The following is a 55,793-nucleotide window of genomic DNA, read 5'->3' on the forward strand; positions in this document are numbered from 1 at the left end:
TTACTTTTGCAATGTTGTTTACACAACGCTTGCTAAGAAATGGTGCCGACTACCGGAGTCGAACTGGTGACCTACTGATTACAAGTCAGTTGCTCTACCTACTGAGCTAAGTCGGCACACTAAATCTTTTTTAGTTCTAAGCCATTGGCTCAAAACTGAATTTGGCTCCCCCTGCAAGACTTGAACTTGCGACATACGGATTAACAGTCCGCCGTTCTACCAACTGAACTAAGGGGGAATTGCTTATCGTTGCTTGCACCATGTTCATCAAAAGAAGAAATGGTGCCTCGAGGCGGAATCGAACCACCGACACGAGGATTTTCAATCCTCTGCTCTACCGACTGAGCTATCGAGGCAACGGAGCGCTATTAAACGGTTTTTCCGGCTTTTCGTCAACTACTTTTTTAAGAAAAATGTCTAGAAAGGGTGCGCTTGATGGGTTTTTGGTCATAAACCGCATTTGTGGCTATTTCCTTGTCATAGCATCAAATTTTTCCTTGGTTGAACTCTTTTTGAAAAGCCGTCACTTTTTCTAAATAACGCCGAGCTTCAGCATTACGGTGCTTTTGGGTTAATGCCCAGTACACCTGATTCGGCTGTAGGCTATTAAGATCATTCATTGCCCGTTTGCGATCGCTATGGAACGTATTGAGGACACCACCTGTGCCACCGTTATATGCTGAAATCATGCTGTAATGTAGCGATAAGGGATCCCGTACATCTTTCAAATACCGAGTACGCAGTATGTAGAAGTATGCCGTGCCTGTATCGATATTTCTCGCAGGGTCAAACAGGTACTCAGGGCTGGGTATGCCCGGCTTATTTTTGACGAGATTAAACACATCCGCCCCGGCAGTTTTGGGTACCACTTGCATTAAACCGTAAGCATTGGCATGGCTAACGGCATAAGGGTTAAAACTGCTCTCGGTTTTTATTATGGCGTAAATAAGATCTTCGGCGATACCATAGCGGCGCGATGCATCGCGAACAATATCGGCATATTTGTAACTACGTTGATTCGCATGATCCTCGACCATTGGGATTTCGACGTAGTAAACCTGATGAAAGCGCTCTTTACGCTTTTTTAGCTTGGTGCGAACAAGGTAATCAGAAAACTGGTTGGCGCGCCAAGACCATTCAATCGGCTTACCCTCTTGATCTAACACTTGACCATACAAAAAAGGTTTACCTTTAAGGTCAATGGCTGAGTCAGAATATAAATCAACACCACCGGGATTATCTGGGGTCAGTAAGGTGTTATTAATGGCTTCTCTGAGGTGATTCTCTGGCTCGGTTTTCGCGACGGTTTCAACGATCACAACGCCACGTTCAAAGTCGACGTGGGCACGGCTTTGGTAGCCATCGGTGTATTTAACGTATTGGCGTTTACTGGCAACTAGCGAGTCGTTGTCTCCCCAGTGACGCCTTACTTGGCCACTGAAGTTGTTCATCAATCGATCGAGAGCGGCGGCATCCCGAGTAAACTGACCGGGGAGTGGAGCGAGGTTATTCGCGAAGCGATTGGTCGTGGTGTAGTTAACATCATAGAGACCTTCGATGAACTCTCGGCTGCATCCACTGAGCAAAAGCAAAGACAATAATAGCGCGCGTGTTTTCATAATTATAAAAAAGACATCACTTGTGGTGTCACAAATGATGTCATTATCAATGCGTTGGTGTAAGGGCTGATGATGAAAATATTAGGTCTTCAATCAAAAGCGTGATGAGGCTTACTTACTTGGTGGGGTGTAACCGTCGATAACGACATCCTGGCCTTCAAATAAGAAGTTAACCATTTCAGTTTCTAATAGTTTACGGTGCTCAGGATCCATCATGTTGAGCTTCTTTTCGTTGATCAGCATGGTTTGCTTACCTTGCCACTCTGCCCATGCTTCTTTCGAGATATTATCGAAAATGCGCTTACCTAGATCACCAGGGTAAAGTTGGAAATCTAGGCCTTCCGCGTCTTTTTTTAGGCGGGCACAAAAAACTGTACGGCTCATCGAGTGGCTCCTTAAATTGTTAACCTTCATGGGTACGGCTCTATTTATACCAGAGAGCAGGGATGGCATCTAGCAAACCCCGTCCCCATCGGCTTATTTCTTGTTGAGTTCGTAGCGTAGACTTTCAAGGATTTGCTTTACCGGGGTCGCGAGACCAACCTCTGCTGGTTGGTTTAAGTTATACCATTGCCCTTGATTCGCTTCGCTGACGATATTCGGTTGCTGTGACAAGCTAAGCCTCATCGGCACAATATCGAGGTGGTAGTGGCTGAAGGTATGGCGGAAAGCGTTAAGTTGTTCCGTGTCGGTGATGAGATCACTCTGTTGGCCTAACCGATGCTCCATCAGGCTTGTTAAATCAGCACTATCGTGTTGCGGGAAACACCATAGGCCACCCCAAATACCGGCAGGTGGACGCTTTTCCAACCACACTTCGTCGTGGCACTGTAAAATGGCAAACCAAGTTTGTTTTTCTGGCATGGTTTTCTTGGGTTTTTTACCAGGGAAGTCGGTTTGGCGCGCCATGGCTTTGGCCTGACAGAGGCTGGATACTGGGCATAGCTCGCATTTCGGTTTGCTACGAGTACAAATCATTGCCCCCATATCCATCATTGCTTGGTTGTAGCGCTCAACCCCTTGGTCTGGCGTATTGGCCTCTGCGATATCCCATAGCTTATTTTCAACTGGCTTTTTGCCGGGCCAACCTTCGACGGCGTAGCAGCGGGCAAGCGTGCGCTTGACGTTACCATCCAAAATCGCGTGATGTTGCCTTAATGAGAGCGATAGTACCGCACCAGCGGTTGAGCGGCCGATCCCAGGTAAGGCGATGACCTGCTCAATATCTGTTGGGAATATACCGTTATAGTCACTAACAATGAGTTTGGCAGCTTTGTGTAGATTACGAGCACGGGCATAGTAACCAAGGCCTGTCCACAGGTGGAGTACTTCATCTTGTTCGGCTGCGGCGAGATCAGCAACGCTAGGGAAGCGCGCCATGAAACGTTCGAAATAGGGGATCACCGTGGCAACTTGAGTTTGTTGCAGCATGATTTCCGATAGCCAGACTTTATAAGGTGTTTTTTCCAGTTGCCATGGCAGAGTTTTTCGGCCGAATTTGTCATACCACGCTAAAATGGCATCAGAGAAGGTATTAGTCACAGATTTAAGCTCACTTTACTGACAGCAACAGGTGTGTGTCATTATTATTGGAATGATAATTTTCCGCTGATTGCACCACAAAGTCGGGGTTGTCGCAAACGATAGACTTGAACTTAGCCTGTAACTTTGGATAATGCCGTTCCGTTTCTTTTTTGTTTGGATATTAAGCATGAGCGAAGTTTCAAAGAAGTCAGGTGATGTTACCCTGACTGAATTTACCGAAGACGGCAAACTGGTACGAAAAATTCGTAGCTTTGTTCGTCGTGAAGGCCGTTTAACCAAAGGCCAAGAAACGGCCATGGATAACAACTGGCCAACGATGGGTATCGACTTCGCTCAGCAGATGCTGGATTGGAAAGAAGTGTATAACCGTGAAGCGCCAGTGGTATTAGAAATTGGCTTTGGTATGGGCGCATCATTAGTTGAAATGGCGAAAAATGCGCCAGAGAAAAATTATATCGGTATCGAAGTGCATAGCCCTGGTGTAGGTGCTTGCTTGATGGCGGCTGAAGAAGCGGAAATTACTAATCTACGTGTAATGTGTCACGATGGTGTTGAAGTGTTTGAACACATGATCCCTGACGGTAGCTTAGATTGTGTTCAGTTATTCTTCCCTGACCCATGGCATAAAGCGCGTCACCACAAGCGCCGTATTGTACAGCCTGAATTCGCACAAATGCTGCGTAAGAAGCTGAAAATCGGTGGTATTTTCCATATGGCAACAGACTGGGAAAACTACGCAGAGCATATGGTTGAAGTGATGGATGCTGCACCTGGTTACCGTAATACCGCGACTGATGGTGACTACATTGCTCGTCCTGAGGATCGTCCGCTAACTAAATTCGAAGCGCGTGGCCACCGTTTAGGCCATGGTGTTTGGGACATGAAGTTCGAGCGCACTGAATAAGCACGATCAGTACCTAGGCTCTGCCTAATGCCGAAAAGCGAAGATTGAGAAAGAAAACCAACCTTGTGTTGGTTTTTTTATCCTTGGAGAAAATGAAATGAAGCCAACAGAGCAACTGCTAAACGAGATTTTAGATGAAGTCCGGCCATTAATTGGTCATGGAGAAGTGGCTGACTATATCCCGGCATTGGCTGAGGTTCCCGCAAATAAGTTGGGAATTGCCGTGTGTTATAACGATGGTGAAATTATACAGGCTGGTGATTGTGAAGAGGACTTCTCTATTCAGTCGATCTCTAAAGTACTCAGTCTGACGCTGGCGATGACCCTGTATCAGGCAAGTGAAATTTGGCAGCGAGTGGGTAAAGAGCCATCTGGCCATGCATTTAACTCAATGATCCAGCTGGAACTTGAAAATGGTATTCCCCGTAACCCGTTTATCAATGCTGGGGCATTGGTGGTCTCAGACCTACTGCATAGTCGCTTGTGTGCGCCACAATACCGAATGTTAGAGTTGGTACGTGAGTTAGCGTGCAACCCACACATTACCTATGACAAGGTGGTTGCAGCGTCTGAAATGCAGCATAGCGATCGTAATGCTTCCATAGCCTACCTGATGCGCTCATTTGGTAACTTCGAGAATGAAGTGATGCCTGTGCTAAAGAACTACTTTAGCTACTGCTCTTTGAAAATGAGCTGTGTTGATTTAGCTCGTACATTCAGCTATTTAGCGAATAAGGGGCTTCCTTTGGGCGCAAAAAAAACAATTATCAACCAAACTCAGTCTAAGCAAATGAATGCATTACTGGCGACTTGTGGGTTATATGACGGGGCTGGTGAATTTGCTTATCGGGTGGGCATGCCGGGTAAATCCGGTGTTGGTGGTGGGATTGTTGCCATTGTACCGGGAGAGATGTCTATCGCGGTATGGTCACCAGAATTGGATCCGTCGGGTAATTCACTTGCCGGAACCGCCGCATTGGAATTGCTTGCTGAGAGAATTGGACGCTCGATATTTTAGTGGATGAGTTTGCTCATAGATGAACGGCTGATCCATCTTTGGGGATGCGTATGTCTACACGTTACAGTCGTTTATTTTACTCTGTGGTTGGTTTATCAATGTTAAGCGGGGCAGGGCTAGCCAGTGCTCAAGTGAATGAGGCGCCCATGTGCCAGCCGGAATGGCACAACGCCATGAGTTTACAAGACGGGGCACTAACCCTCGAGTTCTTAGGTGAAACCTTTAAAATAAAACCCAGTGGCCAGCTATATTTTGGGGTCCATAAAGTAAAACTTGATGACCATCAAATGGCCGCTCTCGCCGATTATCACCGTTTGATGTTGGACGATTTACCTTATGCGCTCTCTCATTCGCAATTGATTGATGATGAAATGTGTCATCGCGTTGCTGTCCGCCAAGCGAAAGAAAATGAGATACAGTCGCTTATCCCAGCATTAAAACGCTGGCAAAGTGTGACGCTCGAATAATCGCGTATGGGGATTTGCAATGCTAAAAAGCGGGCTGTTGCCCGCTTTGTTGTGTCTATGCTCGTGTTGCTAGCAGTATGGCTATGGGGTGTCATCTTCGTTTACAAATGCTGCGAGCAGATCGTTTAGGAAGAGCTTACCGTGCTCTGTGATTTGCCATTCATCGCCTTTATCTTCTAGATACTTCTGCTCTAACGCCCATTCAATCGTTGGCTCTATGGTACTTAATGGCAGGCCTGTACGGTCGATATAGTCTTGCTTTGGGCACGATTCGAGCAGTCTGAAGCGGTTCATGAAGAACTCAAAGGGGCGTTCAGCTGCTGCAACTTGTGTCGCTTTATCAAGGTAAGGCTTCTGTGAGTTTAGATAACCACGCGGGTGCTTTACCTTAACCGTACGGGTGATGGTGCCATCAGCGAAGCTGAGTTTACCGTGAGCGCCGCAGCCGATACCGAGGTAATCGCCAAAGCGCCAATAATTGAGGTTATGGCGACACTGTAAGCCCGGCTTGCTGTAACCTGAAATCTCATATTGCACATAGCCTGCCTCAGCTAATAGCTGGTGGCCACGTTCAAAGATATCCCATAGATCATCATCGTCAGGCAAAACCGGAGGCTTTGAATAGAACAGTGTATTAGGCTCAATGGTGAGCTGATACCAAGATAAATGCGGTGGATTTAGCGCAATGGCTTGCTGTAGATCAGACAGGGCATCTTCCACACTTTGTTCTGGCAGGCCATGCATTAAGTCGATATTAAAGCTATTTAGACCCGCCTCACTGGCGAGCTTTGCCGCTCTGATCGCTTCCTGGCTACCATGGATCCGACCAAGACGCTTAAGCTTTTCGTCTTGAAAGCTTTGAATACCAATGGATATTCGGTTTACACCTACATCATGGTAAGCGGTAAAACGCCCCGCCTCAACCGTTCCCGGATTAGCCTCCATTGTGATTTCAATGTCATCACTGAAAGGAATACGCTCGTTAACCGCGACTAACAAGCGGCCGATTTCTGGTGCAGAAATTAAGCTTGGTGTTCCGCCACCAATAAAAATGGAATGGAGCTTACGATCATCTTTCTCAAGATTATAAGCCGCTATATCAGTATCCAAATCTTCAATCAGAGCATCAATATAATCGAGCTCTGGGATTTTGGTTTTCAAGGCGTGCGAGTTGAAATCACAGTAAGGGCATTTCTGCACGCACCATGGAATATGGATATACAAGCTGAGAGGTGGTGGAACTAGCATAGTTTATGCGTCCTTTAGGGCAGCAAACAACGTCGCGAGTGCTTTACCGCGGTGTGATAGCTGCTTTTTACGAGCAGGTAGTAATTCTGCTGATGCGCATTGATCTTCTTGTACCCAGAATACCGGATCATAACCAAATCCGTTACTACCGTGAGTCTCTGTTAGGATGCTGCCTTCCCAGCTCCCGTGGCAGACCAATGGGGTAGGATCGTTTTCGTGGCGCATCATCACGAGTACACAGTGAAAGCGGGCAGTACGCAGCTCGGTGGGTACGCCATCCATTTCTGCTAACAGCTTTTGGATATTATCTTGATCAGATGCACCTTCACCCGCAAAACGTGCTGAATAAATACCCGGCGCACCTTTCAAGTAGTCGACTTCTAGTCCGGAGTCATCAGCGATCGCAGGTAGGCCCGTTTCTTTTGCAGCGTGGCGCGCCTTAATGATGGCATTCTCGATAAACGTTGTGCCTGTTTCTGCCACCGAAGAAACGTTGTAATCGCTTTGAGCAACGACATCAAAGCCAAAATCGGCCAATAGGCTTGCCATTTCTTTTACTTTGCCCTGATTACCAGTAGCCAGTACCAATTTGCTCATCACTGCTCCTCGAAGAGTCATTATGCCGGTGCGTATCACCAATGTGGGCGGCTATCTTAACTGACTGCCCAAAAATTAAAAGAGGCGCTTACTGCGCCCCTTTTATTTGCTAATTCACCATGAGCGATTTTGCTAGTCAACGTAGAAGGTTTGCTTGAAATCGATATTTCCTTTGGTGCCATTTTGCGACACATCAATAGAGAAACTAAAGCTTTCTTCGTTGGCGTGTTTCAGCTCGGCAATGTAGTAAATGGCCGCCCCTTCCCTTACTTCACGAAAAGATAGGTTTTTAATACTGCCAATCAAGTTTTTTGCTTGCCCAGATAAAACCGCAGGCACGGCAGGCTTGCCGGTTTGGCTCGCATCAAGCACAGTCACATTCACAACCGCAGAATAGCGACTACGTTGGATTTTATAGTTGCTGGCGATTTCCGGGGTGAGGAAGGTCGATGGGAAGCTTGAGTAATGTACTTCAAGGTTGCCGATATTTTTCAGCTGTTCAGCATGAACGGGCAGGGCTGCCAGTAAAAGTAATAAGGCGCTGAGCAAGGTTTTCATTGTGATATCTCCAATGGGGAAGCGGTGTTTTTTTATTAAGCTATAGATATATTTTCGACTACATTTTCTCGATTCACCACAAGCTTTGTTTTTAGTGTTAGACATGCTTGCATTGATATCTTGCCATTGTACCTAAATTTTCAGCTTCCAACTTGATAAAGCAGAGTTGTCTATTCAATGTTTAGATACTTAAGAGAGTCGTTTTGACCGATATCACATCGCGGTATGGGTACATGGAAGGCAGCGATTTAAATTCGGTAGGGAGTGAGGTGTGATGACGGGTAGCCCAGTAGAGCAAGCGAAACTTCATCGAATGATGATAGTTGATGCCCTCGGTTTTTGTTATATCCTCCTACCATGTGGTCAGAACCTAGATCGTAAGTTGGGCATGCGAGAATACCGCTTCAAGGATAAATATTGGGCAAGATTGCTATTGCAGTCGCATCACAATCGATGGGGGTATCGGTTTGAATTGCGTAAGCTATACCTGAGTGTATTGCCTTGCCCTTTAATTCATCACAAATCAGATCAGACGATCCTCAATGAACTTAGTGATCGCATCGCATGTGGTGATCTTTGGGTGTATAAGGTCAATCATTTATTGTCCCTTTCTTCGTCTCCTTCTCCTGATACTCATTCAACGATTGATTAATGTAACAAAGCCGAGTACTAGACTCGGCTTTGTTATTTACAGATTAAACGAGCAATGCGGAAATGGTATCGGGTACTTCACGTGGGCTTTCAATCCGAACTTGTTTGTGTCGGCCGAGTTCGCCCTTTTCGATAACAATCTGCCCCTTTGCGACTTTAAACTGTTTAGACAGGTATTTCGTTAGGTGAGCATTGGCTTTACCGTCAACTGGCGGGGCGGTAATGGCGACTTTTACTTCATCACCATGTAACCCAACCAGTTGATCGCGACTGGCTTTCGGCTGAATATACAACCGAAGTACCAAGTCATCTCCCTGACGAATGACTGCCTTTAGGGTCATAGCTGATACCAGATCGGCCCAACCATGTCGCCCATTAAGAAATTGGCAAACTGTAAACCGATGAACAGAACTAGTACGCTTAAATCAAGGCCGCCCATTGCTGGGATCACACGGCGGATTGGTGCTGTCAGTGGTTCAGTCAGTTGATGCATAACGTATTCCATCGGACTACGACCTTGGCTAACCCAACTTAAGATTGCACGTAGTAATAGCACCCAGAATAGTAGGCCGCCCATGGCTTTTAGTAGTGATAGTCCACCAACCCATAGATATTCAACACTGAATGCTAAAGCACCACCCAGAACGAGTTGAAGGGTGATGAATTTACCCATGCTTAATGCGTACGCGAATAATAAAGTCGCGACATCGAGTGAACCGATCGATGGGATCATTCGACGTAATGGCGCAACGATGGGTTGTGTTGCTTTTACAATGAACTGAGAGAACGGATTGTAGAAATCTGCTTTTGCCCACTGAAGCCAGATGCGAAGCAGTACAACCATGATGTAAAGGTCAAACAGAGTGCTGACCAAAAAACCAAGTGAATTCATATATTAACCTTAAAATAATTTTTCCATTTCTTCCGCGCGAGTTACGGCTGCACGCATTGCTTTCGCTACGGTATCACTAAGTTGATGCTCGTTAAAAGTACGAATTGCTTCAGCGGTGGTGCCGCCTTTTGAAGTGACTTGCTCACGTAGCGTTGATAATTCAGTATTCGGGTTAGCAACAACCATTTCTGCGGCACCCAATGCGGTTTGTTGAACCAACTGACGCGCTGTCTCTGGCTCAAAACCTTGCTTAATAGCCTCAGCCTGCATTGCTTCCATAAACAGGAAGAAATACGCTGGCGCACTGCCTGCCGCAGCAATAATACCGTTTATTTGGGCTTCTTGCTCTACCCAACAGGCTTTACCGACAGCTTGCATTAAGTTCTCAGCAAAGCTCTTATCACATGAACTCAAACCTTCAGATGCAAATAAACCACTCATGCCTTTACCTATAAGTGACGGGGTATTTGGCATTACCCGAACAAGGTTAAGTTTGGTTGCCAGCATTTCGTTTAAGCGAGAAGCGCTGATCCCGGCGGCAATGGATATAACCAACTTACCTGAAAAATCTAATATTTGTAGCGGCTTACAAACTTCTTCCATTAGCTGGGGTTTTACCGCAAGCACAATGACATCAGCTTCAGAAGCTGCTTGCAAGTTGTTGTCGGAAGTATGGATACCATAATCAAGTGCTAGTGGTTCGCGGCGGGCTGCGCTTGGGGCGGTTGCGGTAATTTTGTCTGGGGCATAACCACTGGCTGTAAGGCCAGCAATGATAGAGCGTGTCATGTTACCAGCGCCAATGAAGGCAATTGCGCGTTGTTCCATGTTCATCAATCCTTATGTAAGTAGGTAGAGCGAGGAAGTATTGTCTTGGTTCTTCCTTTGACCCTTATGTTTCCATTATTTGTTAATTTTATGGTCGTACAAGTGACGAGAATTTAAGCTTGCTGAGAGTAATCCCTAGCACCAAAAATTGCCGTGCCTATACGCACAATTGTACTGCCTGCTGCTATGGCGGCATCTAAATCGCCACTCATTCCCATCGATAATGTATCGAGTTGTGGGTGTGTTGCTTTTAGGTTGTTTTGAAGCTCTGCAAGACGAGTGAAGGCGAGCAGCTGGCTGTCATAATTGTCGGCTTTTTGTGGTATCGACATTAAGCCTCGCAGTACCAAATTTGGCATTGCGGCAATTTCATCTGCCACTGCTGCAATATCACCAAATCCAAGGCCTGACTTGCTGGCTTCACCACTGGTATTGACTTGAAGTAAGACATTCAATGGTGCCATGCCTGCTGGGCGTTGTTCACTCAGGCGGCGGGCTACTTTCACTCTGTCGATAGAATGTACCCAATCAAAGTGCTCCGCGATAGGACGCGTTTTGTTGGATTGGATAGGACCAATAAAGTGCCAGCTTAATGCTGAGTTTGGGTGACTTACAGCAAAGTGTTGAACTTTTTCAACACCTTCCTGCACATAGTTTTCACCAAAAGCACAGTGGCCAGCTGCAATCGCTTCTTCGATGGCGGCTATGGGTTTGGTCTTGCTTACCGCCAATAATTGCACTGAATCGGCGTCTCGACCGCATTTTTTTGCTGCGAGGTCTATCTGGGAGATGACCTGTTCAATATTTTGCTTGATACTACTCATAATTGATTCTGTGGGGAAAATTTATGGATATCACCGAACTACTGGACTTTAGTGTAAAGCATAATGCATCAGATCTGCACCTTTCTGCTGGTGTTCCACCAATGATTCGTGTTGATGGTGACGTAAGGAAACTCAGCCTACCTGAATTAGAGCATGGTGAGGTACACCGATTAATTTTTGACATTATGAACGATGCTCAGCGTCGTGAATATGAAGAAAGGCTTGAAGTCGACTTTTCTTTTGAATTACCTGATGTCGGTCGCTTTCGTGTGAATGCTTTTCAACAAGCGCGTGGCTGTGCGGCGGTATTTCGTACCATACCGATGAGTATCCCAACCCTTGAATCACTCAATGTGCCGGATGTCTTTTATAACATTGCGCAGTGTCAGCGCGGACTGGTTTTGGTGACGGGGGCTACGGGTTCAGGTAAATCCACCACGATTGCAGCATTGGTTGACTACATTAATGAAAATTTTAATCGCCATATTCTAACCATTGAAGATCCAATTGAATTTGTTCACTCCGGCAAACGTTGTTTGATTAACCAGCGTGAAGTACATCGCGATACTCATAGCTTTCAGAATGCATTGCGCTCATCACTGCGTGAAGATCCTGATGTTATCGTTGTCGGTGAGCTTCGCGATCAAGAAACGATCAGCCTGGCGCTAACGGCTGCTGAAACGGGTCACTTGGTATTGGGTACCCTACACACCAGTTCTGCGGCGAAAACCGTTGATAGGATCATTGATGTTTTTCCGGGGAACGATAAAGCCATGGTGAGATCCATGCTTTCTGAATCTTTACGTGCCGTAGTCTCGCAGAATTTATTGAAATGTGTGAGTGGGGGACGAGTTGCTGCGCATGAAGTGATGATGGCAACGCCCGCAATCCGAAACCTGATACGAGAAAGCAAAGTGGCGCAGATGTATTCGATGATCCAGACCGGCTCTTCCATGGGGATGCAGACCATGGAGCAGAGTGTCAAAATGCTAGTGGCACAAGGTTTAGTCGAAGCTGAAGAAGGCCGCCGTGTAGTTGATAGCAGTTTTATTCAGATATAACGCAGAGGAAGAAGCATGACGTTACAAAGTGCACTGAATGAAATGGTTAGCAGCAAGGCGTCAGACTTGTACATTACCGTTGATTCACCGAGTTTATTGCGTATTGATGGCAGTTTGCATCCTATTGGCGAGCCATTGAATCGACAAGCGATTGATCGAATGTTTGAAGAAGCAATGGATAGTACGTTGCTGGAAGACTTTTACACCACGAAAGAAGCCAATTTTGCCTTAGTACGTGGCGAGTTGCGTTTTCGTGTGAGTGCTTTTTGGCAACGCGAGCTGCCGGGGATGGTAATTCGACGGATTGAAACTGAAATCCCTGATATTTTCAGCCTGAATCTTCCCATGGATATGCAAAAAATGGCGTTGGCAAAACGCGGTTTGGTGCTTGTGGTTGGCGCGACTGGATCGGGTAAATCAACCTCGATGGCAGCGTTAACCGGCTATCGAAATACAAACCGCAGTGGCCATATTCTAACCGTGGAAGATCCTATCGAGTTTGTGCATAAGCATCATAAATGCATTGTCACACAGCGCGAGGTTGGGTTAGACACCGAAAGTTATGAAGTCGCCCTTAAAAATTCGTTACGCCAAGCACCAGATATGATTTTGATCGGGGAGATCCGTACGCCAGAGACCATGGAGTACGCAATGAACTTTGCCGAAACGGGTCATCTCTGCATGGCGACCTTGCATGCCAATAATGCTAACCAAGCGCTAGAACGTATATTGCATCTGGTGCCCAAAGAGCGCCGCGAGCAGTTCTTGTTTGATCTATCCCTTAACTTGAAATGTATTCTGGCTCAGCAATTGATCCCTGATGCGCACGGCGTAGGGCGTCATGGTGCTTTTGAGTTGTTACTTAATACCCCGCGGGTGGCTGATCTTATTCGTCGAGGTGAACTGCATGAAATAAAAGAGGTCATGTCGAAGTCAAATGAGTCGGGCATGATGACCTTTGATCAGTCACTTTATGATCTGTATAGCGCAGGCAAAATCACCGAACAAGATGCGCTTCATCATGCGGATTCTGCCAATGATTTGCGATTGATGATCAAAGTGGGTAGTAAAAACCAGCAGGGTAAAAATACCCTTGATGGGGTGACGGTCGAGATGGATTAATGCTGAAAGTGTGCATGCTTTTAGTTATAAGATCAGGCTAGGCGTAAAGCATTGGGGTTACTATGATCCTAATGCGTATTTATATGATCAAAATAATATATTTATTATTTTTCAAATAGTTATGTTTATCTCTGATCTTGTGTGATCAGCGAATAGAGCTTTGGGGTTTAAGGTGTCCAAAAGCTGTACAAGCTGCTCAGCCCTCGAATTAATTGACCTCAGAGATAATGAATTTCTTTTAATGATCATCAGTTCTGCTTTTTAATGATCATTGGTGAAATTGCTGTACAGCGTAATGAGAGGCGTAAAAAATGCGGATAAAACGGTGGATATATTTTGATAAATAGACGGGGAATAATGGCAGTAAGCGATGTCATCTAGAGGTAAGCTTGAACCTAGCTGACATCGCTAACGGCAGCTAGCCGTATTGCTGTTCGAACCAACTTTCGAGGATCACGACAGCTGACTGGGAATCAATGTTGCCCTTGCTGAGGTTACGATAGCCCCCTTGTTCAAACAATTCAGCGCGTGCTTCTGCCGTGCTCAAGCGTTCATCATGCATCTCGACCTGACAACCAAAACGACCATGTAGACGGTTGGCAAACTTTTTAGCGCGCGGGGTTATGGCTTCGAGTTCGCCACCTTGAAGATCTAAAGGCAGGCCGACCACAACAAGATCGGGTTGCCATTCTTTTAATATTTTACCGATATCGTCCCAATGAGGGATCCCGTCTTTGGCTTTCAATGCAGAAAGAGGGCTGGCTGTACCTGTAAGTTCTTGACCGATGGCGACACCGATACTTTTTGTGCCGTAGTCAAAGGCTAATACGCTGCGTGAGTTACTCATGCATGTCCTTTATCAATAGAAAGATGGGCGGAGCTTATGCCTAGTTGAGCGATGGCTTTGTGCCAACGTTCACTGATAGGGGTGTTGAATACAACCTCTGGGTTCGCTTCTGTTGTTAACCAAGAGTTTTCTGCTAATTCTTTTTCCAGTTGGCCTGCATCCCAACCAGCATAGCCAAGAGCGACCAAAAAGTTATCTGGTGCTTCAGTGGTGCCAAGCAGTGAAAGGATATCTTTAGAGGTCGTGACAGAAACGTCATCTGTAATATCAATGCTTGAACTAAAGTTTTTCACTCGATTATGAAGAACAAATCCGCGGTCAGTTGATACCGGACCACCGTTGAAAACGGGTTGTTCGAGGCTTGAGGGATCATTTACCGGTAAATCTCGTTCGATTTCTATTTGCTCAAGCATATTACCGACGGATATCTCAATCGGTAGGTTAATGACGATGCCCATTGCACCTTCATCATTGTGCTCACAGATATAAACGACACCGCCTTTAAAGTGAGGGTCTTGCATGCTGGGCATGGCAACCAGAAAGTGATTGGTCAAATTCATTGGTGTGCACCTACTACATATCCTGTTACTAACAGTATGTCGACTAATTGGCAGAATTGGTAATAAAACGCAGCCGAAGTGGCTGCGTTTATTGAGGCTGGTCGCTAGCCGCTAAGCTGGCGAGTTAGCCATTAATACGGCGCTCAATTGCGTCCATTAACTTACCTGTGATCGAGATATCGAAGGCCGCTTCAATTTCTCGAATGCAAGTCGGGCTGGTCACGTTGATTTCCGTTAGCTTATCGCCAATTACATCAAGGCCAACAAAGATCAGCCCTTTTTCTTTCAGCACAGGCGCAACGGTTTCTGCAATCTTACGATCTGTTTCACTGATTGGGCGTGCTTCTCCACGGCCGCCAGCTGCAAGGTTACCGCGCGTTTCACCTTTCGCCGGAATGCGTGCTAGGCAGTATGGCATTGGTTCGCCATCGACCACCAAAATACGTTTATCACCATTGCTGATATCAGGCACAAACGTTTGTGCCATGCAGTAGTTTTCACCCATTGCTGTAAGCGTTTCGATGATCACCGACACATTAGGATCGCCTTTCATCACGCGGAAGATCGAAGAGCCGCCCATGCCATCTAGTGGCTTTAAGATCACGTCACCGTGTTCTTGGTGGAAGGCTTTGATCTTGTCGGCGCGACGGGTCACAAGCGTGGTTGGTGTTAATTCCGGGAACCAGGCGGTAAACAGTTTTTCGTTACAGTCGCGTAGGCTCTGGGGTTTATTAACAATCAATGCCCCTTCATTTTCTGCGCGTTCAAGAATGTATGTCGCGTAGATGTATTCAGTGTCGAATGGTGGATCTTTTCGCATTAAAACAGCGTCAAGATCAGATAAAGCGATCTCTTGTTCACTATGGAATTCGAACCAGCCATTTGGATCTTCTTTTAGGCTTACCACGCGGGTACGAGCAACGGCTTTGCCTTGCTCAAGCGATAGGTCGTTCATTTCCATATAGTGGATTTCCCAGCCGCGGCGCTGAGCTTCCATCATCATGGCAAAGCTGGAATCTTTTTTGATGTTGATAGACTCGATAGGGTCCATCACGATACCCAATTTGATCATTGGTTTCTCCTAGTAATTGTCCCGTGGGGGTTAGCCGAGATCGCCGAAGCGGACTTGCAGGGCTGTAATTGCCGTCATGGCTGTCGTCTCGGTACGAAGAACGCGTGGACCAAGCAGGACTTCATCAAATTTGTATTGTTCTGTCATACCGATTTCTTCAGCAGACAAGCCACCTTCTGGGCCAATCAATAAGCGCAGTTTATTGACAGGCTCTGGTAAGGTGTTAATAGAGTAGTTAGCACGTGGGTGCAGGTTCAGTTTGAGGCCGTCGTAGTCTTCGGCACACCAGTCTTCTAACTTCATTACTGGGCGTATTTCGGGCACCACATTGCGGCCACATTGCTCACAGGCTGCAATGACGATTTTTTGCCATTGTGCCAGTTTCTTTTCAAAGCGCTCGGCATTCAATTTTACGCCACAACGCTCTGAAATTAAGGGAGTGATCGTGTTAACACCCAGCTCGACAGATTTCTGGATGGTAAATTCCATTTTTTCGCCACGAGAAATCACCTGACCGAGATGGATATCAAGGGGAGATTCGATGCTGTGTTCGCGGCGTTCTTTGATCTCGACTTCCACGCTTTTTTTACTGGCGTTAGTGATCTCTGCCGGAAATTCAGCATTGCTGCCATCAAATAACAGGACTTCTTGACCTGCCTGCATACGCATGACACGGCCAACGTGGTTGGCGGCATCATCGCTAAGCATGACTTTACCTGAAGCGGGTAGCACTTCTGGGTGGTAGATACGTGGGATTCTCATGGCTATCTTGTAACCTGTTGGTTGTAGTCTTGGGGCATTATATACCCATGTAATGGGGGATGTTAGGCGAGATAACAAGGGCGAGCAACACAATTGCTCGCCCTTTGGTGGTTTATAAGCCTGGTTGCTCACAAGCTTGTAAAACATAAGGGTTATGGTTTTCTTGGATATCAGCAATGCGGCGGTCTCGCTCACATTCCCATGTACTGACTGGATATTGCCGATTCCATGCTTCCATTAACTGACGTTGCTGACTAGATAATGCCATTTTATATTCTTGATTCATGTACAAATAAGTACGTGCAATGGCCCCGCGTGATTGTTCGGGTGGATCGGCGCGACGATTTTTGAAATCGATTTTCATGTCACACTGACCATAAAAAGCGCCGTTATTGCCATTCCACGGTAAGAATGCGTAGTTAGAGCGATCGCCATTTACCTCACCAACCGCTGGCGTTAAATTATGAAGATCAGCCTGCATCGAACGATAGACTGGGTTCATTTTCGTAGCACAAGCTCGGCCTTTATAGGCTTTGCCTTTACTGTTCACACATTGAGGGTGACCTTCACGCCATTCGACAAATGCTCGGCCAAAGTTTTCGGCTGGTACTACATGTTCCCACTCTATTCGGTTAGCCCGTTTTTCTTGTTTACGAACCTCATAACCACAACTCGCAAGATCAGGTAGCCCTTTTTTACCTTGCCATGTAATAGCACAGCCGCAGTAGAAGCTGGTGGGGTGATCTTGATAGATTTCAACAGCGAGGCGTTTCGCTTTACTAAATGAAGAAGGGGGGGCAGCTAAAGCTATGGTTGGCAGTAAGAGGCCAATGGCTAAACAAGAGTAGGATCGCAGCATGATTCACCTTTAGATACGGGTCATACTGACAAGCCTAACATTGATGTTAATTTTTAGAAGCAATTCACGGTGAGTTTTTTATTGATTACACAAGGTTGCAGGGAATATCGGCTAACAAGCAAGGTAGGTTAGCGGCTGTTCACACTGGCGGCATTGGTAGGTTGCTTGGCCACGCTGTATTTTGTTGTGGCGACGGATGGTCAGTTGATGCTCACTACATTGGCAGCGGTAGGTATAGGTATTACCTTGTACTGAACTGACATCAAAACTGTGCGTCGTGCGCGGTGGAACACCAAACACGTCAGCCATAATAATTTTCCATTCTTTGCCGTGCGGGCGAACACGGCCAAACAACTTGAAAGCCACTAAGTGTGCGACTTCATGTGGCACTACTTCATTGAGAAAGGCATGGGGGTTCTCAGTAAGTAATACTGGATTAAAACGCACTTCCCAACCTTGTAAGCGAGCACTGCCGGCGATTTTTCCGCGTTGCTTGAAGCTCACGGTTGGCATGGTTAATCGCTTATTCAGTCGTTGGTTTGCTTGTTTTATGCATTGTTCGACTTTGGCAATAACTTGGTGTTGAAGCTGAGACATAACGTTGACTTTATAGTTGTAGCCCGACAATCAGGAAGTATAACGAAGTGGGAAAAAACAAAAAAGGAAGCCGAGGCTTCCTTTTCTTTATTCGGAGATGAGCAAACTTATCTGATGTTTGCGAAATCGCGAAGGATTGCTGCTTTGTCTGTCGCTTCCCAAGGGAATTCTTCACGACCAAAGTGACCGTATGCCGCTGTTTGCTGGTAGATAGGCTGAAGAAGGTTCAGCATTTCTTGCAGGCCGTATGGGCGTAGGTCGAAGTGTTGGCGTACAGCTTCAATGATGATGTCGTGTGGTACTTTTTCAGTGCCAAACGTTTCCACCATGATAGATGTTGGATCAGCAACACCGATAGCGTAAGAAAGTTGGATTTCACAACGATCAGCCATGCCAGCTGCTACGATGTTTTTTGCTACATAACGTGCTGCGTATGCTGCTGAGCGGTCAACTTTTGATGGATCTTTACCAGAGAATGCACCACCACCGTGACGAGCTGCGCCACCGTAGGTATCAACGATGATCTTACGACCAGTTAGACCACAGTCACCCATTGGGCCACCGATAACAAAACGGCCGGTTGGGTTGATGAAGAAGTTAGTGTCTTTGTTGATCCACTCTTCTGGCAGTACTGGTTTGATGATTTCTTCCATTACGGCTTCACGTAGATCCGGTGTCGTTACTGAATCACAATGTTGCGTTGAAAGAACAACCGCATCGATACCAACGATTTTGCCTTGGTCGTACTGGAAGGTAACTTGTGATTTCGCATCTGGACGAAGGAAATCTAACTTGCCGCTCTTACGTACTTCAGCTTGCTTTTTAACAAGCAGGTGAGAGTAAGTAATTGGCGCAGGCATTAAAATTGGTGTTTCGTTAGTTGCGTAACCAAACATAATACCTTGGTCACCAGCCCCCTGTTCTTTCGGGTCTTCTTTATCAACACCTTGGTTGATGTCTGGTGATTGCTTACCGATAGTGTTTAGTACTGCACAAGAGTCAGCATCAAAACCCATATCTGAATGAACATAACCAATTTCACGAACGGTTTCGCGGGTGATTTCTTCGATATCAACCCAAGCAGAAGTGGTAACTTCACCACCAACCATTACCATGCCGGTTTTTACGTAAGTCTCACACGCAACACGTGCTTTAGGATCTTGTTCTAAGATCGCATCCAATACTGCATCTGAAATTTGGTCTGCAATTTTATCTGGATGACCTTCTGATACTGACTCAGAAGTAAACAGGTGCTTCGCCATGAGCGCTCCCACAAAAAATGAATGATAATTTCGGACTCTATATGATTGCTAAAGCATCATACAAATGCATATGGATATACGTTTGTATGTATAGAGCTACCTCCGTCTAGACGGCTATAATACGCATTGGTGATATAAAAGCAACAGTACGAAGCATAGGGATATGGTTCGCTAGATAAGCAAACGTTTCCCCTGTATAGCTTTGATTACAGTTAGTTGGAATATGGGTTTACCCCAGCATGTTGATATGGAACTTATTTTTCGAAGGAAATCGTTTGCAGTAAGGGGGGTGACTTTGCGACAATACTCGCCCGCCGAACTCTGGTTAATGTTGAGCAATAGATTGCTAACTTTAATCATCATATAAAAGTCTACGAACCTCTGGAGCAGACATGTCTTCTCGTAAAGAACTTGCTAATGCAATCCGCGCCCTAAGCATGGATGGTGTTCAACAAGCTAACTCTGGCCACCCTGGTGCACCTATGGGTATGGCTGATATCGCTGAAGTACTGTGGCGTGGCCACATGAACCACAACCCACAAAACCCTGAGTGGGCTGATCGCGACCGTTTTATTCTGTCTAACGGCCACGGTTCAATGCTAATTTATTCTCTGCTTCATTTGACGGGTTACGATCTATCTATTGATGATCTGAAGAACTTCCGTCAACTGCACTCTAAAACACCGGGCCACCCTGAATACGGTTACGCACCGGGTATTGAAACAACCACAGGTCCACTAGGCCAAGGCATCACCAACGGTGTGGGCATGGCGATGGCTGAGAAAGCGCTTGCTGCTCAGTTCAACCGTGAAGGCCACGACATCGTAGACCACAACACCTACGTGTTTATGGGCGATGGTTGTTTGATGGAAGGTATCTCTCACGAAGCTTGTTCACTTGCTGGCACATTGGGCCTAGGTAAGTTGGTAGCATTCTGGGATGACAACGGTATCTCTATTGATGGTGAAGTTGAAGGCTGGTTCTCTGACGATACACCAAAGCGCTTTGAAGCTTACGGCTGGCATGTTATCCCTGCGGTTGATGGTCACGATGCTGACGCAATCAATGCGGCTATTGAAGCGGCAAAAGCAGAGACAGGTCGCCCAACACTGATCTGTACTAAAACGGTTATCGGCTTTGGTTCACCAAACAAAGCGGGTACGCATGATTGTCACGGCGCACCATTAGGCGCTGACGAAATTGCTGCAACGAAAGCTGCACTTGGTTGGGAGCATGGTCCATTTGAGATCCCTGCAGACATCGCCGCTGAGTGGGATGCGAAAGAAGCTGGTACTGCGAAAGAAGCAGCATGGGATGAGAAGTTCGCAGCATACGCCGCGGCTTACCCTGAGCTAGCAGCAGAATACAAGCGCCGTGTAAACGGTGACCTACCTGCACAGTGGGAAGAAAAAGCGAATGCAATCATTGCTGATCTGCAAGCTAATCCAGCAAACATCGCATCACGTAAAGCATCTCAAAATGCTCTAGAAGCGTTCGGTGCTATGCTACCTGAATTCATGGGCGGCTCTGCTGACCTTGCGCCTTCTAACCTAACCATGTGGTCTGGTTCTAAGTCACTAGAAGCAAATGACTTCTCTGGTAACTACATCCACTACGGTGTACGTGAATTCGGCATGACAGCTATCATGAACGGTATTGCGCTACACGGTGGTTTCGTACCATACGGTGCAACATTCCTAATGTTCATGGAATACGCTCGTAACGCAATGCGTATGGCTGCTCTGATGAAAATTCAGAACATCCAAGTTTACACGCACGATTCTATCGGCCTAGGCGAAGATGGTCCAACTCACCAACCAGTTGAACAAATCGCATCGCTACGTCTAACACCAAACATGAGCACATGGCGTCCATGTGATCAGGTTGAGTCTGCCGTTGCTTGGAAACTGGCTATTGAACGTAAAGATGGTCCTACATCTCTTATCTTCTCGCGTCAGAACCTTGCACAGCAAGCACGTACTGAAGCGCAGGTTGCAGACATCGCTAAAGGTGGCTACATCCTGAAAGATTGCGAAGGCAAGCCTGAGCTAATCCTTATCGCAACAGGTTCTGAAGTTGAGCTAGCTGTTAATGCAGCAGCAGAGCTAACAGCTGAAGGCAAAAAAGTACGCGTAGTATCTATGCCTGCAACTGATACTTTCGATAAGCAAGATGCAGAATACCGTGAGTCTGTACTTCCATCTGACGTTACAGCTCGTATCGCAGTAGAAGCTGGTATCGCTGACTTCTGGTACAAGTACGTTGGCTTCGGTGGCAAGATCATCGGTATGACAACATTTGGCGAATCTGCACCAGCAGGTGAGCTATTTAAGATGTTTGGCTTTACTGTTGAAAACGTTGTTGAAACAGCAAAAGAGCTACTTGCTTAATTGACGCCTCGGAAATTGAATCAGTTGATGGCTAACGCTGAATGGAACTGATTTAATTCGAAGTGTAAAAAAAAGACCTCCTAGTGAGGTCTTTTTTATATAAAATGAGATCTACGTCACGATGCGTTTTTTTGCCTATAGTGCGATTATTATTTGATTTGTTTGTTTAAGTTGTTGATTTACAAGTTAACAGGTGGCTTGGGTGACTTTGCTCACAATTATGGTGATTCTCGTTGGTGCTTGTTATACACTTACTCGGCTTATTAATTTTGTAGCACGGATATGACACTAAAAGTCGCAATTAATGGATTTGGCCGTATTGGACGCAGCGTACTTCGCGCGTTATACGAAAGCGGCAAACATCATCAAATAAAGGTCGTGGCAGTCAATGAATTGGCTGAGCCAGAAGCTATGGCTCACCTGTTACAGTATGACACCAGCCATGGTCGCTTTCATAAGCCTGTCAGTCATGATCAGGAGCATTTGTTTATTGCTCATAATAATGGTGAGCAAGACAGTATCCGAATCCTCCACCAGCCTGAACTTCACTTATTACCTTGGCAAGACCTCGATATCGACATTGTACTCGACTGTACCGGTACGTTTGGTTCTCGAGCCGATGGTGAAGCGCATATTAAAGCTGGTGCGCGCAAAGTGTTATTTTCCCATCCTGCTGCCAATGATATCGACAATACGATTATCTATGGTGTGAACCATGAATCGCTGAAATCAACAGACAAGATTGTCTCAAATGGGTCGTGTACGACCAATTGTATTGTCCCCGTAATTAAAGTACTCGATGACGCCTTTGGCATTGAGTCAGGCACTATTACCACGATCCACTCAGCAATGAATGACCAACAGGTCATTGACGCCTACCACACTGATTTACGTCGTACCCGCGCGGCTAGCCAGTCGATCATTCCTGTCGATACAAAACTCCACCTTGGTATCGGTCGGATTTTTCCGAAACTTTCCGACAAATTTGAAGCTATCTCTGTGCGCGTGCCGACAATTAACGTCACGGCAATGGATTTAAGTGTCACAGTAAAAACAAATGTGAAAGTTAATGACATAAATCAATCATTGGCAGATGCGTCTCGTTGTACATTAGGTGGCATCGTGGATTACACCGAAGCGCCACTTGTTTCAATAGACTTCAATCATGATCCTCATAGCGCGATTGTTGACGGTACCCAGACCCGTGTAAGTAACCAGCACCTTATTAAGCTGTTGGTCTGGTGTGATAATGAATGGGGCTTTGCTAACCGGATGCTCGATACCGCGCTGGCAATGCATGCAACCGATACAGCTGATAAGGCTGGTGAGCAAGACTCTGCGGTTAGCGATAACGAGTAAAGAATTATTTGGGCTTGGCAGTGACGCTGAGTCGACAAAACTTTGATTTTAAATTAATTAATGTTGAGAGGACAAACCATGTCTGTAATCAAGATGACTGATCTGGAACTAGCTGGCAAACGCGTATTTATTCGTGCAGACCTAAACGTTCCTGTAAAAGACGGTAAAGTAACTTCTGATGCACGTATCCTTGCATCGCTACCAACGATCAAAATGTGCCTAGAAGCTGGCGCAAAAGTAATGGTTACTTCTCACCTAGGTCGTCCGACTGAAGGCGAATACAACGAAGAGTTCTCTCTACAGCCAGTTGTTAACTACCTAAACGACGCACTAGATTGCGACGTTAAACTAGCTAAAGACTACCTAAACGGCCTAGAGCTAAATACAGGTGAGCTAGTAGTTCTTGAAAACGTTCGCTTTAACAAAGGCGAGAAGAAGAACGAAGAAGCGCTTTCTAAGCAGTACGCAGCACTGTGTGACATTTTCGTAATGGACGCATTCGGTACAGCTCACCGTGCACAAGCATCAACTCACGGTGTTGGTACTAACGCACCTGTAGCATGTGCTGGCCCACTTCTGGCTGCTGAGCTAGAAGCACTGGGTAAAGCAATGGACAACCCTGCACGTCCACTAGTTGCTATCGTTGGTGGTTCAAAAGTTTCAACTAAGCTGACTGTTCTTGAGTCGCTTTCAAAAATCGCTGACCAACTGGTTGTTGGTGGCGGTATCGCGAACACATTCATTGCGGCTGAAGGCCACAACGTAGGTAAGTCGCTATACGAAGCAGACCTAGTTGAAACAGCTCAAAAACTAATGAAAGAGTGTGCTATCCCAGTAGCAACTGACGTTGCATGTGCTAAAGCATTCGATGAAAACGCTGAAGCTGAAATCAAAAACGTTGCTGACGTTCAAGACGACGACATGATCTTCGACCTTGGCCCTGATTCAACGGCAGCACTTGCTGAAATCATCGGCAACGCAAAAACTATCCTTTGGAACGGCCCTGTAGGCGTATTCGAATTCAAAAACTTCGAAGCGGGTACTGCTGGAATCTCTAAAGCAATCGCTGAATCTGCAGGCTTCTCTGTAGCTGGTGGCGGCGATACGCTAGCGGCTATCGACAAGTTCGGTATCAAAGCTGATGTTTCTTACATCTCTACTGGTGGTGGTGCATTCCTTGAGTTCGTTGAAGGTAAAGTACTTCCAGCTGTTGCAATGCTTGAAGAGCGTGCAAAAGCATAATTAATGTACGGGAGCGAACCGCTCCCGCACTTAAACGTTTGTGAAATGGGTCAAGTTTTAATAGAATGCCTGACCAGTAGCAAACGTTTGCAATGATTTACAATTCACACAGAAAACAAGGCTAATAGGACTATTGTTATGTCTAAGATCTTCGATTTCGTAAAACCTGGTGTTATTTCTGGCGACGACGTACAGAAAGTATTTGAAGTTGCAAAAGAGCACAAATTTGCACTTCCTGCAGTTAACGTAGTTAACACTGATTCAATCAACGGTGTTCTTGAAGCTGCTGCTAAAGTTAAAGCACCAGTTGTTGTTCAGTTCTCTAACGGCGGTGCTGGTTTCTTCGCTGGTAAAGGCATGAAACTTGAAGGTCAAGGTGCACAAATCCTTGGCGCTGTAGCGGGTGCGAAATACGTACACGCTGTTGCTGCTTCTTACGGTGTTCCAGTTATTCTTCATACTGACCACGCTGCTAAGAAACTTCTTCCATGGATTGACGGTCTACTAGACGCTGGTGAAGAGTTCTTCGCTGAAACTGGTAAGCCTCTATTCTCTTCTCACATGATTGACCTTTCTGAAGAGTCACTAGAAGAGAACATCGAAATTTCTGGTAAGTACCTAGAGCGCATGGCTAAGATGGGTATGACACTAGAAATCGAACTAGGTTGTACTGGTGGTGAAGAAGACGGCGTTGATAACTCTGATATGGACGCATCTGAGCTTTACACATCTCCTGAAGATGTTGCTTACGCGTACGAGAAACTAGTTGCTATCAGCCCACGTTTCACTATCGCTGCATCTTTCGGCAACGTACACGGTGTTTACCAAGCGGGTAACGTTGTACTGACTCCAACGATCCTACGTGACTCTCAAGCATACTGTGCTGAGAAGTTCGGTATTGCACCGAATGCACTAAACTTCGTATTCCACGGTGGTTCTGGTTCTTCTGAAGCAGAAATCCAAGAGTCTATCGGCTACGGTGTTATCAAAATGAACATCGATACTGATACTCAGTGGGCTAACTGGGATGGCGTTCGTACATACGAAGCTGAAAACCGTGACTTCCTACAAGGTCAAATCGGTAACCCAACTGGCGAAGCTGCGCCAAACAAGAAGTACTACGATCCACGCGTATGGCTACGTGCTGGTCAAGCTTCAATGGTTACTCGCCTTGAGAAAGCATTCTCTGACCTTAACGCAATCGACGTACTATAATTTACGTTTCGCGTTAAAGTGTTAAAAAACCCGCTTCGGCGGGTTTTTTTTTGCCGGTCATTTACTGCTTGCTTGCCTGCAAATTTTTGTTGGTGTTTTTTTAGTCTCCAGAGTATTATCTTGCCGCGAAAAAAGGCTGTTATTCTGGCCTATTCATAGAAAATCACTGTTATAGTGATGATTGCATAAGTAATTTACATAATTAAGCCTATGATTATTTGTGCTCCCGCTACTATTTTTGTGGGAAAGGAAATAATATTTGCAGGAAGAGAAAGGTATGAGTGAGAGTAGTGTTACAGATACCGTAACGGATACCGTCACAGGTGTTGCGGATACGGTAGTGGATACCATCAAAGATAATGAACTTACCAATGGCGTGCTCAGTGCTGGTACTTGGGTCGCTGACAATCAGGAACTACTGATCCAGTACGGGGTGAACATCCTGTCTGCGCTGTTGATCCTGTTTATTGGTAATATCATCACCAAGAGTATTGCTAATGGCGTGGCAAAAATGCTGCGCAGAAAAGATATGGACGAGGCGGTTGTTGAGTTTCTCCAATCGCTAGTGCGTTATCTATTGTTTGTTATTGTACTGATTGCTGCCTTGGGCCGTGTTGGTGTGCAGACGGCATCTGTCGTTGCCGTGATCGGTGCTGCCGGTCTTGCCATTGGTTTAGCGTTGCAAGGCTCACTGTCTAACTTTGCCGCTGGTGTGTTGATTGTGGCATTCCGTCCATTCAAATCTGGTGATTACGTTGAAATTGGTGGGGTTGCAGGCTCTGTTGAATCGATCCAGGTGTTCTCTACGGTCTTGAATACCCCTGACAATAAAATGGTGGTAGTACCGAATGCGGGAGTGATTGGTGGCCCAATCACTAACTATTCTCGCCATAAAACCCGCCGTATCGATTTGGTGATTGGTGTTTCTTACGATGCCGATCTCAAGCATACCAAAGCGGTTCTGAACCGGGTGATCGAAGCGGATGACCGTATCTTGAAAGATCCTGAGCCAACGGTTGGTGTATTGGCACTGGCTGATTCTTCTGTCAATTTCGCGGTACGCCCTTGGGTGAATACGGCTGATTACTGGGCGGTATACTTCGACTTGATGCAGGCTATCAAAGAAGAGCTGGATAAAGAAAACATCGGGATCCCGTATCCGCAGATGGATGTCCATCTCAACAAGGCCCTTGAGCAGTAATATCGATACCAACAAAAAAATGGAGCCGCAAGGCTCCATTTTTTATGTTTGTTATTAAGTGAGGGGCAGCACTCGATTAGGCAGTGCAGCGAGCAAGGTATTAAGATCCTGACTGGAAAATGCAAAGGTGAGTTCTGGCTTACCGGGGGTAAACATCAGCTCATTGTGCTGGTAGAGCACAGGGTCAATTAACATCACGACATCAGTCGGCAAACCAAATGGACAGACAGCACCAGGTGTACAGCCTATCGCTTCAATCATTTCGTCATGGCTGCAGACAGACACTCGCTTGCCCAATATTTGTTTGACCAGCTTACTGTCTAACCGGCTATCTCGATGGGTGAGAAGCAAGCTATGTCCCCCTCCTTTTATTTTCATAAACAGGCTTTTAGTCGGCGCGGCTGTCCAGCCAAGTTCTTCAGCAATGCGGGCATCGGTCTCGAAGTCCAGAATAGGTTCATGCTGCCACGCTTGATAACTCACACCTGTTTGGTTGAACAAGGATAGGTTCGACAGGTAAATGGCTTCAAGTTTTTCCGCTGGCTGCGTTATCTTTTGGGGATCAAGCGACATACTGACTCCATAGTCCTTTGGCTAAGTGACCGGCAATGAAGAACATCATAGCAGCAACCGTAATATCAATACCGCGTTTAACCTTCGGTTTTGAGAGCGTAGGACCTAGTTTGGCGGCACCAATTGACAAGGTATAGAACCAGACAAACGACGCCAGCACCGTACCAATTGCAAACGCTATTCTGTCATTACCTTCAAATTGCCCGCCGATAGATCCAAGGATCACCACAGTATCAAGGTACATATGCGGGTTCAGTACCGTTACGGCTAAGGCTCCGAGGATCACTGCTCGGCGGCCACGAGCGAGTACCTGCTTGGATTTTTCCTGTTCGACGGCAGGGCGAAAGGCACTGCTGAGTGAGAGCGAGCCATAGAAGAGTAAAAATAAAACGCCACCAATCGTGACGCTAGTCAGCAAGGTTTCGTTACTTGATAGTAAGGCTCCACCACCGAAGATCCCTAGGCTGATAAACATGGTATCAAGGACGCTACAGATGGTCGCAGTCGTAAGGTGATGGTTGCGCTTGATCCCTTGGTTAAGTACATAGGCATTCTGTGCCCCTATCGGGATGATCATGGTGGCCCCTAAGCCAAATCCTTGTAATAGCGCCCAAATACTCATTTCCTGCTTACCTTATTGTTTGATTTTACAGCAACTCCCTGTGGTTGGGAGGCTGGAGTGAATGTGTTGGCGCAAGCATACTCCTGCCACTAATATTAAGTACAACTAATAAAATTTATGTAATATTAGACTTTCTAATGACGGTATTAAACAGAGACAAAACAGGTGAAAAAGTATGCGGGGACTGGATTATCGATGGATTGAAGCGCTAGATGCGGTGATTGCCCAGCGCGGGTTTGAACGTGCAGCTGAGAATTTATGTATTACTCAGTCGGCGGTTTCGCAGCGTATTAAACAGTTGGAGAAACTTATGGCGCAACCGATGCTAGTGCGAGAGCAGCCGCCAAGGCCAACAACGGCTGGACAAAAGATCTTGGGGTTGTATCGTCGAGTACGGTTACTTGAGCAGGAGCTATTGCCTGAAATTACGCCAGATGATCTTAGTCAGCCACTGTCCGTATCGATTGCAACGAATGCCGATAGTCTGGCGACATGGCTATTGCCAGCCTTGAGCCCATTATTGAAGTCCCGCCGGATCGAACTTAATTTAATGATTGAGGATGAAGCACGAACGCTAGATAAGTTACGCAGCGGTGAAGTGGTTGGTGCAATCAGCATGGAAGCGACACCAATGCCTGGGTGTGTGGCTGATTATCTTGGTCGGGTTGATTTTCTATGTGTCGCAAGCCCCGAGTTTGCTAAGAAGTATTTTTCTAGCGGGGTAACACGGGAAAGCTTGGTGGAAGCACCAGGGGTTGCTTTTGATCATCATGACGATATGCATGAACGTTTTATTCAGCAGCATTTTAATTTGCCGATGGGGAGCGTGATGAAGCATACGGTTCGTTCATCGGAGGCTTTTGTGCGCTTGGCGTTAGAAGGTATTGCTTTCAGCCTAATTCCTCGAGTGCAAATATTACAAGAGCTTGAGCAAGGTCTATTGGTGAATGTGACCCCTGATATTTTCCTGACTCGTCGCATGTATTGGCATCACTGGGCATTGGAGAGCGGGGTACTTACCGAACTATCACAGCAGCTAACTCATCATGCCCATCAAGTACTGCCCCAGTAATTGATAGATCGGCACAATAAAACAATGTACAAAAAAAGATGAAGAATAGGGATATTTTCTTAAATCGTGTTGTCGAATAGAAACAGAACAAGAAAACGACTGGATAGATAGGAAAAGCCTAATGAAAAAACAATTAGTTGCTGTACTTTTGGGATTTGGATTAATGGGGGCGAGTGGTTTAGCATCCGCCAATGTTACTGTGCCTCACCTCGAAACAATTGGTACGGGAGAGGTCGTTGCCCAGCCTGATATGGCGGTGTTTTCTGTTGCAGTCGTTGAAGTAAAACCAACGGCACAAGAAGCCAAGCAAGCGGTTGATCAAGCGATCACGGCTTTTGTTGAGCGTCTTTTGGCTCAAGGGGTAGAGCGAAGTGATATCCAGAGTGCCAATATTAGCTTACAACCACAGTATCATTACCCGAAGGACAAAGAGCCGGAATTAAAAGGCTACCGTGCTAGCCGGAATGTAACGGTAACGGTTGACGATCTTGATCAACTTAATACATACCTTGATCACGCGTTGGGCGATGGGATCAACCGGATCAATAATATCGAGTTAAAGGTTAGCAACGAGGCTGAATACCTTGAGAAAGCCCGCCTAGCTGCAATTAATGACGCCAAAGCAAAAGCAGAGTCATTAGCGAAAGGCTTTGGCGAGGAACTTGACGGTGTGTGGCGTATTAACTATCACGCCAATCAACCGCGCCCTGTCATGATGCGCATGGCGATGGATGCGGCACCTGAAACGGCGGCGACCTATCAAGATGCTGAAATTGTTATTAGCGATAGGGTTGAAGTGGTCTTTAAGCTGAGCCAATAACAGCTTGAACTACATAGCTTAAATAGAGAAAAGGAGAGCATATGCTCTCCTTTGTTGTATAAGAGGTTAAGCGAATACTTTAGTGCAGCTTAGTGTAAGATGCGGGCACGAATAGTGCCATCAATTGATTTTAGTTTAGTGAGTGCTTCTTCTGAGCGTTCAGTTTCCACATCAATAACCACATAACCAATCTCTGGGCCCGTCTGCAGGTACTGGGCGGCAATATTGATCCCTTCAGATGCGAAGATGGTCGTGATCTGGTTCAAAACGCCTGGACGGTTTTCATGAATATGTAGTAGGCGAGAACAATTACGGTGCTCAGGCAAAGAAACCTCAGGGAAGCCAACAGCTGATAAGGTTGAACCATTATCTGAGTATTTAGCCATTTTTCCAGCGACTTCGATACCGATATTTGCTTGTGCTTCTTGAGTTGAACCACCGATATGAGGAGTCAACAACACGTTATCAAACTTGGCCAGTGGCGTTTCAAATGGGTCTTTGTTGGTTTTTGGCTCAACAGGGAACACATCGATAGCTGCACCAGCAAGGTGGCCGCTTTCCAGTGCGCTACATAGAGAATCAATATCCACTACGGTGCCACGAGCAGCGTTAATAAATATTGCGCCAGGCTTCATGCGCGCAAACTCTTCTACGCCCATCATGTCTTGTGTTTCAGGTGTTTCTGGTACGTGTAAGCTAATCACGTCACATTTATTCAGTAACTCAGTCAGTGAAGTGACCTGAGTTGCATTACCAAGAGACAGCTTGTTTTCAATATCGTAGAAGTACACACGCATGCCGAGGTTTTCGGCCAAAATACCAAGCTGTGTACCAATGTGGCCATAACCGATAATACCGAGACGTTTACCTCGTGCTTCATAGGAGTTATCGGCTGATTTTAGCCACTCGCCACGATGCGCTTTGGCATTTTTTTCAGGAATGCCGCGTAGTAGTAATAGGGTTTGGCCTAAAACGAGTTCAGCAACACTTCGCGTGTTAGAGAATGGCGCGTTGAATACTGGGATACCACGCTTAGCCGCAGAGGAGAGCTCAACTTGGTTAGTGCCGATACAAAAGCACCCAACAGCAATTAGTTTGTTGGCGGCACGGAAGACATCTTCAGTCAGCTGAGTTCGGGAGCGAATACCAACAAAGTGGGCATCTTTGATGGCAGAAACGAGCTCTTCACCAGATAACGATCCTTTGTGGTATTCGATATTGGTGTAGCCGGCTTGCTGAAAAATTTCTATTGCAGAAGGGTGGACACCTTCGAGCAGTAGAATCTTAATTTTATCTTTATCCAGTGAAACTTTAGCCATTGATTCTCATCCTTAAAACTTTGAGTGGAGGCACTCAGGATGAGCCGATACAGAGGCAGGAAATAATAATGACTTCCCTGTATGTTGGTTATCCACGAGCGCCACTCAAACAGTTGCGTACATGCTGACACCTAAAGTATCAAAAAATAACCACTATGGGTAAGAATATTACAAGATAGATAATAAAAAACGGCATGTGTTATGCCGTTTTGTAATCAAATAACGAAAGCGTTATCAGCTGGTCGCTGGTATGTTATTTTTCGAACTTTTTTACGCCTTCAGGCGAGCCTACCAATAGCGCGTCAGCACCGCGGTGAGCAAATAGGCCCACAGTTACGACACCCGGTAATGCATTGATTTTCTCTTCCATTTCTTTCGGGTTGGTGATTTCCATGTTGTGAACATCCAAAATGATGTTGCCGTTATCTGTTACACAGCCTTCACGGTAAACTGGGTCACCACCTAGTTTAACCAATTCACGGCCGATGTAAGAGCGTGCCATCGGGATCACTTCTACCGGTAATGGGAATTGACCAAGCACATCAACTTGCTTGGTGTCATCAACGATACAGATAAACTGCTTTGCAATTGCAGCCACGATCTTTTCACGCGTTAAGGCAGCACCGCCACCTTTGATCATATCGTACTCGCCGTTGATTTCATCTGCGCCATCAACGTAAACATCAAGCTCAGAGACTTCATTCGCATCAAAAACAGGAATACCAATCTTTTCTAGTCGCTCGGTTGAAGCGATAGAGCTTGATACTGCCCCTTTGATTTCTTCTTTACGGGTTTCTAAAGCATCGATGAAGTGATTAACAGTAGAGCCGGTACCTACGCCTACAATGCTGCCTTTTTTTACATATTCAAGCGCAGCCCAGCCAGCGGCTTTTTTCATTTCATCTTGTGTCATGCTTTTCTCCTAGTGACGACGAATGCGGAGCGCTGATTATAGCCAAATGGAATGCTGTCGTCAGTCTCTATCTTGCCTTGATAATCGCGTGGTTTTACCGATAAAAAGATAAAACTATTAATAACATAGTCTTATTGGTGAATGATGGGCTCACATAAAACCAAACGTTTGCGTTGTGCGTCACAGGAATTGGTCATCAGGCCGTATTCATTGGCTACCAATATGGGCTACCAGTAGAAGTGTTGAGCGGGTGTGATGATTTCAGGCAAGGGGACATCCCAAGCTTGAGTTGGTAGACGTTCAACTTGCTGGACATTATGGGCAAGGCCAATAGGGCGGGGACCCTGCTTGCTGCTATGCCAGCGACTAAGGGTGCGGTCATAATAGCCGCCTCCCATCCCTAAACGCTGTCCAGTTGCATCAAAAGCGACGAGCGGGGTACAAATGATATCGAGTTGTGAAACCGGTTTGACGAGGCGAATGTCTAAAATGGGCTCACGGATCTGATACTTATTGAGGGTCATCTTGGTTTCGGGGGTGTAATGTAAAAACAACAACTGGCCCTTGCTGAACGGGTGCAGTACCGGTAAGTAAACTGCTGTTCCTCGTTGCCATAACCAATCAATAATAGGCTGGGTATCGAGTTCGCCATCATTCGCTAAATACAGAGCTATGTGTTTAGCATTTAGTAACGGATAAGATTTTTGGCATTGGCTCAGTAGCTCATGAGCAGCACTGTGTTGCTGTTCGAGCGTAAGACTACGACGCTGTTGGCGAACGAATTGACGAATTTGTTGGCGAGAGGCCGAAGGTTGAATTGCAGATCTCATAGGTCATCCAATGACAGAGTGTGCTCGAAAGGTCGAGTCTGCTGCAACAATGCATTATGCACTGCGTGAAGAGGTATGCCCCAGGGTGCCGTTGCAAATCTAGGCCCTTGAACCAGATGTTCAAGGTGGACCGGCAACATTAACCGTAGGCTTCTCGGTACATGCCGAGCCTGCTCAATAGCTAATAAAAAGCCAATCCTGGATTATTGCTTATCGGCTCGGGGACGTTGATTCGCTGACGTACACCCCAGGGACAATTTATTATCAACCCTTTGGTTGATATTGCAATGCTTTCTCCAATAAATCTTCCATTTCATTGATTCTATTGGATAGTTTTTCAGCACTGCGCTGCTGTTCTTGGCGTTCGCCGTGTAGCTCGTTGCATATGTTTAATCCCGTGAACATCAAAAGCTGTTCCGGGTTAGTTATTTTAGTTCGTTCAGAAAGATCTTTCAGGCGCTGGTTAAAATCTGCAGCGGATGCCTGTAAGGCTTCTTCCTGACCAGGTGGGCAGTTAACCTTAAATTTACGGCCTAATACCTGAATTTCTACTGCCTGATTACTCATAAACTTTACATCTGCTCCGTGCCAGACTGTTAATATGGCATTCCGCTTGCGATACGCGTTAGTTGTTAAATATAAAAAAACCCCTATCAACATGCAAGCTAGCTTGTCACGCTTTAGGCTTTATGATGTCTGACTAATCAGATATTAACCAGTTTGGCATAAACATGTTCCCGTTGACAGGAAATGGCAAGTGACGGATCTTTCTGATAAGTGGTAGCATATCATAAACCAGAACCACACCAATGACATTAAGGTGAACAGCCCATGAGCGAAGTGAAATTGCCAGCCTACGAAACAATCGAACCGATGCTAAAAGAGCAAGGTTTAGCAGTGACCCCATCAGAGCTACACGGCTTGCTCAGTGGCATGATTTGCGGTGGCTTAGCGGTTGATGGCGAGCAGTGGCTCGGCCCGATTTGTGATTATGCCAATGAAGGCGAAGCGATGACCGACGGGGCAAAAGCCTTGGTACGCTCTGTTTTTAATGCAGCATCGTCAGAGTTGGGGGGATTAACTCAAACATTATTTACCTCAACAGCAGCCGAATTGGTTGAAATCGATTTTTCTGTGTCATTGCTACTGCCTGAAGAAAATGCAGAATTGATGTTACGCGCAGAGGCATTAAGTGAGTGGGTGACTAATTTTATCTCTGGTCTTGGCCTGATGGGCATGGACAAAAAACAGCTATCAGATGACGTTGCTGAAGCCGTTGCTGCGCTGGAAGAGATCTCTCAGCTCGGGATTGATGAAGATGAAGATATGAACGAGCAGGCGGAGCTGTTTAATAATGTCGTTGCGTATGTACCGGAATGTGTCTTAACGTGTTTAGTTGGCTTAAGTCAGCGTGGCGAAGTTGAAGACAGTGATGATGTTACTGGTACTCCAGCAGAGCAGAAACCAACCTTACACTAAGTAAGCCAGTGAATAATAAATAAAGGAACTGGATGTGAAGCAGTACGATGTCGTCATTGCTGGTGGGGCAATGGCAGGAGCAACATTGGCAATCGCCCTTAATAAGTTGAGTGCGGGTCAGTTGAATATTGCGGTGGTAGAAGCTGTAGCCCCTCGCTTAGACTTACACCCAGGCTACGATGCCCGCAGCATTGCGATTTCATTAGGTTCGGTCAGTATACTTGACTCGATCGGTTGTTGGTCTGCGTTGTCTAAAGTGGCAACGGCCATTTCTCACATCCACGTTTCAGATCGCGGCCATGCCGGTATGGCGCATATTGATGCTCACGAACAAGCCGTTGATGCGCTGGGTTATGTCATTGAATTGGCTGATGCTGGTCGCATTTTTCATCAGCAACTTACCGAGCTTGATCGTATCGATCTACTTTGCCCTGCCGTGATCGCAGGGATCGACCGTCAGGTGGCGGGTGTCACTGTAAGGTTAGATACTGGTGATACTATCCAAAGTAAGCTCTTGGTGGCTGCCGATGGGGCGTTGTCTAGTTGTTGTGAGATGCTGGGCATTGCCCACAATGAACACGACTTTAATCAAGTGGCAGTAATTGCCAATATTACGACGGCAGAAGCGCATAAAGGCCGTGCGTTCGAACGTTTTACCCCGACGGGACCGGTGGCATTATTGCCGATGTCTGAAAGCCGGAGCTCCTTGGTTTGGTGTATTCGACCTGACGAGAAAGAAACCGTGATGGGGTGGAGCGATAGCGAATTTTTGGCGAACTTGCAGCAAGCCTTTGGTTGGCGGCTGGGAGAGTTAGTCAAAACAGGAAGGCGTAGTGCTTATCCCTTATTGCTACGCCAAGCACAGCGGTTGACATCACATCGAGTTGCCATTGTCGGCAATGCGGCTCAAACCTTACACCCTATTGCAGGGCAAGGCTTTAACCTTGGTCTACGCGATGTCATGACATTGGCAGAGGAAGTTGCGAAAGGGGCTGTGATTTATGGCGATGCTGGATGTCAGCGTATTCTTAGTGCCTATCGGCAGCGGCGTACGCCTGATAGAGATGCCACTGTGGCCATGACTGCCGGTTTAGTCAACGTGTTTACTAACACGAGTTTACCGTTTATTGCTGGCCGAAATACCGGGTTAATGGCAATGGAATTGAATGATGTATTTAAAGCTCCGCTGGTACGGCGGGCAATGGGACAGGTAGAAAGATAACCATGATGCAAAGTGTTGATATCGCCATTATTGGTGGTGGAATGGTGGGGCTGACATTGGCCGCAGCCTTGGCTGAAACAGAATTACGCGTTGCCGTCATTGAAGGGCACTTACCTGAACCTGACTTAGCTGCATTACCTGATTTACGTGTATCGGCCTTAAGCCGAGCCAGTGAGCGCATTTTACGCCGGGTAGGTGCGTGGGATGGTATTGAAGCACGCCGTTTCGCACCTTATGACGGCATGCAGGTTTGGGAGCAAGACAGTTTTGCCAATATTACATTTGATGCTGCCCGTTTAGCGCAACCGAACTTGGGGCACATTGTTGAAAATCGAGTGATCCAGCTTTCGTTACTCGATAAGGTTCAGGCACTGCCCAACGTTACCTTGTTAGCCCCTGAGCGCTGCCAAAGCATTGCTTTTGGTGAGAGTGAAGCATGGCTAAGCCTTGAATCCGGTAAAAACCTAACGGCCAAATTGGTTGTTGGTGCCGATGGTGCGAACTCTTGGCTTCGTCAGCAATTAGATATCCCATTAACGCATTGGGACTATGGCCATAGTGCGGTAGTTGCCAATATTCGTTGTGCCGAACCGCATCAACACACCGCTCGTCAGGTTTTCCGCCCGCAAGGGCCATTGGCTTTTCTGCCACTACCTGATGCAGATCTATGCTCGATTGTGTGGTCACTGCCACCAGAAGAAGCAGAGAAAATGTGTGCAATACCAGACCACGAGTTTAATAAATACCTGACTGCGGCTTTTGATCATCGTTTGGGGCTCTGTGCCGTTGAAGGCGAGCGCGAGGCCTTTCCGTTGAAAATGCGTTATGCCCGTGATTTTGTCCGTGAACGCGTTGCGTTGGTCGGTGATGCTGCACACACTATTCACCCCCTTGCTGGACAAGGTGTGAACCTTGGTCTGTTAGACGCGGCGAGTTTGGCGCAAGAACTCAAGCAGCTGTGGCAGCAAGAGAAAGATATCGGTAAAAAAGCCAACCTGCGTCATTACGAACGCTGGCGCAAAGCGGAAGCCGCGAAGATGATCACTGCGATGCAAGGGTTCAAAGATTTGTTTGATGGCAGCCATCCAGCCAAAAAGTTAGTACGTGACCTCGGCATGTTGTTTGCCGATAAAGCGCCAGGCGTTAAAGATGAATTTATGAAGCGAGCATTGGGTTTATCGGGAGAGTTACCAGAACTCGCGCGTTTTTAATCCTACCGCCTTGTGATTTCTTACTGTATTAAGCCGCTCATGAAGCGGCTTTTTCTTTTCTATGTGATGTGCTTTTTTGTCTAACCCTATCTAATACATTGAAATAGATCATCAATATTTCGATCCAATTTCGTTTTTTTCTCCTAAAGTAAATAACAGGAAATTTGAGTTAGATTTGTCGATGGTTACAAGGCCTGTTAGCTAAGTAATAAGGGCAAAGATGACCAAATTAAGGGGTATCCCCAAGATATTAATACATCTGCTTTGTTCGCATTGAGTGGGGCGATAGGCAGGCTTTCATAAGGAAGTTGCACCATGAGCTATATTCCCTCTGAGTTAAGCTATACCAATACCCATGAATGGGTTCGCCATGAAGGGGAAGGCATTTATACCGTTGGCATCACTGACCATGCTCAGTCATTGTTGGGTGACATGGTATTTGTTGATTTGCCTGAACTTGATGCTGCAACCGAGGCTGGTGAAGATTGCGCGGTGGCTGAATCGGTAAAAGCCGCTTCAGATATTTATGCGCCATTAACCGGTTTTGTAGTTGCCGTTAATGAGGAGCTTGAAGGTTCGCCTGAGCTGGTGAACAGTGATCCGTATGGTGACGGTTGGCTGTTTCAAATTAAAGTAGACGATGAAAATGAGTTTACCGACCTACTGGATGCTGATAACTATCTAGATTTAGTGGATGAGTCTGAATAGCTTGAGCCCTGATCTAAAAAGCCCACCGAGTACAACGTGGGCTTTATCATTGAGTCAATCTCAGCGATTAAAATGAGAGCTCTTTAAGTTTTTTTATTTCTTGATTTATCTCATTAACGGTTTGGTAGTGGCGATGTTCTGCCTTTACAGGCACAAGCAATAGTCCATTATTGAATTCATAACCACCACGGCCATCAATGTAGATCCTTCCACTGAATAAACGACTAACGTGCTTTGCAATCATTTGTGGCACGTAGCGTTTGAACATACGCATATTTATCTAACCTTTCCATTTGTTTGATACCAAACGAATTATAAAACAATATGCATGATGCTTTTGTGATGTCCTCAGCATAATAACAATGTTAAATAGCTTCTGTTAGCTTTAACCTTTTACCAAATCTATTCGTTTTAGTTTTTTATTCTATTTATTGTTAATGGAAAATAAGTTCATATTGATATGTTTCATTGTTTTTGTGTGAATAATTTTCTAATTATGTTTGTATTTTAATGGCTTAGTCTCTTATGAGGTCTTATTGGCTCAAAAGTAAGGTGGGCGATATTCTGCTTTTATTGTGCGACTTTTGGTCGACGTAACGAGAAAGCTAAAATCGAATAGTGGTTTATGCTAAATCAGCCAGCAAGTCCGATCAGTAGAGATAAAAGTGACATTTCCTGCTTAGGATCAAAGCTGGCCGCTGGTTTATGCCAATAATTGTAGCTCTTAATTTTGTAGCCGAAGCGGGTAATACTTCAGCTGAAAATAAGAGTTGAGTAGTTGGTTTAGTGGTTTTTAGCTGGGCGAAAGTCGATGAAAGCAACTAAGTAACAGACGTGATATTAATACCAACCTACATAAGCACTTGATCAGTCTTACTGGTTAAAACCGTTGTTCTCTAGGTTAGAGATTTTGTAATTAGAACCACTCGTTACTGCAATCCCTGCCTTGATAACAACAATTTTTCCTGCGTAATACTTAGGTCAATTACTTATCCAGATTGGTATAAGTTAGCAATCTAATTGGTTTATAAGGTATTTGTATGGCACTCGCAATTGCTGTAACCCCTCGTCATGAGGTGGCTGGTCATTTTGGCAAAGCTGCTGCTTTTCATGTTTTTGATGAGCAGGGCCTGTTGCTGCTCGAACTATCTAACGAGGGCCGTCGTGAGGTTGGCTGTAAGCATAAGAAAGTGATTCAGCGCCAGTTGAAAGAACAAGGTGTCAGTAAATTAGTGCTGGGAAATATTGGCCAACGTTCGTTAGCGAGATTGCTGAATGCGGGTTTTGAAGTATTTAAAGTGCCCCCTCGTACGACTGTGCGTCAAGTTCTACAGGGCGATATAGCATTAGAACCATTAGTTTCGGCTGAGCAAGGTCGTCCTTGTAAGCGAGAAAAAGGGGGCTGTGGATGTGGGTGTGGCAGTAAAAAAAAGGATGTTACCCCTAAAATTGGAGCAATGGAAAAAGCCGCCAGTTCAATTGCAGGCCTCACGAAGATAAGAGGGGTTAGGCTATAGCTGCCCCTCCGTCATCAGATTGCCTTTCTCGGCACCGGTGTAATGATTCTGGTCAGCCTAGTTGGCGAAGCTCGCTCACCCTTGCCGTAACCGCGCCGTGAACACACTGGCGTAACCACTCTAGGCGAGGGTGGTTAGTATTGCGTTTTAGCCACAACATATTGATATCAAAATCAGGAATGTTGACTGGTGGGCGACATTGGCTGAGGTTGTCATGAAAGACATCAAGCTTGGCCATTAGCGTCGAGACGACACACAGTAAATTTCGTCCCGTAAGCAGATGGCGAATGGTCATAAAGTTACTTGATCCGACGGCGACGTGACGGTGAAAACCTTGTTGTTGAAGTTGGTTATCAACGTTACCAGCTAGCTTACCATCAGGCGTTACCAATGCCTGCGGTGTCTGTATGTAGTGCGCTAAATCAATGGGAGGTGATAGCCCTGTTGCACGAGCATCAAATAAGCAGACATGGTCTTCGGTGTACAGGTATTGACTCTCGAACTCCCGAGGTAAATCGGTCATTGAGCCAATCACCAAATCAATTTTTTGTGTTTCCACCGCTTGCTGGTAGTTATTCCGATCAATATTGCAAAAACTCAACTGACAATGAGGGGCGGCCTGACGGATAGCATCGAATAATGCGGGCGCAAACAGTAATTCGGCATAGTCGGTTAAGCCAATACGAAAGCTGCCCTGATAGGAACGCGGTGAAAAATCATCAGGCTGAAGGATTTCGTTGGTAACAAGCTGCAAAATTTGTTCAACCACAGGTGCAAGTTCGATTGCTTTGTCGGTGGCGATCATTTGATGGCCATGGCGCTCAAACAGCGGATCATCAATCAGTGCCCGTAGTCGCGATAAGTTATGGCTCATGGCTGATTGGCCAATCGATAGCTTCGCTGCAGCCTTTGTGACACTGCGTGTTTCCATTAAGGCTGAAAAGGCGATGAGCAAATTCAGATCAACGCCACGCCAGTTAATATTACTCATTGTTATTCTCCGGGGTTACCGACAAATATCGGCAAACATCGGATCACACAGAATCAGCAAATCATCCGTTTCAAGTTCAATACCTGCCATACGGTCGCCACTGCTGATATTCACTCGTTGGTGCTTAGTGATTTGGTGATCAAAAATGACCGGTAAAGGCCGTTTAAGGCCAATGGGTGCAACAGTGCCAATGACCAACCCCGTCACTTTCTCAACATCACTAGCATCGGCACATGTCATACGGCTACAGCCAAACATTGCTCTGACTTTTTTTGGATCAACTTGTGCAGGGCCTGGTACACACGCTAAGACGTGAAATCCACCCATATCTCGCAGCAAAATAGATTTCACCATTTGCTGAGGATCAACGCCGCGCTCACGTGCCGCCTCTTCGACCGTTTTGGCTGGTTGGGTGTGGGGAAGAAGGCGGTATTCCACGCCTTCTTCTTGGAGGTAAGAGGTAACCGGAGTATTCATCGCTTAGTCGTTGTCTACTAGTGAGTATGGCAGTGGCAGTTGTTGCCATGTAGCGGCTTGGCCATTCAGGCGGAATTCAGTGTCGTCATCAAGATCGTTAGGCAGGCCAACTAACGCAACCGCAGTACCGTCGTTGTACTGATAACCTGCGATAATACTGCCGCCTTTACGCCAGTTTTCACCCACGCTACGTTCTAATGCATCACCCGATTTCGGGCATTCCTCAGCAGGACCTGTGACGATGTACATGGCACGCTTGTTGATACCACGGTATTTGGCGCGTGCAACCGTTTCTTGGCCGGTATAGCACCCTTTCTTGAAACTGATCCCATCGACAGCCTGCAGGTTCATAGCTTGTGGAATAAATTCAAGCTCAGTGGCCGCATCAACACGAGGCTGCGCCGCTTGAATATCATAGAGATCCCACAAGCTATCATCACACAGCACTGCGTTATCGCTTAACTTGCCCACAACCGCCGTTGCCTGCTCGGCAGTCAACGCCAGCAACCAGCGTTGTTGGTCTATTTTAACTGCGGTGCCGCCATCAATGACGCGCACATCACCGTCGCCACCGAAAAGTGCATCAACATTTTGTTGTGCAGCTAAGCCTGTTAGGCCTAATAAAACATCGGTACTTTGCTCAATGTCGACTTTAGAAAAAACAGCATACTTCTTTAGCTCTGGTAGCTGGGTCGACATAATGCTCTGGCGCTGAAATAAGCCATAGCCATCATTATGGTGAAATAAGCGAAATACCGTACGCATTTTGCCTTTGGCATCACAATGGGCGCCGAGTGTGGATTGTTCTGCAGAAAGCGTCACTACATCACACGTAACCTGACCTTGTAGGTAAGACTTCTTATCGTCGCCAATTAAGGTAACCAGTCCCCAGCTCGACAGATCAACACATGCCAGTTCTGGCAGGCTATCTTCCGGTGATAGGGAAATAGGGGAAAAATTCAAAGCTTCAGACCAATTGCTCATAGGTATCCATGATGTCGAAGTAGCGGTCAGACAGTGCACAATCTGACGGGCTAGGTGAAAGTGAATATATGACTATGTTAAAGCGAGAAGGCCGTTTTGTCAGCCCTAATACTTGATAGATTAGGTCAGATAATCATCGAGATTATTGATCCTAGGTCTCAACTTGGTGGTTTGCTTGCTCTGGCGCATGGTCGGCTGCATATCTGACTGCTAGTATGGACGCCATTGTTAACGGCCAGTAATCGGTTTGAGGTTGTAAAATGTTGAGTGCAGATGAAAAAGCACGAGTAAAGTGGGCATGTCGCCGCGGCATGTTGGAACTAGATGTCCTTGTGATGCCATTCTTTGAAGAGTGCTTTGATGGATTATCAGATCAAGAGCAGCAGGATTTTATTTCTTTGCTGACGTGCGATGATCCTGATTTGTTTACTTGGATGATGCAGCATGGTCGCAGTGAAAACCCTGCACATGCGGCAATGGTGGATAAAATCGTTGCCCACAACAACAGCAAACTACGCTGATATAACGCTCGTCCCGTCGAATTACCTATTAACCGCATTGGCTTGCCTATATGTCAGTGCGGCCTTTCTCCTTCTCTCTTCTGTGTTTTATCAAGTATTGCCCTTATCTCTTGCGCTAGGCTGTATTTGGTTGCTATGGCATGAATATTGGCGACTTGCCGTGAATTATTGCCGAGCCCAAGGGCAAATGGTGATTGAAGCTCAAGGTGGTATTTGCTGGCAAGGAAAGGTGTGGCGTTTGGAGCAAGCCAAAATCCGAACCCGTTGGCTATTATTGATGTGCTTAGCTAACAAGAACACTAAACAGTGGGTGATTATTTCCACTGATAGCTGTAATCAAAGTGCTTATCGCAGCCTTGCTTTGTACTGCCATCATTCCGCGTCGATCTGTCATGAATGACCGTTGTAGTATTGTATTTACCCTCTTAATAAGAATTCACGCATGTAGTAAACATATTCCTAAGGGATCTTGGGCTGATAGTGGTAGATTGCTGCTGTTTGTTACTTCGAGCTAAGGGTCTCGCTCATGAAAATTAAATATAAGCTGCAAGGGCTTAGTTTATTCGCGGTTGCTTCATTGATTGTGGTTTTATCTTTGGGGTGGTTTGCCAGCGATAGGGTGATAAAAATCAATCAAGCACTTATCACGGTGAGTGAAATGGAAGTGTCATTGCTCAATTTACGACGCAATGAAAAAGATTTTTTGATGAGGATGGATCTTAAATACCAAGATTCATTCGAAGCTAACTATCGTGACTACCAACAACGTCAAGATCAACTCAATCAGCTCTTATCAGATTTACGGATCCGGTTACCAGAAATGGGTGACTTACCCAGTAAGATGTCTGCTTACCAAGCGGGTATGCTGGCGTTAATTGACGCCTATCAGGTACAAGGCTTATCGCCAGAGTCAGGGTTGCAGCGTGATTTTTTTGCCTCTTCTGAAGCATTGATTTTACAGGCAAGTGAGCGGATCCAGGATCTCGATGAAGTATATCGATTGGTACAAGCCGCTAAGATTCTCGTGCTCGATAGTGATACTGGACGAGCGAGACACTATCAAATCCTACAACAAGATTTAAGCCCGTTATTACAGCGCCATTTTGGGTCTGACTTTGAATATTATACGACATCCACTGATCGCTTATTGGCACAGATGCGCATTACTGGATTAAGCCATCAGGATGGACTACGAGGTGAAATCCGTACGCAGTCTCATCAAGTTGAAGCTGCTTTTGTGACCTTAAAACAACAGCTAGAAGAAACCGTCGCGAGTGATAAGCAAAGTACGATATGGCAGATTGTGATGGCTGTTGGTATTGTCATCATCTGCCTGTTGTCAGTTTCGTGGTGGATTAGTCGTACCATCCAGATCCGCTTATCGAATTTGAGTCTCTTGATGAGCAGTATCGCGCGCGATCATGATCTCACTCAACGGGCAGATCAGAGCGGTAATGATGAGCTGTCGGGTATGGCTGAGCACTTTAATTATTTACTCAATAGCCTAAGTGGTTTGGTAGCAAATGTGCAGTTTGCCGTCGAGCAATTGGGGCCAGCTTCTACACAGCTACAGCAGCGTAGCCTTGATTCAGAGCATGCTTTAAGAAATCAACAGGGTGAGACCGATTCAGTGGCAACATCGGTGACTGAAATGGGGGTTACTATTCGTGAAATTGCGATGAATACTGAGCATGCAGCAGGTAATGCAGATAATAGCTACCAAGGGGCAAAAGAAGGGCTAAGTGAAGTTATTGCAACCAAAGTACGAATAAAAGCATTATCTGATGACTTATCACAAACAAGTGATGAGGTCGCCAGCCTTTCTAGTTTGTCCGAGAATATAGGTTCAGTGTTAGATGTGATCAAAGGCATTGCAGAGCAAACCAATTTACTGGCCTTAAATGCAGCAATTGAAGCCGCTCGTGCCGGAGAGCAAGGACGAGGGTTTGCCGTTGTGGCCGACGAGGTAAGATCTTTAGCGCTACGAACGCGACAGTCGACCGAAGAAATAACCACTATTATTGGCTCGTTACAAGAACAAACGAGTGAGGTGGTTGAACATATAGGGCGATGCCAAGAGCTCGGTAATGTGAGTGTTGAGCAGGCTGATAGTGCGGAACAGAAAATCAATCAAATCATGGCCGATATGCAACAGATTATGGATACCAGTACCCAAATAGCCACGGCCGTGGAGCAGCAGAGTCAAGTGTCTGATGAAATTGGGCAAAATGTCGCGGCAATACGTGATATCACCAGCCAGAATTCACACGTTGCCCATGACAATGCATTAGTCGCTGATGATGTGGCAAAGCAAGCTCAAGGACTGGCGAAGGCCATTTCTGAATATAAAGTTTAAAATCTGGTGGTGGTTATGGGAAAATAGCACCAGGCGGGTTAAGAGTTTGAGATATCCCTGATAGTCATACTGTTGGGGATTGAACGGGTTAAGGAAAAATAATGTTCAATAAAATTTTGGTTGTTTGTGTCGGTAACATCTGTCGCTCACCGGCTGGTGAGTACCTGCTTAAGAGTTTATTACCAAATAAAGAAATCGCTTCTGCTGGTGTTGCTGCTGTTGTCGGTAAATCGGCAGATAAAACGTCGGCATTGGTCGCAGAAGAGCACGGTGTTAGCTTAGACGGCCACGTAGCTCGTCAACTAACCAGTGACATTTGTCGTGACTATGATTTGATTTTGGTGATGGAAAAAGGTCACATTGAAGCGGTAACCAATATTGCGGCAGAAGCACGTGGAAAAACCATGTTATTTGGTCAGTGGATTGGTCAGAAAGACATTCCTGATCCACACCGCCAAAGCCGTGAAGCGTTTGACCATGCCTATGCGTTAATTGATGAGTCGGCGAAGGCTTGGGCGAAAAAGCTTTAACAGCACACGGACAATGAATGAAAAATAAAAGCGAGAAGGGCAACCGACTCGCTTTTTTATTTATACAAACAGAATATTAGCAAGGCTGATCAGGCGTTAAAATGGTTGGTTCGACCTTCTCATCAGATTGCTCTGGGTGGTCAAGAGTGTAGTGCAGCCCTAAGCTCTCTTTTCGTGCGAGTGCGCTTCGCACCATCAACTCAGCAACTTGAAGTAGGTTACGCAATTCCAGCAGGTTATTTGAAACTTTGAAGTTGCTGTAGTACTCATGGGTTTCATCTTGCAGTAACTGAATACGGCGCATTGCACGTTCTAGACGTTTAGTTGTTCGCACAATACCAACGTAATCCCACATAAACAGACGTAGTTCATGCCAATTATGCTGAATCACCACTTCTTCATCTGAGCAGCTAACCTGACTTTCATCCCAGCTTGGGATGGCTTCGGGGATCGCGACATCATCGAGTTGTTGTTCGATGCTTTGTGCTGCAGCCCAAGCATAAACCACACATTCAAGCAGTGAGTTTGATGCCATACGGTTAGCACCGTGCAAACCGGTATAGCTAACTTCACCAATGGCATATAGTCCTGGTAAATCAGTGCTTCCCGCTTTATCGACCATGACGCCACCACAGGTATAGTGAGCAGCTGGTACAATTGGAATCGGCTCTTTGGTGATATCAATACCGAACCCTTGCAACTTCTCATAAATCGTTGGGAAGTGTTTCATGACAAAGTCTGCAGGCTTATGGCTAATATCCAGATACATGCAGTCTGCACCAAGGCGTTTCATTTCAAAGTCGATAGCACGGGCGACCACATCTCGTGGTGCCAGTTCGCCGCGCTCATCAAAATCTTTCATAAAGCGACTGCCGTCAGGTCGGCGTAAATAGGCGCCTTCACCACGCAGGGCTTCAGTTAGTAAGAAATTGCGTGCATCGGGGTGGAAGAGGCAAGTTGGGTGGAACTGATTGAATTCAAGGTTCGCAACCCGACACCCAGCTCGCCATGCCATGGCGATACCATCCCCAGAAGAAACATCGGGGTTTGATGTGTATTGGTAGACTTTTGATGCGCCCCCCGTTGCTAGCACAACGAATTTAGCACGTACGGTTTCAACCACTTCTTGGTTACGGTTCCAAATATAAGCACCCAGAACACGGTTGGGTTGATCGGTGATCCCTAGTTTTTGGTAAGTGATTAAATCAAGCGCATTATGGCGCTCTAGCACTTCAATATTAGGGTGGTTGTGAACATTGTCTTGCAGGGAGTTTTGGACTGCCATGCCAGTGGCATCTGCAGCATGAAGAATTCGGCGGTGGCTGTGGCCACCTTCGCGAGTAAGGTGGTAGCGAGGTGCTTCATCACCATGACTTTCTTCTTGGTCAAATGGCACACCGCCGTCAATGAGCCATTGCACACAATGTTTGGCATTTTCGGCGATGAAGCGAACAACATCCTCATCGCATAAGTGAGCCCCTGCGATTTGGGTATCCTCTACGTGGGAATCGATACTGTCTGATTCGTCGAAGACCGCCGCAATTCCACCCTGAGCATAATACGTAGCGCCTTCACTACGCGGCCCTTTACTCAACACGATGACCTTCCCTAGTGGCGCTAAGCGAAGTGCCAATGATAGGCCAGCTGCACCACTACCAACGACAAGTACATCACACTGATGTTCACGATTTTCGTTCATTTTGATTATATCCCTGTGGTAATCACCCAATGTTACCAAATTCCGTCCGATTTGTTCATTTTTGACTGGATATACACAAATATCCAATCTAACGCGGTATACTGCGACCATGAATTCTGCTTTATATGCGCAGAGAAATCGCGCACTATTAATAAGAAATAATTTTTTACTTTAGGGAACTTTGCCATTGTGCTCGGGTCTTAAATAGTGCTCACGCTCATACACTTTTTATCATATTGTTTTAGTTGAGCATTAACCGACTATGTTTGTATGATGCAGATAACAAAGTGCTTCAAGTAGCCCGTTAAGCATACGACTAAAGCGAATAAATATGGCAAGAGCAATAGACATAGGAGTACACGCTCGAATGAGCGAGCAGCAAACTGATCAGGTATTAATCGAGCGGGTACAGCGAGGAGACAAGCAGGCATTTAACTTGCTGGTGGTGAAGTACCAGAACAAGGTATGTAACTTGGTAGCAAGATATGTCAGTAACTCTGGCGATGTACCGGATGTCGCTCAAGAAGCATTTATTAAAGCGTATCGGGCATTACCGACTTTCCGTGGGGAAAGTGCGTTTTATACATGGCTGTACCGTATTGCCGTGAATACGGCAAAAAACTATTTGGTTGCACAGGGGCGACGTCCGCCAGCATCTGATGTTGATGCTGAAGAGGCTGAATACTATGAAAGTAGTAATGCGCTGAAAGAAATTTCGAACCCTGAGAACCAAATGTTGTCAGAAGAATTAAGACGGGTTGTCTTTAGTACCATAGATACATTACCGGATGACCTGAAAACTGCGATTACTTTACGAGAGCTCGAAGGCTTAAGTTATGAAGATATTGCAGAAATTATGGGGTGTCCGGTGGGTACAGTGAGATCTCGAATTTTCCGTGCGCGAGAGGCGGTCGAAAAACGAATTCGTCCTCTTATACAGCGATAGTGTTTAGCCAAACGGTGAAGAAGATGGCTGATAGAGAAAAAATTTCGGCATTATTAGATGGCGAAGAGCTGGATCAGAGCATTGTAAATGCATTGGCAGTCGATGATGACAGCCAGCATACGTGGCAGAACTTCAACCTTATTGGTGATGTGATGCGCGGGGATGCACCGCAAAACAAGGATTGGGACATTGCGGCAAAGGTAGCACTGGCACTGGAAGATGAACCGGCTCATACTGGTTTGACGAACTCGATAGAAGAGCCTGCCACTGTTGTACACATTGCGGCAGCACGTGAAGAACGTGTTGAAGCGCAACCAACACCGCAACAAGCTAAGCGAACAATGCCAGCTTGGTTAACTCAATTTGGACAGGTTGCAACGGCAGCTTGTGTCTCTTTAGCGGTAATCGTTGGTGTTCAACAGTACAACGGTGCTGATGATGGCGCAGCAATTGCGACAGGCGGTCAACTGCCTGTGTTGGAAACTATTCCATTTTCCGGTACCGCAGAGCCTGTGAGTTTGACTCGTGACTCCGTTAATCGCCACGCAGCAGCGCCAAGCGAAGAACAGGTCATGGAGCAACGACGCCGTATTAACGCGATGCTTCAAGATTATGAGCTGCAATTACGGTTGAATGCTGAAGACGGTACGGTTGACCGTACAATGCTTGACGTAAATTAGACAATGGCTGTTAAATGAAGAAAATTCTGGTTGGTGTGATGACACTAGTCAGCCTTGCGATGCCATTGCAAGCCTCTGCTGAAGAACCTACACCTTCCGCCGAGGCTTTGTTGCATCAAATGGGTGAGGCTAGCCGTGAGCTCAGCTATGAGCTGTCGTACATCTTAATCAAAAAAAATAGTATTGAACCTCTGCGCTATCGTCATGCTATTGACGATGGTGAAACCTATGCACATCTTGTTTATCTTAGTGGTCCTCCTCGAGAAGTCATTCAACGCGGCAATGAAGTGAGCTACTTTGAGCCGGGTCTTGACCCGTTCACTATTGATAGTAATAAGATGGTAGCGCCGCTACCACCTATTATGAAAACCGATATTGATGAACTGTCGAGCTATTACGATTTCATTCCTATGGGACGAGCTCGTGAAGCCGGTGTTGCATGTGATGTTGTGCGGATAGCGCCAAAAGATGGTGCGCGCTACTCTTACCTTCTTTGGATTGATATGCGCAGCAAGCTAGTTATGCGTGCTGATTTGCTTGATAGAGATGGCGAGCCGCTTGAGCAATATCGTGCTGTATCTTATGTCATCAATCCGAAAGTCGGGGAAGTACTTAAAAGTCTGCAAGATGTCGAACTGCCAGCGGTTGTTCAATTGCCGCCACAGCCTCAGGCTGATTTAAACTGGCAGGTAAATTGGCTACCACAAGGGTTTGAGTCGGTATCTCGAAACCGTCATCGATTGATGATGACCGAGCGCCCCGTTGAAAGCAAAATGTTTAGCGATGGCCTGTTTAGTTTCTCTATTTACGTCTCGACAGCTGACAACTTTACCGTGCGAGAGCAGCTGGTTCGCCAAGGGCGACGGACATTGCATAGCTACATGCTAAAAGATAAAGAAGTGACCGTCGTTGGTGATATTCCCCCTGCAACTGCAAGGCGAGTTGCTGAGTCGGTGGTGTTTGCCATTTCGCCAGAGGGCGAAGGGCAATGATGCGCTCTTTAGCGACAGTGGTGACGGTAGGCAAGAATGAGCTTACCGTCCGCTGTCAGCAGCAAACAACATGTGGTAGCTGTGCTGCACAAAGTAGTTGCGGTACAGGGATTGTGACAAAAGCGATTCCTGGTCGCAGCCACCTTGTGAAACTTGACACAAAAATCAGAGCCAAAGTGGGCGATGTTGTTGAGATCGGCTTGTCAGAACGCAGTATGCTGCACTCGGCAATGCTGGTTTATTTGCTGCCTTTGCTATTCTTAGTGTTGGGTGCTGTACTTGGACAGTGGTGGTTTGTCAGCCTTTCTGGTGGCAGTGAGCTTGGTGTAATTCTTACCGCGCTCATTAGTGGGGCCGCAGGATTACTGCTTGCACGTAATCTAGCAGCTCGTTTAGAAGGGCGCTTGGCATATAAACCAAGCCTCGTTCGAGTACTCGGTAACCCTATTTCGGCAGATCAAGTGATAAATGGCGCATCGAAAGATAGCGACTAGCGGCGAAATTCGGTAGAATCCGTCAACTTGATCGCTAGATCCCATTCATTTAATCACGAGTTAGTCACGTCAATTCATGAAGCACATTCGTAATTTTTCGATTATTGCACATATCGACCATGGTAAGTCGACCTTATCCGACCGCTTGATTCAAGTCTGTGGTGGCCTTTCCAATCGTGAAATGGCTGCTCAGGTTCTGGATTCCATGGATCTTGAACGCGAACGCGGAATCACCATCAAAGCACAGAGTGTAACGCTGGACTATACAGCGAAAGATGGCGAAACCTACCAATTAAACTTTATCGACACCCCAGGACACGTTGACTTCTCGTACGAAGTTTCGCGTTCACTTGCAGCCTGTGAAGGTGCATTGCTGGTGGTCGATGCTGGTCAGGGCGTAGAAGCTCAAACACTAGCAAACTGTTACACCGCCATGGAGATGGATCTGGAAGTTGTGCCAATCTTGAATAAGATTGACCTGCCAGCCGCTGATCCTGAGCGTGTAGCAGAAGAAATTGAAGATATCGTAGGTATCGATGCACTAGAAGCAACGCGCTGTTCGGCGAAAACGGGTCTAGGTGTTGAAGATGTTCTAGAGAACATTGTATCTGCGATCCCTGCTCCAGAAGGCGATCCAGAAGCGCCGCTTCAAGCGCTGATCATTGACTCATGGTTTGATAACTACTTAGGTGTTGTTTCTTTGGTTCGAGTTAAAAATGGCTCACTAAAGAAAAACGCTAAAATCAAAATGATGAGTACTGGTCAGGTATGGGGCGTTGACCGTCTTGGTATCTTTACACCAAAACAAATCGATACTACAGAGCTAAACACTGGCGAAGTAGGTTGGGTTGTTTGTGGTATTAAAGACATCCTAGGTGCACCTGTCGGTGATACCATCACGCTAGCGAAAGATGGCTGTGATGAGCCGCTACCTGGTTTCCAAAAAGTGAAGCCGCAGGTTTATGCTGGTCTGTTCCCTGTATCGTCTGATGACTACGAGAACTTCCGTGATGCTCTAGGCAAACTAAGCCTAAATGATGCGTCATTGTTCTACGAGCCAGAAAGTTCAGCAGCACTTGGTTTTGGTTTCCGCTGTGGCTTCTTAGGTATGCTCCACATGGAGATTATCCAAGAGCGTCTAGAGCGTGAATACAACCTAGCGCTAATTACTACTGCACCAACAGTAGTATACGAAGTTGAGAAAACTGACGGTGAAACGATTTACGTGGATAGCCCATCTAAGCTACCAGCAGTAAACGATATTGAAACCATCGGTGAGCCAATTGCGCGCTGTAACATCCTCGTACCATCTGAATACCTAGGTAATGTAATTACCCTGTGTATTGAGAAGCGTGGCATGCAGGTTGATATGGTTTACCACGGTAACCAAGTTGCACTAACTTACGACATTCCAATGTCTGAAGTGGTACTTGATTTCTTCGACCGCCTGAAGTCGACATCTCGTGGTTATGCATCACTGGATTACAACTTCCAACGTTACGAAATCTCTAACATGGTACGTGTTGATGTAATGATCAACGGCGAACGTGTTGATGCTCTAGCGATTATTACGCACAAAGACAACGCAAATGGCCGTGGTCGTGATTTAGTCGACAAGATGAAGGAATTCATTCCTCGTCAGATGTTCGACATTGCGATTCAGGCAGCTATTGGCGGTATGATCATTGCCCGTGCAACCGTTAAGCAGTTACGTAAAAACGTAATCGCAAAATGTTACGGTGGTGATATCAGTCGTAAGAAGAAACTCCTGCAGAAGCAGAAAGAAGGTAAGAAGCGTATGAAGCAGATCGGTAATGTCGAACTGCCTCAGGAAGCATTCTTAGCGATCTTGCATGTAGGCAAAGATAAATAATAACGTGTTTACTCATTACCTTAGCTCGCTGCTAACTCAATAGTATTGCTTCTATGATTTAGTTAGTAGGTTAAAGGGAACGAACAATGCAGTAAGGCTTCCTTACTGCATTGTTATATTTAGTAGGGAATATGATGGCTAATACTTTTTCGCTAATCCTTGTTTTGGCTACACTGGTCACAGGGATCATTTGGGCTCTGGATAGATTTATCTGGGCGCCAAAACGTCAATTAAAAATTGAAGCAGCGGCGGCAAATGCTGGCGGTCAAGTGGATGCTGAAACCCTACAGGCCGTGGCGCCGCAACCGAGCTGGGTCGAATCGACCAGTTCAATGTTTCCGGTGATCGCGCTCATTATGGTATTTCGCTCATTTATTTATGAGCCGTTCCAGATCCCATCCGGTTCGATGATGCCGACATTGCTAGTCGGTGACTTCATCCTGGTTGAGAAATTCACCTATGGTTTGAAAGATCCTGTATTCCGTCACCAGATGATTGAAACAGGTAAACCAGAACGTGGTGATGTTGTGGTCTTTAAATTTCCACCTCAACCTCAAATTGACTATATCAAGCGTGTTGTTGGTATGCCTGGCGATACTGTTCGCTACAGTGCGCATAAGCAGTTATGTGTCGCACCAAAGGGAACCTCTGAATGTGTGTCAGTGCCGCTAACCGATATGACCGACAGTGAATTTACTGAAGGTATGACACGTTTAGTTCAATTTAATGAAAAACTTGGCGAACAAGAACACCAGATCTTAGTTCATCCGCTTAAGCGCGATCGCACTCTGTCTTACCAGCCTCGTCCTGGTATCAGCGAGTGGGTTGTACCTGAAGGGCAGTATTTCGTTATGGGTGATAACCGCGACAACAGTGCAGATAGCCGTTACTGGGGCTTCGTTCCTGAAGCAAACCTAGTGGGTAAAGCGGTCGGGATCTGGATCAGCTTTGAGTTTGAACGAGGTGCTGACAGTGCACTTCCATCTTGGATCCCTACTGATGTGCGCTTTAGCCGCATCGGTGGCATAAACTGATCGGGACAAAATGACCACTCCTGCAAATAGACTTCAGCGTAAGCTGGGCTATCAATTTAACAATATAGATTTGATGACGTTAGCGCTGACACACCGTAGCGCTAACGGCACACACAATGAACGCCTTGAATTTTTAGGTGATTCAATTCTAAGCGTCGTGATCGCTGATGACCTTTACCACCGTTTTCCAACGGTAGATGAAGGTGATATGAGCCGCATGCGTGCAACGTTAGTGCGCGGTAAAACGTTGGCTGAGCTTGGGCGTGAATTTGAGCTTGGCGATCACCTACTACTTGGCCCTGGTGAGCTAAAGAGTGGCGGCTTCCGTCGTGACTCAATTTTGGCTGACTGTGTTGAAGCCATTATTGGCGCCGTCTATCTAGACAGCGATATTGAAGTAGTACGAGGTATCGTACTAAGTTGGTACCAGTCTCGTCTTGATACGATTGAGCCGGGTATTAACCAGAAAGATCCTAAGACACGTTTGCAGGAATGTCTGCAAGGGCGCCGTTTACCGTTACCAGCGTATACTGTAACTAAGGTGCACGGCGAAGCACATAATCAAGAATTCACTGTGCAGTGTGAAGTGACGGGCTTGGATAAGCCTGTTATCGGTAAAGGCGGCAGTCGGCGCAAGGCAGAGCAGGCAGCAGCAGAAATTGCGCTTAAGCAGTTGGAATCATGACAGATAAGCAACATTGTGGCTTTATTGCCATTGTAGGCCGGCCAAACGTAGGTAAATCAACACTTCTTAACCGTTTAGTGGGGCAGAAACTTTCGATTACCTCGCGTAAGCCACAAACAACACGTCACCGTATTATGGGTGTTGATACCCGTGATGGTTATCAAGCTGTTTATGTGGATACCCCAGGTCTTCACATTGAAGAAAAACGTACTATCAACCGTTTAATGAATCGTGCGGCAAGCAGTTCATTAACCGATGTTGAATTAGTATTGTTCTTGGTTGACGGTACGTTATGGACTGCTGACGATGAAATGGTTCTGAACAAGCTGATGAAAAGTGAGCTTCCGACAGTACTTCTCGTGAATAAAGTCGATAACGTCAAAGACAAAGATGAGCTTTTCCCGCACCTTCAGCACTTGTCTGAAAAGATGAAGTTTGTTGATGTGGTACCTGTATCTGCAAAGAAAGGTACCAATATTGATGTGGTTGAAAAGATCGTTCGTGAGCACATACCAGAAGGTGAGTACTACTTCCCTGAAGAGTATGTGACTGACCGCTCTCAGCGTTTTATGGCCTCTGAAATTATTCGTGAGAAGCTAATGCGCTTCCTCGGTGATGAGCTGCCATATTCCGTGACTGTTGAAATCGAGCGTTTTGACTTTAACCCACGAACCAATGGTTTTGATATCAATGGTTTGATCATGGTTGAACGTAAAGGCCAGAAGAAAATGGTGATCGGTAAAAATGGCGAGAAGATGAAAGTCATTGGCCGTGAAGCACGTATCGACATGGAAGACTTGTTTGAGCGTAAAGTCTACCTTGAGCTATGGGTAAAAGTGAAGTCTGGCTGGGCTGATGATGAACGTGCACTGCGTAGCCTAGGCTATACTGACGATTTATAAGACTTGTTATGGAAGGGCTTCAGCGTTGTTTTGTCCTCCATACTCGTCATTATAGTGAGACGAGCCTGATCCTCGATGTCTTTAGCGAGGACGCAGGCCGTATCACACTGCTATCGAAAGGAGCGCGCCGTAAGCGCTCCAATCTTAAAGGCGCTCTCCAGCCTTTTACTCCCCTCTTTATGAAATGGTCTGGTCGAGGCTCAATGCCCGTACTGACTCATGCCGAACCCATCAGTATTGGCTTGCCCATGCGCAGCTATATTTTGTACTCTGCGATGTATGTAAATGAACTCGTCGCGCGGGTACTGGAAACCAATACCCCTTACCCTGTGCTGTTTCTGGATTATCTGAATGTGCTACGCGAGCTTGCCCAAGCGGATAATCCAGAGCCAGCGTTACGGCGTTTTGAATTGGCTCTATTACAACATTTAGGGTATGGCATTGATTTTCTTCACTGTGCAGGCAGTGGCCTGCCAGTTGATGATACGATGACGTATAACTATCGTGAGCAGCAAGGCTTTATTGCCTCAATGAAAGTCGGGCACCTGACTTTTACAGGGGAGCAATTAAAGGCCATTGCAGCTCGCCGTTTTGAAACGCCTGATCAACTTCGGGCAGCAAAACGTTTTACACGTATAGCGCTTAAGCCGTATCTTGGCGGCAAACCATTAAAAAGCAGGGAATTGTTTATCCCTCGAGGAAGGAGTACCGGAAAATGAACAACATCTTACTTGGCGTGAATATCGATCACATTGCTACTCTTCGTAATGCCCGTGGCACACGCTATCCTGATCCGGTACATGCGGCTGAAGTGGCAGAGCGAGCAGGAGCTGATGGCATCACTATTCACCTACGTGAAGATCGCCGTCATATTACTGATCGCGATGTCCGAATCTTACGTGAAACCATTCAGACGCGCATGAACTTAGAAATGGCCGTGACAGATGAAATGGTACAAATTGCGCTAGAAACCAAGCCTGAGTTTGTTTGTTTGGTACCAGAAAAACGCGAAGAACTAACAACAGAAGGTGGCCTCGATGTGGCTGGCCAACTAGAAAAGGTGAAAGCCGCGACCAGCACATTGACGGCGGCAGGCATTAAAGTTTCGTTGTTCATTGATGCCGACCGTACCCAAATTGATGCGGCAGTTGCCTGTGGGGCGCCATTCATTGAATTGCACACGGGCCACTATGCTGATGCTGCAACAGAAGAAGAGCAACAAGACGAACTGAAAAAAATAGCTGCAGCAGCAAGCTATGCCGACGATAAAGGCATCAAGGTGAATGCAGGGCATGGCCTTACTTATCATAATGTTAAGCCAATTGCTGCGTTGCCTGAGCTATATGAGTTGAATATTGGTCACTCAATTATGGGGCGTGCGATGTTTGATGGTTTGAATAAAGCGGTTGCTGACATGAAAGCGGAAATGCAGGCAGTGCTTCGCTAATGGCTATCCTTGGTTTAGGAACCGATATTGCTGATATCGAGCGGGTCGAGAAAGCTTATGAACGCTCGGGTGAGGCGTTTGCAAAGCGAATTTTATCGGATTCTGAACTCGCGACATTCCAAACACTTAAGCACAAGGCGAACTACCTGGCTAAACGGTTTGCAGTCAAAGAAGCTGGCTCTAAAGCGCTTGGTAC

At 46.2% G+C, this 55,793-nt stretch carries 61 protein-coding genes, 3 tRNA genes and 1 other RNA gene (1 of these 65 running past the window's edge); 33 read left to right on the top strand and 32 right to left on the bottom strand.

Going from position 1 to position 55,793, the window contains the following annotated elements:
- Positions 1-40: 40 nt before the first annotated feature.
- The 6 genes from L4D09_RS14700 to mutY all read right to left on the bottom strand — a co-directional run bounded on the left by L4D09_RS14700 (position 41) and on the right by mutY (position 3,161).
- Positions 41-116: transfer RNA gene (locus tag L4D09_RS14700), tRNA-Thr, on the bottom strand.
- Between the two features lie 46 nt (positions 117-162).
- Positions 163-238 (bottom strand) — tRNA-Asn (locus tag L4D09_RS14705).
- Between the two features lie 42 nt (positions 239-280).
- Positions 281-356: transfer RNA gene (locus L4D09_RS14710), tRNA-Phe, on the bottom strand.
- A gap of 129 nt (positions 357-485) precedes the next feature.
- Positions 486-1,619: a membrane-bound lytic murein transglycosylase MltC gene (gene mltC / locus L4D09_RS14715; RefSeq protein WP_428458270.1), complete on the bottom strand. Its 1,134-nt coding sequence runs from the start codon at positions 1,617-1,619 to the stop codon at positions 486-488.
- Positions 1,620-1,730: 111 nt separating this feature from the next.
- A complete protein-coding gene (locus tag L4D09_RS14720) occupies positions 1,731-2,003 on the bottom strand; it encodes an oxidative damage protection protein (protein WP_428458271.1) in 273 nt (90 codons plus the stop codon).
- A 93-nt stretch (positions 2,004-2,096) separates the two neighbouring features.
- A complete protein-coding gene (mutY, locus tag L4D09_RS14725; RefSeq protein WP_428458272.1) occupies positions 2,097-3,161 on the bottom strand; it encodes an A/G-specific adenine glycosylase in 1,065 nt (354 codons plus the stop codon).
- Positions 3,162-3,330: 169 nt separating this feature from the next.
- Here mutY and trmB point away from each other — a divergent pair, with 169 nt between their 5' ends.
- The 3 genes from trmB to L4D09_RS14740 all read left to right on the top strand — a co-directional run bounded on the left by trmB (position 3,331) and on the right by L4D09_RS14740 (position 5,553).
- The gene (gene trmB, locus L4D09_RS14730; protein WP_428458273.1) at positions 3,331-4,068 is read left to right on the top strand and encodes a tRNA (guanosine(46)-N7)-methyltransferase TrmB; all 738 of its coding nucleotides are present in this window, start codon (positions 3,331-3,333) and stop codon (positions 4,066-4,068) included.
- A gap of 97 nt (positions 4,069-4,165) precedes the next feature.
- Complete coding sequence (gene glsB, locus L4D09_RS14735) at positions 4,166-5,086, top strand: glutaminase B (RefSeq protein ID WP_428458274.1); 921 nt, start codon at positions 4,166-4,168, stop codon at positions 5,084-5,086.
- A gap of 50 nt (positions 5,087-5,136) precedes the next feature.
- The gene (locus L4D09_RS14740; protein ID WP_428458275.1) at positions 5,137-5,553 is read left to right on the top strand and encodes a hypothetical protein; all 417 of its coding nucleotides are present in this window, start codon (positions 5,137-5,139) and stop codon (positions 5,551-5,553) included.
- An 81-nt stretch (positions 5,554-5,634) separates the two neighbouring features.
- Here L4D09_RS14740 and hemW read toward each other — a convergent pair whose 3' ends face one another.
- The 3 genes from hemW to L4D09_RS14755 form a co-directional block, all read right to left on the bottom strand.
- Positions 5,635-6,801 (bottom strand): radical SAM family heme chaperone HemW, encoded by a 1,167-nt coding sequence (gene hemW / locus L4D09_RS14745; protein WP_428458276.1) that lies wholly within the window; start codon positions 6,799-6,801, stop codon positions 5,635-5,637.
- Positions 6,802-6,804: 3 nt separating this feature from the next.
- The gene (locus L4D09_RS14750) at positions 6,805-7,398 is read right to left on the bottom strand and encodes an XTP/dITP diphosphatase (RefSeq protein WP_428458277.1); all 594 of its coding nucleotides are present in this window, start codon (positions 7,396-7,398) and stop codon (positions 6,805-6,807) included.
- Positions 7,399-7,530: 132 nt separating this feature from the next.
- Positions 7,531-7,956 carry a DUF4426 domain-containing protein gene (locus L4D09_RS14755; RefSeq protein WP_428458278.1) on the bottom strand — a complete coding sequence of 142 codons (426 nt, stop codon included), beginning with the start codon at positions 7,954-7,956 and terminating at the stop codon, positions 7,531-7,533.
- Positions 7,957-8,227: 271 nt separating this feature from the next.
- Between L4D09_RS14755 and L4D09_RS14760 the strand changes: the two genes are divergently transcribed.
- Entirely contained in the window at positions 8,228-8,608 is a 381-nt protein-coding gene (locus L4D09_RS14760) for a hypothetical protein (RefSeq protein ID WP_428458279.1), read from the top strand.
- Between the two features lie 43 nt (positions 8,609-8,651).
- Here L4D09_RS14760 and yggU read toward each other — a convergent pair whose 3' ends face one another.
- From yggU to L4D09_RS14780, 4 genes are all read right to left on the bottom strand, one after another.
- On the bottom strand, positions 8,652-8,948 hold the full coding sequence (yggU, locus tag L4D09_RS14765) for a DUF167 family protein YggU (RefSeq protein ID WP_428458280.1): 297 nt from the start codon (positions 8,946-8,948) through the stop codon (positions 8,652-8,654).
- Positions 8,945-9,499, bottom strand: coding sequence for a YggT family protein (locus L4D09_RS14770; RefSeq protein WP_428458281.1), 555 nt, complete (start codon positions 9,497-9,499; stop codon positions 8,945-8,947). The genes yggU and L4D09_RS14770 overlap by 4 nt, the downstream gene beginning before the upstream one ends.
- A gap of 9 nt (positions 9,500-9,508) precedes the next feature.
- Entirely contained in the window at positions 9,509-10,327 is an 819-nt protein-coding gene (gene proC, locus L4D09_RS14775; RefSeq protein ID WP_428458282.1) for a pyrroline-5-carboxylate reductase, read from the bottom strand.
- Positions 10,328-10,440: 113 nt separating this feature from the next.
- On the bottom strand, positions 10,441-11,151 hold the full coding sequence (locus L4D09_RS14780) for a YggS family pyridoxal phosphate-dependent enzyme (RefSeq protein WP_428458283.1): 711 nt from the start codon (positions 11,149-11,151) through the stop codon (positions 10,441-10,443).
- 23 nt (positions 11,152-11,174) lie between these two features.
- Between L4D09_RS14780 and L4D09_RS14785 the strand changes: the two genes are divergently transcribed.
- Both L4D09_RS14785 and L4D09_RS14790 read left to right on the top strand, forming a co-directional pair.
- Positions 11,175-12,212, top strand: coding sequence for a type IV pilus twitching motility protein PilT (locus L4D09_RS14785; RefSeq protein ID WP_428458284.1), 1,038 nt, complete (start codon positions 11,175-11,177; stop codon positions 12,210-12,212).
- 15 nt (positions 12,213-12,227) lie between these two features.
- On the top strand, positions 12,228-13,334 hold the full coding sequence (locus L4D09_RS14790) for a PilT/PilU family type 4a pilus ATPase (protein ID WP_428458285.1): 1,107 nt from the start codon (positions 12,228-12,230) through the stop codon (positions 13,332-13,334).
- A gap of 418 nt (positions 13,335-13,752) precedes the next feature.
- Here the strand turns inward: L4D09_RS14790 and ruvX are convergent, their stop codons facing one another.
- The 7 genes from ruvX to metK all read right to left on the bottom strand — a co-directional run bounded on the left by ruvX (position 13,753) and on the right by metK (position 19,293).
- The gene (gene ruvX / locus L4D09_RS14795; RefSeq protein WP_428458286.1) at positions 13,753-14,181 is read right to left on the bottom strand and encodes a Holliday junction resolvase RuvX; all 429 of its coding nucleotides are present in this window, start codon (positions 14,179-14,181) and stop codon (positions 13,753-13,755) included.
- Entirely contained in the window at positions 14,178-14,741 is a 564-nt protein-coding gene (locus tag L4D09_RS14800) for a YqgE/AlgH family protein (RefSeq protein ID WP_428458287.1), read from the bottom strand. The genes ruvX and L4D09_RS14800 overlap by 4 nt, the downstream gene beginning before the upstream one ends.
- 124 nt (positions 14,742-14,865) lie before the next feature.
- On the bottom strand, positions 14,866-15,813 hold the full coding sequence (gene gshB / locus L4D09_RS14805; RefSeq protein WP_428458288.1) for a glutathione synthase: 948 nt from the start codon (positions 15,811-15,813) through the stop codon (positions 14,866-14,868).
- 30 nt (positions 15,814-15,843) lie between these two features.
- A complete protein-coding gene (gene rsmE / locus L4D09_RS14810) occupies positions 15,844-16,575 on the bottom strand; it encodes a 16S rRNA (uracil(1498)-N(3))-methyltransferase (RefSeq protein WP_428458289.1) in 732 nt (243 codons plus the stop codon).
- A gap of 112 nt (positions 16,576-16,687) precedes the next feature.
- Complete coding sequence (locus tag L4D09_RS14815; protein WP_428458290.1) at positions 16,688-17,434, bottom strand: endonuclease; 747 nt, start codon at positions 17,432-17,434, stop codon at positions 16,688-16,690.
- 111 nt (positions 17,435-17,545) lie between these two features.
- Positions 17,546-18,031 (bottom strand): SprT family zinc-dependent metalloprotease, encoded by a 486-nt coding sequence (locus L4D09_RS14820; protein ID WP_428458291.1) that lies wholly within the window; start codon positions 18,029-18,031, stop codon positions 17,546-17,548.
- Between the two features lie 107 nt (positions 18,032-18,138).
- Positions 18,139-19,293, bottom strand: a complete 1,155-nt coding sequence (gene metK / locus L4D09_RS14825; RefSeq protein WP_428458292.1) for a methionine adenosyltransferase — start codon at positions 19,291-19,293, stop codon at positions 18,139-18,141.
- Positions 19,294-19,685: 392 nt separating this feature from the next.
- Between metK and tkt the strand changes: the two genes are divergently transcribed.
- The 5 genes from tkt (at position 19,686) to mscS (ending at position 26,700) form a co-directional block, all read left to right on the top strand.
- Positions 19,686-21,683, top strand: a complete 1,998-nt coding sequence (gene tkt / locus L4D09_RS14830; RefSeq protein ID WP_428458293.1) for a transketolase — start codon at positions 19,686-19,688, stop codon at positions 21,681-21,683.
- A 282-nt stretch (positions 21,684-21,965) separates the two neighbouring features.
- Positions 21,966-23,042 (top strand): erythrose-4-phosphate dehydrogenase, encoded by a 1,077-nt coding sequence (gene epd, locus L4D09_RS14835; protein ID WP_428458294.1) that lies wholly within the window; start codon positions 21,966-21,968, stop codon positions 23,040-23,042.
- A 78-nt stretch (positions 23,043-23,120) separates the two neighbouring features.
- Positions 23,121-24,284, top strand: coding sequence for a phosphoglycerate kinase (locus L4D09_RS14840; RefSeq protein WP_428458295.1), 1,164 nt, complete (start codon positions 23,121-23,123; stop codon positions 24,282-24,284).
- Between the two features lie 138 nt (positions 24,285-24,422).
- Positions 24,423-25,499 carry a class II fructose-bisphosphate aldolase gene (gene fbaA / locus L4D09_RS14845; protein WP_428458296.1) on the top strand — a complete coding sequence of 359 codons (1,077 nt, stop codon included), beginning with the start codon at positions 24,423-24,425 and terminating at the stop codon, positions 25,497-25,499.
- Between the two features lie 277 nt (positions 25,500-25,776).
- Positions 25,777-26,700, top strand: a complete 924-nt coding sequence (gene mscS, locus L4D09_RS14850) for a small-conductance mechanosensitive channel MscS (RefSeq protein ID WP_428458297.1) — start codon at positions 25,777-25,779, stop codon at positions 26,698-26,700.
- A 54-nt stretch (positions 26,701-26,754) separates the two neighbouring features.
- Here the strand turns inward: mscS and L4D09_RS14855 are convergent, their stop codons facing one another.
- Both L4D09_RS14855 and L4D09_RS14860 read right to left on the bottom strand, forming a co-directional pair.
- Positions 26,755-27,273: a YbaK/EbsC family protein gene (locus tag L4D09_RS14855; protein ID WP_428458298.1), complete on the bottom strand. Its 519-nt coding sequence runs from the start codon at positions 27,271-27,273 to the stop codon at positions 26,755-26,757.
- Positions 27,263-27,895 carry a LysE/ArgO family amino acid transporter gene (locus L4D09_RS14860; RefSeq protein ID WP_428458299.1) on the bottom strand — a complete coding sequence of 211 codons (633 nt, stop codon included), beginning with the start codon at positions 27,893-27,895 and terminating at the stop codon, positions 27,263-27,265. The genes L4D09_RS14855 and L4D09_RS14860 overlap by 11 nt, the downstream gene beginning before the upstream one ends.
- Before the next feature lie 175 nt (positions 27,896-28,070).
- Between L4D09_RS14860 and L4D09_RS14865 the strand changes: the two genes are divergently transcribed.
- Positions 28,071-28,967, top strand: coding sequence for a LysR family transcriptional regulator ArgP (locus tag L4D09_RS14865; RefSeq protein ID WP_428458300.1), 897 nt, complete (start codon positions 28,071-28,073; stop codon positions 28,965-28,967).
- Positions 28,968-29,088: 121 nt separating this feature from the next.
- Complete coding sequence (locus L4D09_RS14870) at positions 29,089-29,787, top strand: oxidative stress defense protein (protein WP_428458301.1); 699 nt, start codon at positions 29,089-29,091, stop codon at positions 29,785-29,787.
- Positions 29,788-29,876: 89 nt separating this feature from the next.
- Here the strand turns inward: L4D09_RS14870 and serA are convergent, their stop codons facing one another.
- From serA to zapA, 5 genes are all read right to left on the bottom strand, one after another.
- Entirely contained in the window at positions 29,877-31,106 is a 1,230-nt protein-coding gene (serA, locus tag L4D09_RS14875) for a phosphoglycerate dehydrogenase (RefSeq protein WP_428458302.1), read from the bottom strand.
- A 253-nt stretch (positions 31,107-31,359) separates the two neighbouring features.
- The gene (gene rpiA, locus L4D09_RS14880; RefSeq protein WP_428458303.1) at positions 31,360-32,019 is read right to left on the bottom strand and encodes a ribose-5-phosphate isomerase RpiA; all 660 of its coding nucleotides are present in this window, start codon (positions 32,017-32,019) and stop codon (positions 31,360-31,362) included.
- A gap of 227 nt (positions 32,020-32,246) precedes the next feature.
- Entirely contained in the window at positions 32,247-32,849 is a 603-nt protein-coding gene (locus L4D09_RS14885; RefSeq protein ID WP_428458304.1) for a 5-formyltetrahydrofolate cyclo-ligase, read from the bottom strand.
- 73 nt (positions 32,850-32,922) lie between these two features.
- Positions 32,923-33,106: non-coding RNA, 6S RNA (gene ssrS, locus L4D09_RS14890), on the bottom strand.
- Positions 33,107-33,113: 7 nt separating this feature from the next.
- A complete protein-coding gene (gene zapA, locus L4D09_RS14895; RefSeq protein ID WP_428458305.1) occupies positions 33,114-33,416 on the bottom strand; it encodes a cell division protein ZapA in 303 nt (100 codons plus the stop codon).
- A 264-nt stretch (positions 33,417-33,680) separates the two neighbouring features.
- On the opposite strand from zapA, the gene L4D09_RS14900 reads away from it, so the two are divergent.
- The 4 genes from L4D09_RS14900 (at position 33,681) to gcvH (ending at position 37,469) form a co-directional block, all read left to right on the top strand.
- Positions 33,681-34,328 carry a UPF0149 family protein gene (locus L4D09_RS14900; protein WP_428458306.1) on the top strand — a complete coding sequence of 216 codons (648 nt, stop codon included), beginning with the start codon at positions 33,681-33,683 and terminating at the stop codon, positions 34,326-34,328.
- 34 nt (positions 34,329-34,362) lie between these two features.
- A complete protein-coding gene (gene ubiH, locus L4D09_RS14905) occupies positions 34,363-35,550 on the top strand; it encodes a 2-octaprenyl-6-methoxyphenyl hydroxylase (protein WP_428458307.1) in 1,188 nt (395 codons plus the stop codon).
- A 2-nt stretch (positions 35,551-35,552) separates the two neighbouring features.
- Complete coding sequence (locus L4D09_RS14910) at positions 35,553-36,761, top strand: FAD-dependent 2-octaprenylphenol hydroxylase (protein WP_428458308.1); 1,209 nt, start codon at positions 35,553-35,555, stop codon at positions 36,759-36,761.
- A 324-nt stretch (positions 36,762-37,085) separates the two neighbouring features.
- The gene (gene gcvH / locus L4D09_RS14915; protein WP_428458348.1) at positions 37,086-37,469 is read left to right on the top strand and encodes a glycine cleavage system protein GcvH; all 384 of its coding nucleotides are present in this window, start codon (positions 37,086-37,088) and stop codon (positions 37,467-37,469) included.
- Positions 37,470-37,536: 67 nt separating this feature from the next.
- Here gcvH and L4D09_RS14920 read toward each other — a convergent pair whose 3' ends face one another.
- Positions 37,537-37,743 (bottom strand): DUF1107 domain-containing protein, encoded by a 207-nt coding sequence (locus tag L4D09_RS14920; protein ID WP_428458309.1) that lies wholly within the window; start codon positions 37,741-37,743, stop codon positions 37,537-37,539.
- A gap of 766 nt (positions 37,744-38,509) precedes the next feature.
- Here L4D09_RS14920 and L4D09_RS14925 point away from each other — a divergent pair.
- Positions 38,510-38,986 (top strand): NifB/NifX family molybdenum-iron cluster-binding protein, encoded by a 477-nt coding sequence (locus L4D09_RS14925; RefSeq protein ID WP_428458310.1) that lies wholly within the window; start codon positions 38,510-38,512, stop codon positions 38,984-38,986.
- Positions 38,987-39,038: 52 nt separating this feature from the next.
- Here the strand turns inward: L4D09_RS14925 and L4D09_RS14930 are convergent, their stop codons facing one another.
- From L4D09_RS14930 to ygfZ, 3 genes are read right to left on the bottom strand one after another with little or no spacing between them, the layout of a single operon-like run.
- Positions 39,039-39,977 carry a LysR substrate-binding domain-containing protein gene (locus L4D09_RS14930; RefSeq protein ID WP_428458311.1) on the bottom strand — a complete coding sequence of 313 codons (939 nt, stop codon included), beginning with the start codon at positions 39,975-39,977 and terminating at the stop codon, positions 39,039-39,041.
- Between the two features lie 15 nt (positions 39,978-39,992).
- Positions 39,993-40,454 carry an aminoacyl-tRNA deacylase gene (locus tag L4D09_RS14935; RefSeq protein ID WP_428458312.1) on the bottom strand — a complete coding sequence of 154 codons (462 nt, stop codon included), beginning with the start codon at positions 40,452-40,454 and terminating at the stop codon, positions 39,993-39,995.
- Positions 40,455-40,457: 3 nt separating this feature from the next.
- Positions 40,458-41,438 (bottom strand): tRNA-modifying protein YgfZ, encoded by a 981-nt coding sequence (ygfZ, locus tag L4D09_RS14940; protein WP_428458313.1) that lies wholly within the window; start codon positions 41,436-41,438, stop codon positions 40,458-40,460.
- A gap of 260 nt (positions 41,439-41,698) precedes the next feature.
- Here ygfZ and L4D09_RS14945 point away from each other — a divergent pair, with 260 nt between their 5' ends.
- From L4D09_RS14945 to L4D09_RS14960, 4 genes are all read left to right on the top strand, one after another.
- Entirely contained in the window at positions 41,699-41,959 is a 261-nt protein-coding gene (locus L4D09_RS14945) for an FAD assembly factor SdhE (RefSeq protein ID WP_428458314.1), read from the top strand.
- Positions 41,931-42,359, top strand: a complete 429-nt coding sequence (locus tag L4D09_RS14950) for a protein YgfX (protein WP_428458315.1) — start codon at positions 41,931-41,933, stop codon at positions 42,357-42,359. Before L4D09_RS14945 ends, L4D09_RS14950 begins: the two co-directional genes overlap by 29 nt.
- A 126-nt stretch (positions 42,360-42,485) precedes the next feature.
- A complete protein-coding gene (locus L4D09_RS14955; protein WP_428458316.1) occupies positions 42,486-44,315 on the top strand; it encodes a methyl-accepting chemotaxis protein in 1,830 nt (609 codons plus the stop codon).
- A 101-nt stretch (positions 44,316-44,416) separates the two neighbouring features.
- Positions 44,417-44,845 (top strand): arsenate reductase/protein-tyrosine-phosphatase family protein, encoded by a 429-nt coding sequence (locus tag L4D09_RS14960; protein ID WP_428458317.1) that lies wholly within the window; start codon positions 44,417-44,419, stop codon positions 44,843-44,845.
- A 76-nt stretch (positions 44,846-44,921) separates the two neighbouring features.
- Here L4D09_RS14960 and nadB read toward each other — a convergent pair whose 3' ends face one another.
- Positions 44,922-46,544 (bottom strand): L-aspartate oxidase, encoded by a 1,623-nt coding sequence (gene nadB, locus L4D09_RS14965; protein WP_428458318.1) that lies wholly within the window; start codon positions 46,542-46,544, stop codon positions 44,922-44,924.
- A gap of 367 nt (positions 46,545-46,911) precedes the next feature.
- Between nadB and rpoE the strand changes: the two genes are divergently transcribed.
- From rpoE to acpS, 11 genes are all read left to right on the top strand, one after another.
- On the top strand, positions 46,912-47,490 hold the full coding sequence (gene rpoE / locus L4D09_RS14970) for an RNA polymerase sigma factor RpoE (RefSeq protein WP_428458319.1): 579 nt from the start codon (positions 46,912-46,914) through the stop codon (positions 47,488-47,490).
- Positions 47,491-47,513: 23 nt separating this feature from the next.
- Positions 47,514-48,170, top strand: a complete 657-nt coding sequence (locus L4D09_RS14975) for an RseA family anti-sigma factor (protein ID WP_428458320.1) — start codon at positions 47,514-47,516, stop codon at positions 48,168-48,170.
- A gap of 14 nt (positions 48,171-48,184) precedes the next feature.
- On the top strand, positions 48,185-49,162 hold the full coding sequence (gene rseB, locus L4D09_RS14980; RefSeq protein WP_428458321.1) for a sigma-E factor regulatory protein RseB: 978 nt from the start codon (positions 48,185-48,187) through the stop codon (positions 49,160-49,162).
- Entirely contained in the window at positions 49,159-49,656 is a 498-nt protein-coding gene (locus tag L4D09_RS14985) for a SoxR reducing system RseC family protein (RefSeq protein ID WP_428458322.1), read from the top strand. Before rseB ends, L4D09_RS14985 begins: the two co-directional genes overlap by 4 nt.
- Before the next feature lie 76 nt (positions 49,657-49,732).
- Complete coding sequence (gene lepA / locus L4D09_RS14990; protein WP_428458323.1) at positions 49,733-51,529, top strand: translation elongation factor 4; 1,797 nt, start codon at positions 49,733-49,735, stop codon at positions 51,527-51,529.
- Positions 51,530-51,663: 134 nt separating this feature from the next.
- Positions 51,664-52,563, top strand: a complete 900-nt coding sequence (gene lepB / locus L4D09_RS14995; protein WP_428458324.1) for a signal peptidase I — start codon at positions 51,664-51,666, stop codon at positions 52,561-52,563.
- Positions 52,564-52,573: 10 nt separating this feature from the next.
- Positions 52,574-53,248 (top strand): ribonuclease III, encoded by a 675-nt coding sequence (rnc, locus tag L4D09_RS15000; protein ID WP_428458325.1) that lies wholly within the window; start codon positions 52,574-52,576, stop codon positions 53,246-53,248.
- A complete protein-coding gene (gene era / locus L4D09_RS15005) occupies positions 53,245-54,150 on the top strand; it encodes a GTPase Era (RefSeq protein ID WP_428458326.1) in 906 nt (301 codons plus the stop codon). The genes rnc and era overlap by 4 nt, the downstream gene beginning before the upstream one ends.
- Before the next feature lie 8 nt (positions 54,151-54,158).
- Positions 54,159-54,869 (top strand): DNA repair protein RecO, encoded by a 711-nt coding sequence (gene recO, locus L4D09_RS15010; RefSeq protein ID WP_428458327.1) that lies wholly within the window; start codon positions 54,159-54,161, stop codon positions 54,867-54,869.
- On the top strand, positions 54,866-55,597 hold the full coding sequence (gene pdxJ / locus L4D09_RS15015) for a pyridoxine 5'-phosphate synthase (RefSeq protein WP_428458328.1): 732 nt from the start codon (positions 54,866-54,868) through the stop codon (positions 55,595-55,597). Before recO ends, pdxJ begins: the two co-directional genes overlap by 4 nt.
- Positions 55,597-55,793: the 5' portion of a holo-ACP synthase gene (acpS, locus tag L4D09_RS15020; RefSeq protein WP_428458329.1), read on the top strand. The gene runs 184 nt beyond the window's last position; only the first 197 of its 381 coding nucleotides appear in the window; it begins with the start codon at positions 55,597-55,599; the stop codon falls past the right edge of the window. Before pdxJ ends, acpS begins: the two co-directional genes overlap by 1 nt.

It is taken from the genome of Photobacterium makurazakiensis (assembly GCF_050336715.1).
In the GTDB taxonomy this organism is placed as follows: Bacteria; Pseudomonadota; Gammaproteobacteria; order Enterobacterales; family Vibrionaceae; genus Photobacterium; species Photobacterium makurazakiensis.

Bases quoted from the DNA above. Each gene is read 5' to 3' on its own strand.
- mltC (WP_428458270.1), bottom strand. From the start codon at position 1,619: ATGAAAACACGCGCGCTATTATTGTCTTTGCTTTTGCTCAGTGGATGC.
- L4D09_RS14720 (WP_428458271.1), bottom strand. From the start codon at position 2,003: ATGAGCCGTACAGTTTTTTGTGCCCGCCTAAAAAAAGACGCGGAAGGC.
- trmB (WP_428458273.1), top strand. From the start codon at position 3,331: ATGAGCGAAGTTTCAAAGAAGTCAGGTGATGTTACCCTGACTGAATTT.
- glsB (WP_428458274.1), top strand. From the start codon at position 4,166: ATGAAGCCAACAGAGCAACTGCTAAACGAGATTTTAGATGAAGTCCGG.
- L4D09_RS14740 (WP_428458275.1), top strand. From the start codon at position 5,137: ATGTCTACACGTTACAGTCGTTTATTTTACTCTGTGGTTGGTTTATCA.
- hemW (WP_428458276.1), bottom strand. From the start codon at position 6,801: ATGCTAGTTCCACCACCTCTCAGCTTGTATATCCATATTCCATGGTGC.
- L4D09_RS14750 (WP_428458277.1), bottom strand. From the start codon at position 7,398: ATGAGCAAATTGGTACTGGCTACTGGTAATCAGGGCAAAGTAAAAGAA.
- L4D09_RS14755 (WP_428458278.1), bottom strand. From the start codon at position 7,956: ATGAAAACCTTGCTCAGCGCCTTATTACTTTTACTGGCAGCCCTGCCC.
- yggU (WP_428458280.1), bottom strand. From the start codon at position 8,948: ATGACCCTAAAGGCAGTCATTCGTCAGGGAGATGACTTGGTACTTCGG.
- L4D09_RS14770 (WP_428458281.1), bottom strand. From the start codon at position 9,499: ATGAATTCACTTGGTTTTTTGGTCAGCACTCTGTTTGACCTTTACATC.
- proC (WP_428458282.1), bottom strand. From the start codon at position 10,327: ATGGAACAACGCGCAATTGCCTTCATTGGCGCTGGTAACATGACACGC.
- L4D09_RS14780 (WP_428458283.1), bottom strand. From the start codon at position 11,151: ATGAGTAGTATCAAGCAAAATATTGAACAGGTCATCTCCCAGATAGAC.
- L4D09_RS14785 (WP_428458284.1), top strand. From the start codon at position 11,175: ATGGATATCACCGAACTACTGGACTTTAGTGTAAAGCATAATGCATCA.
- L4D09_RS14790 (WP_428458285.1), top strand. From the start codon at position 12,228: ATGACGTTACAAAGTGCACTGAATGAAATGGTTAGCAGCAAGGCGTCA.
- ruvX (WP_428458286.1), bottom strand. From the start codon at position 14,181: ATGAGTAACTCACGCAGCGTATTAGCCTTTGACTACGGCACAAAAAGT.
- L4D09_RS14800 (WP_428458287.1), bottom strand. From the start codon at position 14,741: ATGAATTTGACCAATCACTTTCTGGTTGCCATGCCCAGCATGCAAGAC.
- gshB (WP_428458288.1), bottom strand. From the start codon at position 15,813: ATGATCAAATTGGGTATCGTGATGGACCCTATCGAGTCTATCAACATC.
- rsmE (WP_428458289.1), bottom strand. From the start codon at position 16,575: ATGAGAATCCCACGTATCTACCACCCAGAAGTGCTACCCGCTTCAGGT.
- L4D09_RS14815 (WP_428458290.1), bottom strand. From the start codon at position 17,434: ATGCTGCGATCCTACTCTTGTTTAGCCATTGGCCTCTTACTGCCAACC.
- L4D09_RS14820 (WP_428458291.1), bottom strand. From the start codon at position 18,031: ATGTCTCAGCTTCAACACCAAGTTATTGCCAAAGTCGAACAATGCATA.
- metK (WP_428458292.1), bottom strand. From the start codon at position 19,293: ATGGCGAAGCACCTGTTTACTTCTGAGTCAGTATCAGAAGGTCATCCA.
- tkt (WP_428458293.1), top strand. From the start codon at position 19,686: ATGTCTTCTCGTAAAGAACTTGCTAATGCAATCCGCGCCCTAAGCATG.
- epd (WP_428458294.1), top strand. From the start codon at position 21,966: ATGACACTAAAAGTCGCAATTAATGGATTTGGCCGTATTGGACGCAGC.
- L4D09_RS14840 (WP_428458295.1), top strand. From the start codon at position 23,121: ATGTCTGTAATCAAGATGACTGATCTGGAACTAGCTGGCAAACGCGTA.
- fbaA (WP_428458296.1), top strand. From the start codon at position 24,423: ATGTCTAAGATCTTCGATTTCGTAAAACCTGGTGTTATTTCTGGCGAC.
- mscS (WP_428458297.1), top strand. From the start codon at position 25,777: ATGAGTGAGAGTAGTGTTACAGATACCGTAACGGATACCGTCACAGGT.
- L4D09_RS14855 (WP_428458298.1), bottom strand. From the start codon at position 27,273: ATGTCGCTTGATCCCCAAAAGATAACGCAGCCAGCGGAAAAACTTGAA.
- L4D09_RS14860 (WP_428458299.1), bottom strand. From the start codon at position 27,895: ATGAGTATTTGGGCGCTATTACAAGGATTTGGCTTAGGGGCCACCATG.
- L4D09_RS14865 (WP_428458300.1), top strand. From the start codon at position 28,071: ATGCGGGGACTGGATTATCGATGGATTGAAGCGCTAGATGCGGTGATT.
- L4D09_RS14870 (WP_428458301.1), top strand. From the start codon at position 29,089: ATGAAAAAACAATTAGTTGCTGTACTTTTGGGATTTGGATTAATGGGG.
- serA (WP_428458302.1), bottom strand. From the start codon at position 31,106: ATGGCTAAAGTTTCACTGGATAAAGATAAAATTAAGATTCTACTGCTC.
- rpiA (WP_428458303.1), bottom strand. From the start codon at position 32,019: ATGACACAAGATGAAATGAAAAAAGCCGCTGGCTGGGCTGCGCTTGAA.
- L4D09_RS14885 (WP_428458304.1), bottom strand. From the start codon at position 32,849: ATGAGATCTGCAATTCAACCTTCGGCCTCTCGCCAACAAATTCGTCAA.
- zapA (WP_428458305.1), bottom strand. From the start codon at position 33,416: ATGAGTAATCAGGCAGTAGAAATTCAGGTATTAGGCCGTAAATTTAAG.
- L4D09_RS14900 (WP_428458306.1), top strand. From the start codon at position 33,681: ATGAGCGAAGTGAAATTGCCAGCCTACGAAACAATCGAACCGATGCTA.
- L4D09_RS14910 (WP_428458308.1), top strand. From the start codon at position 35,553: ATGATGCAAAGTGTTGATATCGCCATTATTGGTGGTGGAATGGTGGGG.
- L4D09_RS14920 (WP_428458309.1), bottom strand. From the start codon at position 37,743: ATGCGTATGTTCAAACGCTACGTGCCACAAATGATTGCAAAGCACGTT.
- L4D09_RS14925 (WP_428458310.1), top strand. From the start codon at position 38,510: ATGGCACTCGCAATTGCTGTAACCCCTCGTCATGAGGTGGCTGGTCAT.
- L4D09_RS14930 (WP_428458311.1), bottom strand. From the start codon at position 39,977: ATGAGTAATATTAACTGGCGTGGCGTTGATCTGAATTTGCTCATCGCC.
- L4D09_RS14935 (WP_428458312.1), bottom strand. From the start codon at position 40,454: ATGAATACTCCGGTTACCTCTTACCTCCAAGAAGAAGGCGTGGAATAC.
- ygfZ (WP_428458313.1), bottom strand. From the start codon at position 41,438: ATGAGCAATTGGTCTGAAGCTTTGAATTTTTCCCCTATTTCCCTATCA.
- L4D09_RS14945 (WP_428458314.1), top strand. From the start codon at position 41,699: ATGTTGAGTGCAGATGAAAAAGCACGAGTAAAGTGGGCATGTCGCCGC.
- L4D09_RS14955 (WP_428458316.1), top strand. From the start codon at position 42,486: ATGAAAATTAAATATAAGCTGCAAGGGCTTAGTTTATTCGCGGTTGCT.
- L4D09_RS14960 (WP_428458317.1), top strand. From the start codon at position 44,417: ATGTTCAATAAAATTTTGGTTGTTTGTGTCGGTAACATCTGTCGCTCA.
- nadB (WP_428458318.1), bottom strand. From the start codon at position 46,544: ATGAACGAAAATCGTGAACATCAGTGTGATGTACTTGTCGTTGGTAGT.
- rpoE (WP_428458319.1), top strand. From the start codon at position 46,912: ATGAGCGAGCAGCAAACTGATCAGGTATTAATCGAGCGGGTACAGCGA.
- L4D09_RS14975 (WP_428458320.1), top strand. From the start codon at position 47,514: ATGGCTGATAGAGAAAAAATTTCGGCATTATTAGATGGCGAAGAGCTG.
- rseB (WP_428458321.1), top strand. From the start codon at position 48,185: ATGAAGAAAATTCTGGTTGGTGTGATGACACTAGTCAGCCTTGCGATG.
- L4D09_RS14985 (WP_428458322.1), top strand. From the start codon at position 49,159: ATGATGCGCTCTTTAGCGACAGTGGTGACGGTAGGCAAGAATGAGCTT.
- lepA (WP_428458323.1), top strand. From the start codon at position 49,733: ATGAAGCACATTCGTAATTTTTCGATTATTGCACATATCGACCATGGT.
- lepB (WP_428458324.1), top strand. From the start codon at position 51,664: ATGGCTAATACTTTTTCGCTAATCCTTGTTTTGGCTACACTGGTCACA.
- rnc (WP_428458325.1), top strand. From the start codon at position 52,574: ATGACCACTCCTGCAAATAGACTTCAGCGTAAGCTGGGCTATCAATTT.
- era (WP_428458326.1), top strand. From the start codon at position 53,245: ATGACAGATAAGCAACATTGTGGCTTTATTGCCATTGTAGGCCGGCCA.
- recO (WP_428458327.1), top strand. From the start codon at position 54,159: ATGGAAGGGCTTCAGCGTTGTTTTGTCCTCCATACTCGTCATTATAGT.
- pdxJ (WP_428458328.1), top strand. From the start codon at position 54,866: ATGAACAACATCTTACTTGGCGTGAATATCGATCACATTGCTACTCTT.